Annotated in this window: 41 protein-coding genes (2 of these 41 cut by a window edge); 26 read left to right on the top strand and 15 right to left on the bottom strand. The window is 73.4% G+C overall.

What is annotated here, in order from left to right; all coding sequences use genetic code 11:
* Positions 1–723, bottom strand: partial view of a LysR family transcriptional regulator gene (locus tag ACZ6B8_RS08335; protein WP_471606677.1) — the 5' portion only. It extends 150 nt beyond the left edge of the window; the window shows 723 of its 873 coding nt (coding positions 1–723); the start codon lies at positions 721–723; the stop codon falls past the left edge of the window.
* 94 nt (positions 724–817) lie between these two features.
* Here ACZ6B8_RS08335 and ACZ6B8_RS08330 point away from each other — a divergent pair, with 94 nt between their 5' ends.
* Positions 818–1,564, top strand: a complete 747-nt coding sequence (locus tag ACZ6B8_RS08330; RefSeq protein WP_471606676.1) for a CTP synthase C-terminal region-related (seleno)protein — start codon at positions 818–820, stop codon at positions 1,562–1,564.
* On the opposite strand, the gene phsA is transcribed toward ACZ6B8_RS08330, so the two are convergent.
* Positions 1,561–3,486 (bottom strand): O-aminophenol oxidase PhsA, encoded by a 1,926-nt coding sequence (gene phsA, locus ACZ6B8_RS08325; RefSeq protein ID WP_471606675.1) that lies wholly within the window; start codon positions 3,484–3,486, stop codon positions 1,561–1,563. The genes ACZ6B8_RS08330 and phsA overlap by 4 nt on opposite strands.
* A gap of 78 nt (positions 3,487–3,564) precedes the next feature.
* On the bottom strand, positions 3,565–5,769 hold the full coding sequence (gene cyc2 / locus ACZ6B8_RS08320) for a germacradienol/geosmin synthase Cyc2 (protein ID WP_471606674.1): 2,205 nt from the start codon (positions 5,767–5,769) through the stop codon (positions 3,565–3,567).
* A 320-nt stretch (positions 5,770–6,089) separates the two neighbouring features.
* On the opposite strand from cyc2, the gene ACZ6B8_RS08315 reads away from it, so the two are divergent.
* The 10 genes from ACZ6B8_RS08315 to ACZ6B8_RS08270 all read left to right on the top strand — a co-directional run bounded on the left by ACZ6B8_RS08315 (position 6,090) and on the right by ACZ6B8_RS08270 (position 25,263).
* A complete protein-coding gene (locus ACZ6B8_RS08315; RefSeq protein WP_471606673.1) occupies positions 6,090–6,245 on the top strand; it encodes a hypothetical protein in 156 nt (51 codons plus the stop codon).
* 297 nt (positions 6,246–6,542) lie between these two features.
* Positions 6,543–9,311 (top strand): hypothetical protein, encoded by a 2,769-nt coding sequence (locus ACZ6B8_RS08310; protein ID WP_471606672.1) that lies wholly within the window; start codon positions 6,543–6,545, stop codon positions 9,309–9,311.
* On the top strand, positions 9,308–16,078 hold the full coding sequence (locus ACZ6B8_RS08305) for a CHAT domain-containing protein (RefSeq protein WP_471606671.1): 6,771 nt from the start codon (positions 9,308–9,310) through the stop codon (positions 16,076–16,078). Before ACZ6B8_RS08310 ends, ACZ6B8_RS08305 begins: the two co-directional genes overlap by 4 nt.
* Entirely contained in the window at positions 16,075–16,434 is a 360-nt protein-coding gene (locus ACZ6B8_RS08300) for a hypothetical protein (RefSeq protein ID WP_471077461.1), read from the top strand. The genes ACZ6B8_RS08305 and ACZ6B8_RS08300 overlap by 4 nt, the downstream gene beginning before the upstream one ends.
* Positions 16,427–16,888, top strand: a complete 462-nt coding sequence (locus ACZ6B8_RS08295) for a nucleotide exchange factor GrpE (protein ID WP_471077459.1) — start codon at positions 16,427–16,429, stop codon at positions 16,886–16,888. Before ACZ6B8_RS08300 ends, ACZ6B8_RS08295 begins: the two co-directional genes overlap by 8 nt.
* Positions 16,885–19,026, top strand: a complete 2,142-nt coding sequence (locus ACZ6B8_RS08290) for an Hsp70 family protein (protein ID WP_471077456.1) — start codon at positions 16,885–16,887, stop codon at positions 19,024–19,026. Before ACZ6B8_RS08295 ends, ACZ6B8_RS08290 begins: the two co-directional genes overlap by 4 nt.
* Positions 19,023–21,164: an Hsp70 family protein gene (locus tag ACZ6B8_RS08285; protein WP_471606670.1), complete on the top strand. Its 2,142-nt coding sequence runs from the start codon at positions 19,023–19,025 to the stop codon at positions 21,162–21,164. The genes ACZ6B8_RS08290 and ACZ6B8_RS08285 overlap by 4 nt, the downstream gene beginning before the upstream one ends.
* Positions 21,165–21,193: 29 nt before the next feature.
* Positions 21,194–22,669, top strand: coding sequence for a hypothetical protein (locus ACZ6B8_RS08280; protein ID WP_471606669.1), 1,476 nt, complete (start codon positions 21,194–21,196; stop codon positions 22,667–22,669).
* Complete coding sequence (locus ACZ6B8_RS08275) at positions 22,666–23,157, top strand: hypothetical protein (protein WP_471077447.1); 492 nt, start codon at positions 22,666–22,668, stop codon at positions 23,155–23,157. The genes ACZ6B8_RS08280 and ACZ6B8_RS08275 overlap by 4 nt, the downstream gene beginning before the upstream one ends.
* Before the next feature lie 3 nt (positions 23,158–23,160).
* On the top strand, positions 23,161–25,263 hold the full coding sequence (locus ACZ6B8_RS08270) for a hypothetical protein (RefSeq protein WP_471606668.1): 2,103 nt from the start codon (positions 23,161–23,163) through the stop codon (positions 25,261–25,263).
* Positions 25,264–25,299: 36 nt separating this feature from the next.
* Here ACZ6B8_RS08270 and ACZ6B8_RS08265 read toward each other — a convergent pair whose 3' ends face one another.
* The 4 genes from ACZ6B8_RS08265 to ACZ6B8_RS08250 form a co-directional block, all read right to left on the bottom strand.
* The gene (locus tag ACZ6B8_RS08265; RefSeq protein ID WP_471078465.1) at positions 25,300–26,646 is read right to left on the bottom strand and encodes a protein kinase domain-containing protein; all 1,347 of its coding nucleotides are present in this window, start codon (positions 26,644–26,646) and stop codon (positions 25,300–25,302) included.
* Between the two features lie 42 nt (positions 26,647–26,688).
* On the bottom strand, positions 26,689–27,582 hold the full coding sequence (locus ACZ6B8_RS08260; RefSeq protein ID WP_471077441.1) for a protein phosphatase 2C domain-containing protein: 894 nt from the start codon (positions 27,580–27,582) through the stop codon (positions 26,689–26,691).
* Positions 27,579–28,238 carry a vWA domain-containing protein gene (locus ACZ6B8_RS08255; protein WP_471078462.1) on the bottom strand — a complete coding sequence of 220 codons (660 nt, stop codon included), beginning with the start codon at positions 28,236–28,238 and terminating at the stop codon, positions 27,579–27,581. Before ACZ6B8_RS08255 ends, ACZ6B8_RS08260 begins: the two co-directional genes overlap by 4 nt.
* 124 nt (positions 28,239–28,362) lie before the next feature.
* On the bottom strand, positions 28,363–30,867 hold the full coding sequence (locus tag ACZ6B8_RS08250) for a GTPase-associated protein 1-related protein (protein WP_471606667.1): 2,505 nt from the start codon (positions 30,865–30,867) through the stop codon (positions 28,363–28,365).
* 220 nt (positions 30,868–31,087) lie between these two features.
* Between ACZ6B8_RS08250 and ACZ6B8_RS08245 the strand changes: the two genes are divergently transcribed.
* From ACZ6B8_RS08245 to ACZ6B8_RS08200, 10 genes are all read left to right on the top strand, one after another.
* Positions 31,088–31,936 (top strand): alpha/beta fold hydrolase, encoded by an 849-nt coding sequence (locus ACZ6B8_RS08245; protein ID WP_471606666.1) that lies wholly within the window; start codon positions 31,088–31,090, stop codon positions 31,934–31,936.
* Positions 31,937–32,040: 104 nt separating this feature from the next.
* Positions 32,041–33,324, top strand: coding sequence for a cytochrome P450 (locus tag ACZ6B8_RS08240; RefSeq protein ID WP_471606665.1), 1,284 nt, complete (start codon positions 32,041–32,043; stop codon positions 33,322–33,324).
* 46 nt (positions 33,325–33,370) lie between these two features.
* Positions 33,371–34,768: a DUF1266 domain-containing protein gene (locus tag ACZ6B8_RS08235; RefSeq protein ID WP_471606664.1), complete on the top strand. Its 1,398-nt coding sequence runs from the start codon at positions 33,371–33,373 to the stop codon at positions 34,766–34,768.
* A gap of 149 nt (positions 34,769–34,917) precedes the next feature.
* The gene (locus ACZ6B8_RS08230) at positions 34,918–35,958 is read left to right on the top strand and encodes a LacI family DNA-binding transcriptional regulator (RefSeq protein ID WP_471077426.1); all 1,041 of its coding nucleotides are present in this window, start codon (positions 34,918–34,920) and stop codon (positions 35,956–35,958) included.
* Positions 35,955–37,526, top strand: coding sequence for a sugar ABC transporter ATP-binding protein (locus ACZ6B8_RS08225; RefSeq protein ID WP_471606663.1), 1,572 nt, complete (start codon positions 35,955–35,957; stop codon positions 37,524–37,526). Before ACZ6B8_RS08230 ends, ACZ6B8_RS08225 begins: the two co-directional genes overlap by 4 nt.
* Positions 37,516–39,462: an ABC transporter permease/substrate-binding protein gene (locus ACZ6B8_RS08220; RefSeq protein ID WP_471606662.1), complete on the top strand. Its 1,947-nt coding sequence runs from the start codon at positions 37,516–37,518 to the stop codon at positions 39,460–39,462. The genes ACZ6B8_RS08225 and ACZ6B8_RS08220 overlap by 11 nt, the downstream gene beginning before the upstream one ends.
* 112 nt (positions 39,463–39,574) lie before the next feature.
* Positions 39,575–40,528: a ribokinase gene (locus tag ACZ6B8_RS08215; RefSeq protein ID WP_471606661.1), complete on the top strand. Its 954-nt coding sequence runs from the start codon at positions 39,575–39,577 to the stop codon at positions 40,526–40,528.
* On the top strand, positions 40,525–40,914 hold the full coding sequence (gene rbsD, locus ACZ6B8_RS08210; protein WP_471077415.1) for a D-ribose pyranase: 390 nt from the start codon (positions 40,525–40,527) through the stop codon (positions 40,912–40,914). The genes ACZ6B8_RS08215 and rbsD overlap by 4 nt, the downstream gene beginning before the upstream one ends.
* A gap of 255 nt (positions 40,915–41,169) precedes the next feature.
* Entirely contained in the window at positions 41,170–42,492 is a 1,323-nt protein-coding gene (locus ACZ6B8_RS08205) for a M28 family metallopeptidase (RefSeq protein WP_471606660.1), read from the top strand.
* A 655-nt stretch (positions 42,493–43,147) separates the two neighbouring features.
* The gene (locus ACZ6B8_RS08200) at positions 43,148–46,339 is read left to right on the top strand and encodes an RHS repeat-associated core domain-containing protein (protein WP_471607172.1); all 3,192 of its coding nucleotides are present in this window, start codon (positions 43,148–43,150) and stop codon (positions 46,337–46,339) included.
* 356 nt (positions 46,340–46,695) lie between these two features.
* On the opposite strand, the gene msrB is transcribed toward ACZ6B8_RS08200, so the two are convergent.
* The 4 genes from msrB to ACZ6B8_RS08180 all read right to left on the bottom strand — a co-directional run bounded on the left by msrB (position 46,696) and on the right by ACZ6B8_RS08180 (position 50,092).
* A complete protein-coding gene (gene msrB / locus ACZ6B8_RS08195) occupies positions 46,696–47,103 on the bottom strand; it encodes a peptide-methionine (R)-S-oxide reductase MsrB (RefSeq protein WP_471077409.1) in 408 nt (135 codons plus the stop codon).
* Positions 47,104–47,134: 31 nt separating this feature from the next.
* Positions 47,135–48,547 carry a UDP-N-acetylmuramate--L-alanine ligase gene (gene murC, locus ACZ6B8_RS08190; protein WP_471077406.1) on the bottom strand — a complete coding sequence of 471 codons (1,413 nt, stop codon included), beginning with the start codon at positions 48,545–48,547 and terminating at the stop codon, positions 47,135–47,137.
* A gap of 105 nt (positions 48,548–48,652) precedes the next feature.
* Complete coding sequence (locus ACZ6B8_RS08185; protein ID WP_471606659.1) at positions 48,653–49,117, bottom strand: indole-3-glycerol phosphate synthase; 465 nt, start codon at positions 49,115–49,117, stop codon at positions 48,653–48,655.
* 150 nt (positions 49,118–49,267) lie between these two features.
* Positions 49,268–50,092, bottom strand: a complete 825-nt coding sequence (locus ACZ6B8_RS08180) for a pyrimidine reductase family protein (protein ID WP_471077400.1) — start codon at positions 50,090–50,092, stop codon at positions 49,268–49,270.
* Positions 50,093–50,128: 36 nt separating this feature from the next.
* Between ACZ6B8_RS08180 and zapE the strand changes: the two genes are divergently transcribed.
* On the top strand, positions 50,129–51,223 hold the full coding sequence (gene zapE, locus ACZ6B8_RS08175) for a cell division protein ZapE (protein WP_471077397.1): 1,095 nt from the start codon (positions 50,129–50,131) through the stop codon (positions 51,221–51,223).
* A 136-nt stretch (positions 51,224–51,359) separates the two neighbouring features.
* Positions 51,360–52,721 carry a PhoX family protein gene (locus ACZ6B8_RS08170; RefSeq protein WP_471606658.1) on the top strand — a complete coding sequence of 454 codons (1,362 nt, stop codon included), beginning with the start codon at positions 51,360–51,362 and terminating at the stop codon, positions 52,719–52,721.
* A 47-nt stretch (positions 52,722–52,768) separates the two neighbouring features.
* Here the strand turns inward: ACZ6B8_RS08170 and sph are convergent, their stop codons facing one another.
* Positions 52,769–53,752 (bottom strand): sphingomyelin phosphodiesterase, encoded by a 984-nt coding sequence (sph, locus tag ACZ6B8_RS08165; protein ID WP_471606657.1) that lies wholly within the window; start codon positions 53,750–53,752, stop codon positions 52,769–52,771.
* 331 nt (positions 53,753–54,083) lie between these two features.
* On the opposite strand from sph, the gene ACZ6B8_RS08160 reads away from it, so the two are divergent.
* Positions 54,084–54,854, top strand: coding sequence for a class I SAM-dependent methyltransferase (locus ACZ6B8_RS08160; RefSeq protein WP_471606656.1), 771 nt, complete (start codon positions 54,084–54,086; stop codon positions 54,852–54,854).
* On the opposite strand, the gene ACZ6B8_RS08155 is transcribed toward ACZ6B8_RS08160, so the two are convergent.
* Entirely contained in the window at positions 54,851–55,018 is a 168-nt protein-coding gene (locus ACZ6B8_RS08155; RefSeq protein WP_471606655.1) for a hypothetical protein, read from the bottom strand. The genes ACZ6B8_RS08160 and ACZ6B8_RS08155 overlap by 4 nt on opposite strands.
* Before the next feature lie 66 nt (positions 55,019–55,084).
* Here ACZ6B8_RS08155 and ACZ6B8_RS08150 point away from each other — a divergent pair, with 66 nt between their 5' ends.
* The gene (locus ACZ6B8_RS08150; RefSeq protein WP_471606654.1) at positions 55,085–55,534 is read left to right on the top strand and encodes a TetR-like C-terminal domain-containing protein; all 450 of its coding nucleotides are present in this window, start codon (positions 55,085–55,087) and stop codon (positions 55,532–55,534) included.
* Positions 55,535–55,591: 57 nt separating this feature from the next.
* Here ACZ6B8_RS08150 and ACZ6B8_RS08145 read toward each other — a convergent pair whose 3' ends face one another.
* Entirely contained in the window at positions 55,592–56,488 is an 897-nt protein-coding gene (locus tag ACZ6B8_RS08145; protein ID WP_471607171.1) for an SCO6745 family protein, read from the bottom strand.
* A 210-nt stretch (positions 56,489–56,698) separates the two neighbouring features.
* Here ACZ6B8_RS08145 and ACZ6B8_RS08140 point away from each other — a divergent pair, with 210 nt between their 5' ends.
* Positions 56,699–57,403 (top strand): GntR family transcriptional regulator, encoded by a 705-nt coding sequence (locus tag ACZ6B8_RS08140; protein WP_471077380.1) that lies wholly within the window; start codon positions 56,699–56,701, stop codon positions 57,401–57,403.
* Here the strand turns inward: ACZ6B8_RS08140 and ACZ6B8_RS08135 are convergent.
* Positions 57,400–57,671: the end of a cytochrome P450 gene (locus ACZ6B8_RS08135; RefSeq protein ID WP_471077377.1), read on the bottom strand. The gene runs 793 nt beyond the window's last position; only the last 272 of its 1,065 coding nucleotides appear in the window; the start codon falls outside the window, past its right edge; its stop codon occupies positions 57,400–57,402. The genes ACZ6B8_RS08140 and ACZ6B8_RS08135 overlap by 4 nt on opposite strands.

The following is a 57,671-nucleotide window of genomic DNA, read 5'->3' as shown; positions in this document are numbered from 1 at the left end:
CAGCAGGGCGAGGCCGTGCCCCGCGGCGGCCAGCGCGGCGAGGGTACGCAGGTCCGTGCCGTCGTAGCGCAGCGCGGTCCGGAACCCCGACGCGCCGGTGGCCGCGCGGAGTTGGGCCGTCGGAAGGCCGGTGCCCGGCGCGTCGAGCCACCGCGCGTCGACGAGATCGGCAAGGCGCAGGCCGGCTCGCCGGCTCAGCGGGTGGTTCTCGGGGAGCAGCACGGAGACGGGTTCCTCGGCGACGCCGCGCGCGGTCAGCGGCGCGACGTCCGGCAGCCGCAGCGGGTCGCTGGGCGCCGCGAGGCCGTCGACGAGGCCGAGGTCGGCGGCGCCGGTCGCGACGGCGGCAGGGATCTCCTCGCGGGGCAGCACGGTCAGGGTGACGCCCGTCGCGGGCAGGGCCCGGATCGCGCGCCGGGTCAGCGCGGTCGGCGCGGCGGCGAGCGTCAGGGTCTGCTCGGGGCCGGCGGCGGCCATGCGGACGACCTCGGCGCGGGCCGCGTCCAGGCGCAGCAGCAGGGGCGCCGCGTGTTCCAGGAGGCGGGCGCCCGCCGGCGTGGGCGCCACCGGGCGGCGGGTCAACAGGGCGGCGCCGAGGTCCTGTTCGAGGGCGGCGATGTGCTGGGACACGGCGGACTGGGTGTAGCCGAGCTCGCGGGCGGCCGCGGAGAACGAGGCGAGGCGGGCCACCGTCACATACGTGCGCAGGAGGTGCGGGTCCATGGCCCCAGGGTGGCGCACCCCATCAGAGACGCTTATGGCGGGTGCAGGTTTCATCGTTGGACGTGAACCTCGAGGCGCGGTCAGGATGACCGGCATGACGACCGACGCCCCCGCGGCCCCGCATTCGCCCTCCCCCACCGCCCGCCTCGCCCTGATCGGCGACCGCTCGCCGAACGTGACCGCCCACACCCGCATCCCCCTCCTCCTGGACGCCCTCGCCGCCCGGGAACACCTCGTCCTCGACGCGTACTGGATCCCGACCACGGACGCCGAAGAGCCGGACGCCGTACGCGGCTTCGACGCGGTCTGGGTGGTGCCGGGCAGCCCGTACCGCAGCGAGGCGGGCGCGCTGGCCGCGATCCGCACGGCGCGCGAGGACGGCGTGCCCTTCCTCGGCACCTGCGGCGGCTTCCAGCACACGCTCCTGGAGTACGCGCGGAACGTGTGCGGGCTGACCGGTGTCGCGCACGCCGAGAACGACCCCGACGCCGACGATCTGCTCATCGCGCCGCTCGCCTGCTCCCTGGTCGGCCACGAGGGCACGGTGACGATCACGCCGGGTTCGCTCGCGGAGTCGGTGCTGGGCGCCGACCGGACCGTGGAGCGCTACCACTGCTCGTACGGCCCGAACGCCCACCTCGACACGCTGCGCGCGCACGGACTGCGGTTCACCGGTCAGGACGAGGCCGGTCAGGTGCGGGTGGCCGAACTCCCCGGCCATCCGTTCTTCCTGGCCACCCTCTTCCAGCCCGAACTGTCCGCCGACGGCTCGCGGCCGCACCCGATCGTGCGCGCCCTGGCCCGGGCCGCCGTCCGGCACGCGACGGTGCCCGCCGCCTAGCCTGTGTGGCCCCCGTGACCCTCGTGACCCGTGCCGTGGTCGAACTTGAGGGCCTCCTTCGGCATCACGACGAAGGGCCGCATCATGCCCATGTCCTCGTGCTCCAGCAAGTGGCAGTGGTACATGAACCGGCCGTACGCCCCGTCGAATCGGCCCATCACGCGCAGCAGCTGACCGCCGGGGACCCGGAAGACGTCCTTCCAGCCGCGCTCGTTCGGAGCCAGGGGAATCGGCCGCCGCGGATCGGGGGCGACCGGGGCGCGGGTGCCGCCGATCGTGACGTCGAAGCCCGAGACGTCGTACGTCTCGCGGCCGAGGAGCTGGAAGTCCGCCAAGTGGATGTGCATGGGATGGGTCACCGGCGGGTTCACGGCGAGGTTCAGGAAGCTCCACTGTTCGTGGCTTCCCTCGGCGATGGTGATGCCGAGGCCGTCGTTGAAGGTGCGGGCGATCCGGCGGTACGTGGTGACCTTGCCGTCCGCGCCGCGCAGCTGGATGATCCCCTCGGTCGGGACCTGGATGTCGACCGGCTCCTCGACCTGGGCCATCTCCCAGATCTCCGGGTGTCCGCCGCCGCCCTTGGTGGCGGGCGGGGTCAGCACGATCAGCCGGTGGCCGTGCTCCACGTCGTGGGTGAGGGGGCGGAACGAACCCGAGAGGATCTCCGGCAGCTCGAATCCGTCCGGCTCACCGCACTCGCCCACCCGGAACTCCATGACCTGCGGATAGCGCACGTCGCCCGGCACGTCGGGCACGCCGGGCGGCTGGCCGCGCCCCTTGTTGACCAGCCGCAGCCGGCGCCCGGCGAGCCCCCTGAAGTCGATGAGCAGGTCCATGCGCTCGGCGGGCGCGACCGTGAGGGTGGTGAGCTCGCCGTCGAAGTCGACCGGCACCGGGCGCGGCAGGAGGCCGCCGTCGCTGCCGATCTGGTGGAGCACGCCCGGCACGGGACGGTCGTCCTCGTCGATCAGCACGAGGTCGTAGATGCGCGCGTTCGACGCGTTGAGCAGCCGGAAGCGGTACCACGCCGCGTCCACGTCCGCGTACGGCCAGATGCGGCCGTTGACCGTGGTGTACGGGCCCGTGAAGGGCAGCGTGACCGGCTTGCCCGTCTCGGCGTTCTTGGGGTCGATGATGGTGGTCTTGTGCAGGAGGCGGCCGTTCAGCCGGTCGTCGCCCTCCTCGGTGTCCAGATTGCGGTCGGCGATGATCAGCGGGATCTCCCGCTCCCCGCACGGGAGTTGAAGGGCGTCCTCCTCGTCGTCACGGATCAGGTAGGTGCCGTGGAGACCCGCCATCACGTTCCACCGCGTGATGTTCATGGCGTGGTCGTGGTACCACCACTGGACCGCCTGGTGGTCGTTCGGGTACTCGGAGAGCTGGGCGTCGCCGTACCCCACGGCGTTGTCCGCCCAGCCGTCGTTGCCGCCGCCGGTCTGCGCGCCGTGCAGGTGCGTCACCGCCCAGGCGGGCAGGTCCGCCACGTCCTTGTCGGGCTCGACACCCCCGCGGCCGGGCTCGGTGCTGGGCGGCGGGTCCCGCCGCGGGTCGCCGAGCGGGACCTCGACGGCCGTGACGGGATACTCGCCGCGCGGGATGCGGTTGGTCCAGGCGATGCGGATCCGCTGCCCGCGCCGCACCTCGATGGTGGGCCCCGGCACACAGCCGTCGTACCCCCACATCAGGGTCGGCGGAAGCTGCGGGTGCAGGCGCACCCAGGTCGGCCGCAGCGCGATCTCCGTCTCCTCGCGCACGTCAGCGGAGTCGGGCCGCAGGACGGGCGGGACGGTCAACGGGGCGACGAACGGGGTCAGTTCCCCCTCCGCGGGCGCCGTGCCCGCAGGCGCCCGCGCCTCGGACGCCTCGGCCGCCGCCCCTTCCCCCGCCAGTTGTTCCGTGATGCGCTCAATGATGTCGGTCACGATCGAACACCCCCGTGTTCATCCCCCGTGTCACGGCCGGGTCGGCGGCCGCCTTCACTTCAGATGACTCCCGGCGCCTCAGCGAAGTTCCACGAACCCAGCATTCCGGATGAAACCATCCGAAGGGGTGATCCCTGCGGGCACCCTCGACGCCTGGTCGGGCACGAAGCCGTGGGTGCGCCGGGCCAGGTCCGCCGCGCCGTAACGCCGGCACTCCCGGTGCCAGTTCACGATGCCCGCCATCCAGTTCCGCAGGTCCTCGACGTAACCGTCCAACGCCGTCCGCGCCTCCCGGGAAAGCCCGAAGTCCCGGTACAGGGCGGGGAACTCATGCGCGGCGACGTGCTCGAACTGCTGCATGCGCTGCGTGGTCAGGTCGTGGATGACGCGCAGGGCGTCGGCGTAGTCGCAGCCGAAGAAGTTCTGCACCACCAGGATGCCGTTGTGGATCTCGCCCTCGTACTCGATCTCCTTCTGGTACGAGAAGATGTCGTTCACGAGCATCCCGTAGTCGATGGCCGCGTTCTCCAGGGAGCGCACGGGGCCGCTGCGGTAGATCTCGGGCGGCACGGAGGGGCCGTGGCCCATCCGGCACAGGCTCAGGGTGAGGTCGGAGCCGAAGGTGGCGCGGCGCATCTCCAGGTAGTCGACGGGGTCGGGGACGCGGTTGTGCAGCTGGTTGAAGACCTCCCACACCCAGCTCTCCACCATGACGCGCACGGCCTGCCGCAGCGGCTCGCGCTGCTCGCCCGTCATCGCGCGGGTCGTGCGCGCCCAGAGGTCGACGAGGCCGCGCTCCATGGCGTTCGCGGGCACCTGGGCCGGCGCGCCCTCCAGCGGCATGCATGCGACGAGCCGCTCCGTGCTGAGCCGTGCCGCGGCGAGGTCGCGCCGGTGACCGAAGACGAGGGGGTAGTAGTCGTCTCCGTAGGTGCCCCAGGCCAGCCACTGCGAGCTGAGCTCCAGGGCCTCCTGGGTGCCGTCCGGATCGAGTCCGGCGGAGCACAGCGGGAGGTCGTTCGCGGCGAGCTTGTCCTCGTCCCAGACGCCCTCCGAGAGAATGCCCATCGCGTGCGTCCAGCCGACGAGCTGCTCGCGCGCGGCGTCCAGGCCGGGGTTGAGCCGCAGCGGGAACGGCATGTAGAGGTCGGGGATCCGGGACGGGCCCACCTTCTGGAAGGGCACGTGGGTGAAGGCCCGCAGCCGGTCCGCCCCGGCGGAGGCGAGCAGCGCGCTGACGTCCGCGCCGGACGTCCCGATCCCGGTCGGACCGGTCAGCGGCGAGGCGTCGAGCGCCCCCTCGTTCATGTAGCGGCTGGAGCGCAGATGCCAGGCGTGGCCGCCGGACTGCCAGTCCTGAAGCCCCTGGGTGTACGCGGCGACGGCGGCGACCTCGGGCGGCGTGAGGCCCTTCTCCAGGGCGAGGGCGGGCACTTCGGTGGCCGCGGTGTGCTCGAACTGGTGCAGCCGTGAGGTCAGGACGTCGTTGACGGTGTCGGCGGCCTCCTGGGTGGTGCAGTCGAAAAAGGTCTCCAGGACGAGCACCCCATTGCTGAGCTCCCCCTCCTCCTGGACCTCGCGCTGATACGAGAACAGGTCGTTCCTGAGGTGGACGCCGTCGGCGAACGTCTCCATGAGGACGCGCAGCGGCCTCGACTCGGCCGCGACGGCGGGCACTTCGGCGGTCGCGTACTCGATGAGCCCCGCCGACCAGGGGGCGCCGCCCACCTTGCGGCGCATCTCGATGTACTCGACGGGGTTGGCGATCCGCCCTTCGTTGATGTTGGAGAGCTCCCACATCGACTCGTTGAGCAGATGCTCCGTCGACCGCGCGAAGCGGCGGCGCCAGTCGAGGGACATCGCGGGCACGGTGCGGGCCCACAGGTCGGCCAGGCCCGCCTCCACGGGGTTCTGCGGCTCGGGCACGGGGGTCGCCAGGTCCATCGGCATGAAGAGCGGCAGACGGTCCAGGTGGGCCTTGCCGGCCGCGCGGTCCTGGGTGCGTTTGTACATGTCCAGGAAGTGGTCGTCGAAGAAGAAGACCCACACGTACCAGTCGGTGATCAGCGACAGCGCGGGGCCGTCGCAGTCCGGGTGGGTGTACGCGCACAGCAGGCCGTAGTCGTGCGCGTCGAGGTCGCCCTTTTCCCAGATGCCGGAACCTTCCAGCATGCCCATGTCCCGCGCCCACCGCGCGGAGTGCGTGCGGGCCTCCTCCAGGTGAGGGTTGAGCCGCGCGGTGTACGGCATGTAGAAGTGCGGCAGTTCGAACGGCTTCGTCATGGCCCGGCCCTACCCGGGGCCTCCGACCGCCATCCGCGGCGGGGCACATGATCGCACCATCGCGTGAATCGGGGGCGCGACGGGGAGTGCAGGGGGGCGCGTGGAGGTATGGCACCCGGACCGCCCGCGACGCCCGTGGTGGGGCCCGGGGGGCGGGGGGCGGTCCGGGGCCGCGCCCCAGGACCATGCCCCGGCTCCGTGCCCTGATCCGCGCCCCTGATCCGCGCCCTGGATCGCCCGCACGGAATCACCGGTTTCCCCGCGTGCGCACGACGCGCGGCTCTAGGCTGCCGTCCACGCCCCCGGAAGGAAGCATCTTCATGACCGATGCGTATGCGCTGCCGCGCGCGGTGCGGATCCTGGACCGTGCGGCCTCCCCGGCCTCCGCGGGCCCGCGTCAGCCGCGGGTCGCCGCGTTGGCCCGGCCCGGCGCCCCGGCACACGGGTGTCCGGACCTTGACGAGACCGCCGGCTGACCGCCGACCGGAGGACGCGGCGGACCGACTGCCGCGGAACGGGGGCTGACTGTGACTGCGCAGACCGCGCGTGCGGGCGATACGGGTGGCACGCGTGAGACGGGTGCCTCGGGTGAGGTGGACGGGCTGACCCGTGCCGAACAGGCGTGCGTCGATGGGGAGTCCGCGCTGGAGCGCGGGGACACGGCGGCCGCGGAACGGCACTTCGGCATGGCCTTGAGGTTGGTTCCGGGGGCGGGGTCGGGGTCAGGGGCGGCGTCCTTGTCGACGGGCGAGCACGGGCCTGTGGAACGCGACGTGCATGGCGCGGGTGGGGCGCGCGGCGGTGAGGCCGCGGAGGGTGGGGCGCGCGGCGGTGAGGCCGCGGAGGGTGGGGCGCGCGTGGTCGCGCGGGCGCGGACCGGCGCGGGGCGGGTGCTCCTCGCGCGTGGGGACATCGGCGCGGCCGAGGCGGAGTTCGCGCGGGCGAGCGAGGTGCGTCCGTCGGCGGCGGGGCCGTTGCACTGGCTGGGCTGCGCGGCCGCGCACCGCGGTGACTTCGGTACGGCCGAGCGCCACTTCACGGCGGCGCTCGCCTGCGCCGTGCCGCACCGCCGCAGCCGCGTACAGCGCGCGTACGTCCGTGCCCGCGCGGGCGACGCGGAGGCCGCGTTGGACGACCTGCGCGCGGCGGCCCTGACCGGCCCCCTGGACGACGATGCCCGCTGGGTCCTGGCAGCCCTGTCGGCCCGCTCCCCGCGCGAGGTGTCCCTACGACTGCGAAGGGCGGCCCTCACCGCGCTGTCGGGCCTGACGTCGGACGGGCCGGGCAGTGGGGAGTGGGAGCGGGCGGCGGAGTTGATCGAGGCTGCGTTGGTGGTCGAGGGGGCCGCTGAGGTCGAAGGTGCCGTCACGGATGAAGGGCCTGGTGGGGTCGCGGCGCCTGCTGGGGTCGAGAGGGCGGTTGGGGTCGAGAGGGTAGTTGGGGGCGGGGAATCACACGGAGCCGACCCCGCTCAGCGCTCCGACCGCTCAGGTCAGGCCGACTCCCACGGCGCCTACGAAGTCGACGCCACGCAGCGGAGCCGCGGCTCGGGCCGGGCGGGGCAGGCTCCGGTTGCGGGGAGCGCACACGACGCGTACGGCAGTGATGCCACCCAGCGTCTCCACGGCCAGGCCCTGGCCGACGACGCACGAGCAGCCGGTAATGCAGCAAGGTCCCACGCCTCAGGCGGAGTTGACGGCATACCCGAAACCGCCGACACACTCGGCACCCAGAGCACACCGGGAGCCGGGGGCGTCCCTGGGCCTGAGGGAGCCGATGCGGGGCGCGCCCCGCGCGAAGCTCCCGGCCCGCACGAGGGTGACCGTACGCACGGTGACGTCGGCGGCGCCGCATCGGCGGGCCGTGGCGGGCTTCCGGGCGGTCGTCCCCGTACGAGCGGACGCGCCGAGTCGGGCGCAAGCGCCCCGGTGAGCGGACGCGCCCCGGCGCGCGGGCAGGATCCGGTGCGCGGGCGGGCTCCGGGTGGCCTCGACCGGGAGGTCTGGGACTTCGCCCCGCTCTACGCCGTCGCCCTGGTACGCGGCGCGCGGCGCGCCGCCGCCGTCGCGTTGCTCGGGGACGCCGTACGGCACGACCCCGCCGACCACCGCGTCACCCACGCCCTCGCCCTCGCCCTTCTCCACTCCCCCTTCCACTCCCCCGCGGCGGAGCCGGCCGCCGCGGACGGGCCGGACCCGGCCACGTGCCCCGAGGGCTCCGAGGGCTCCGAGGGCTCCGAGGGCTCCGCGAACGCCGCGCCCACGCCGACGGCCTCGGTCGCGGAGCCGTCCGCCCCCTCCCCCGACTGGGCCGGGTACGTCGCCGCCTGGGCCGCCCTGCTCCACGACGACAGATTCTGGACGCACGTCCTGGACGGCGCCGGCGGGCGGTACGGCGTTGCCGTGGGGGGCGACCTCGTGCCCGCGCTCCGGGCCGGGCTGCGCGAGGTGCTGGAGCGGCGCATGCCCGGTGACGACGCCGGTATGCGCGTCGCGCCCGGCCCGCTGCTCCAGCGTGAGGCCGACGCCGCGAAGCTGCTCGCGGCCGTCGGCGGCTTCCCCGTTCCCGGCCGAGCAGGGGAAGGGAAGGCGGACGGGGTCGTGCCACTGGTCTGCGGGCCCCTCCGCATCGCCCGGCTCGGCCGGACCGCCGAGTTCGGCGCCTTCGCCGCCGCGCAGGACACCGCCTCCCCGCACCCCTCCCTCACGTACGCCTTCTCCGAACTCGGCTTCGCCCAACTCCTGTTGGGACAGCACAAGGCGCCGGACGCCCTCGCCGCCCTCAGCGAGCTGCGCTGCTCCGGGTGCCGGGCCGCGCGCGGTGGCCCCGGGGCGGCGGCCGTGTGCGAGCCGGGATGTGCCCGCTTCGACGAGCTGAACCCCGGGTACGCCGGGCTCCCCGACAAACATCGCCGACTCGCCCTGGACGCGCGAGGGCTCGCCCTGGAGGCGCGGCTCAGCATGGGGATCGCCGAACTGACCGCCGCACGGCCCGACTTCGCGGCCGCCGCCGCGTACTGGTGTCGCGCGCTGGTGCACAGCAGGGAGCTCGACCGGTACCGCGAGACCCAGACCGCCATCGTCGACATGGCGCTCGGCGCCGCGCGCGCGGCGCACCGGCAGGGGCTGCTGAGCCTCGCCGTGTCGACGCTCGACGCGACCCGCTCGGTCATCGGGGCCAATGAACGACCACGCCTGGAGGGCCAGTTGGCGCGCGTCCTCGCCGATCGCGGGATCTCGGTGGCCAACGACGAGGAGGCGTTGCTCGACCAGCCCGCCGAGGATCTGCGCCGTTCCGTCGCGTTCAACCCGCACCTGCTGCGGACGCAGGTCAGTCTCGGCGTCGTGCTGCGCGGGCTCGCCGCGGCCCGCTGGAGTTCCGGCAGCCTGTCGGGGGCCGCCGCGCTCCTGCGGGAGGCCGTCGACCAACTCACCGCCGCCCTCGCGCACTTCCCCGACGACCCCGACCTCGAGGAGCAGCGGGAGGCCGCCGTCGCCGACCTCAACCACGTCATGTGGCAGCCCGACGAGAGCGAGCAGTGACGCCTGTGCTCGCCTACGAGGAGCTGCGCATCCGGATCCGCCGCGTCGGTGCGGCCCGCTATCTGATGACCGCCAACGGCCCGGCCTGCGCGGCAGAGGTGATCGCGGTCGGCTCGGAGCCCGCCGCCTTCCGCGACCAGTGGGACCGGTTGATCGCGACGGAGCTCGGATACGGGCCCCCGGAGGGGCCGTCGGACGGGCCGCACGCCACTGTGCCCCGGCTGCGGGCGCTCGGGCGTGACGTCTTCCGGCTGCTGTTCGGCGACGGGCGGCCGGCGGAGGAGGGCGACGCCGACCGGACCGGCGAGGGGGGCCGCGAGGGGATCGGGTCGCGTGTCGGCGTGTGCGTCGACGCCGCGTTCGACCGGGCCCAGCGGATGAGCCCGGCCCGCGGGCTGCGGATCCGCTTCGACCTGCCGCCCGAACTGCGGGATCTGCCGCTGGAGTCGCTGTGCGCGCCGGCGGACAGCCCGCAGCAGACGTTCGCCCTCAACCGCGGCTATTCGCTGGTCCGTTCACTGGCGGGCGGGCCCTTGGGGCAACGACTGCCGGAAGCCACCGACGAGCCCAGCGTGATCCGGCTCGTGGTGGCCTGCGCCTCGCCCCGCGGGCTCGAACGGCTGCGGGCCGCCGAGGAGGTGGCGACGCTCCGCCGCGACCTGTCCGAAGTGGCCGTACACCTGACGGTGTTGGAACGGACGACGCGGGCGCGCCTCGACCGGGCCCTCGGCACCCATCCCGACCTGCCCACCGCCGTCCTGCTGATCGCGCACGGGACGTACGACCATGAGATCGACAAGGGCGTGGTGGCCCTGGAGACGGAGAGCGGCGCCATCGACCGGGTGCCCTCGGATCTGCTCAGCTCCACCCTGCTGAACGCCCGACGGCTCAGGCTCGTGGTCCTCAACCTCTGCGCCGGTGCGGACAGTTCGCACCTCGAACCCTTCTCGGGGCTCGCCCAGTCCCTCATCGGCGGCGGGGTGCCCGCCGTGGTGGCGATGCGGGGGCGGGTCAGTGACGTGTCGGCGGGCGCGTTCAGTCCCGAGCTCCTGAAGGGCATCGCGGCGAACAAGACCGTCGACGAGGCCATGGCCGCGGCGCGGCTGCGCATCTACAACCAGCCGCAGCACACGGCGGTCGAGTGGGCGACCCCCACGCTGTTCCTGCACGAGGAGTGCCGGCAGGGCTGGCTGTTCAAGGCCCGCGAGGTGCGGGACGACTCCTTCGAGGCGCAGGACGCCGACGGCGGGGGCCGTGCGGTGGCGGATCCGCTGCGGGAGGGCGCGGAGGCGCTGCGGACCCTGAAGAGCCCTGTCGGACACGTCCGTTCGGCGGATCTGATCGGTGCGGCCCGCTTCGAGCGGGACCTCGGGCGCTGGGAACAGGTCCGGCGGATCCTGATGGCGCCCACTCAAGTCTACGCGGACGAGCGGCGCCGGATGCGGGCCGAGGCGGCCTTCGAGCAGGCCTGGCCCGAGCTGGACAAGCTGTGCGCGCTGCTCGCCGGCGAGCGGGACGCGCGCGGCGCGGCGGCGCAGCTCGACGTGGTGCGCGAGCGGCTGCCGGACGCGCTGCCCGGCGCGCTGGAGGCGGAGGTGGACGGGCTGCGGCGGCTCGTCGCGCTCGTCGACGAGGCGCGGGCGGCGGAGGCGGTGGCCGACTGGCCGACGGCGATCGACCGCTACGAGGACGTGCTGGCCGCCCGCCCCGGGGGCCTGCGGGACGTGGCCGAGCGGCTCGCCGCGGCGCGCGACGAGCTGCACGTCGCACGGACCTGCGAGGCCGCGGAGTCGGCGCGGCGGGCGGGCGACTGGGCCACGGCGGCCCAGTCGTACGCGGCGGTCCTGGCCCTGCGCCCGGGCCACCGGGCGGCGACGGCGTGGGTCTCCTACGTGGCCGGAAGAACCGCCGAGGCGAGCGAGGACTGGCCGGCGGCGCAGGCCGCGTACGCCGCGTGCGCGGAGGTCGAGGGCGCGGCGCGGCGAGCGGCGTACGCGCGGGGCCGGGCTGCCGCGGAGTCGGGGGCGTGGGCGGCGGCGCGGGATGCGTTTGCGGAGGCGGGGGGTGTGGGTGGGGACGGAGGTGGGTGTGGGTGTGGGAGTGGGGATGGCGGTGGCGGTGAAGTAGGGCGTGGATGCGAGGTCGCGGGCGGGGTCGGGGTCGGGGTCGGCTGCGGGGGCGTGGCCGGGGCCGGGGGCGAGGGCGAGCTTAGGGCCGAGATCGGTCACGGGAGTTGGTCCGAGGCCGGCGGTGGGCCTGAGGTCGGGTCCGGGGCCGGACTCACAGGCGACCGCGAGTCCGGGGCCGGTGCCGCGACCGAGTTCGGGTCCGGGTCCGGGGCCCGACTCACAGGCGACCGCGAGTTCGGGGCCGGTACCGGTGCCGAAATCCGGCCTGGGGCCGGAGTCGCGGGCGCGCTCGGGCCCGACGCCGGGTCCGAGGCCGGGACCAGGGTCGAAGTCGGGTCCGAGGCTGATTGCCGGAACTGGTACGGGTACTGCGCGGGCCGGGCCGCCGACGCGGCGGGGCTGTGGGATGCGGCGGTGGCGGGGTACGCGGCGGCGGGCGGTTTCGAGGACAGCGCGGTGCGGCTGCTGTACGCGCGCGGCCGGGGTGCGGCGGAGGCGGGCCGCTTCGCCGAGGCTCTGACGGACTTGGCGGCGGCGGCCGCGCGGGAGTGGGACACGGAACCGTTCCTCGGCGAGCTGCGGCGGCGCGTGTACGAGGCGGCGCTGACCGCCACGGAGGCGGCCGACTGGCCGGTCGCCCTCACCCATCTGACCCCGCTCCCCGAGGACTACCGCGCGGTGTGTGCGCTGCGGCGGTACGCGGAGGGGAAGTTGGCAGCGGGGGCGGGCGAGTGGGGGACGGCCGCGGAGGCTTTCGGGAGGTGTGTGGGCGCGGGGGGCGGCGAGGGCGGAACCAAGACCGTCGGCGAGGCCCCGCCCGGGAAGAACGGAACCGGACCCCACGGAGCCGACGCCGGAGCCGAGCGCGACGCCGGGGTCGCGCCCGCGGACGACACCGCACCCACGAACGGAGCCGAGCCCCACGCCGAGCCTGCACCCGCCGACGACGGCCCGCCCGGGAACGACTCCCACACCCCCACCGGGACCCGAACCAGGACCCCCGACAAAGCCCCGCCCCTGAACGGGACCGACCCCCGCACCGGCACAGACACCGGCACCAGCGAGGTCGACGCCACCAGCACCAGCACCACCCAAGCCCCCAGCCACACCTCCAGCACCGGAACCGCCCCCGCCGCCCCGTACGGCCCCCGGCGCGCGGACGCCGACCGCGTGCGGGCCGCCGCAGCCCCAGGCTCGCCTCAGCCGCACCCCGGACATCCCCCCGCCCTGGGCGGCGACCGTGCCGCCGGCGTGGTCGATCGCGTACTCGCGGACGCGGCGGACTTGTGGCGGTACGCCCGCGGGCGGCTGTGTCAGGCGCGGGGGCAGTGGGACGACGCACTCGCCCTGTTCGTGGGGCTGCCGTCCGAGGTCGCCGACGTGCCCGACCGTGTGCTGTACACGCGGGGGCGGGCCGCGGACACGCGGGGCGAGTGGAACGGCGTCATCGACGGGTTCGGCCGGCTGCCCGACGCCTACGCGGACGGCGAGGTGGGCGTCCGCCGCCTGTACGCACGCGCGCGCGTGGCCGCCGATCTGCGCGGCGACTGGCCCGCGGTCCTCAGCCTCCTCACCGGCGTACCGGACGAGGCTCGCGAGGGAGCGGTGGGCGCCCTGCGCCGCAAGGCGGCGGGCCGCCGCGCGGAGGCGACCGGCGACTGGGCCGCGGCCTGCGAGATCTACGCCCGCGCCTTCCCCGACGGCCCCCCGCCCACACCGGCCCAGGCCCCGGGCCAATCCCCGGCGCCCGACCGTACGCCCGCCCCGCCCCACGACGCGAAGCCCCGGACCAATCCCATCGGCCCCGCCGACCCGGCCGGACCCACCGGACCCACCGGACCCACCCCCACGGCCGCGAGCCCTGCCCCCCTCACACCCCACCCTGGCCCCCACACCGACCCCCACCCCCACTCTCACCCTGACTCCGACCCCGAAGCCCTCCCCCTCTACCGCTACGCCCTCGCCCGCTCCCACGAAGCGTGTGGGCAATGGCAAGACGCGCTCAGCCTCTACCTGCACCTGGACGACGCGTGGAGCGACGTCCCGCTGCGGCGGCGCTACGTGCGGGCCCGCGTCGAGGAAGAGCGCGCCGAGGGGCGCGAGGCCTGGCAGCGCGTCGCCGAGGCCTACGCCGCGCTGGACCGGGACCACCCGCGGGCGGACGGCGCGGACTCCGACGTCGCCGCCCGCGCGCGCTACGCCCGCGTGCGCGCCGCCGAGGCCGACGCCGACTGGGCCGGGGTCGCCGCCGAGGCCGACGCGCTCGGCCCGCACCGGGACGCCCCCGCCGTCGCCGCCTACGCGCGCGGGCGTCTCGCCGACGCGCACCAGGAGTGGCAGCGGGCCGCCGACGCGTTCCGGCAGTGTCCCGGCCACCGGGACGCCGACGCCCATCTGGCGTACGCCGAGGGCAGGTTGCTGGAGGCGGCGGGCCGCTGGAGCGCCGCCGTCGCCGCGTACGAGCGGGCGGGCGGCGCCCTCGACCGGGCCGACGTGCGCTGCCGCCGGCTGCGGCGGCTCATCGGGCTGCTGCCGTGGGCGGACGGCCTCATCGCCGCCCCGCTCGTCGCCGACCCCTTCGCCGTGCGGGACCAGGCGTTCCCCTACCTCGCCCTGCGGGACGCGGGCGTCGACCCGGGTGCCTCCATGGACGTGGTCAAGAACGCCTCGTACGCCCTGTTGGAGCGCGGCACCATGTCGTGGCACGAGCGTGTCGCGCTGGAGCGGCTGCGGCTGCCGGGCCGGCGCCTCCAGCTCGACGCGCTGCTCTACCGCTGGCACGCCCCCGACGCCCTGCGCGAGGCCCTCGCCTCCCTCTCGCCGGACGAAGGGCCCGGCCTCCTGGACGCCCTGTGCGCCCGCTCCCCGCAGGACGCGCCGCTGCTCCTCCTGCTCGCCCGGGACCGCGAGACGGCCGCCGCCGAGTGGGAGCGGCGGCTGAAGGAGGCGCCCGGCGACATGGCCGTGGTGCACGGGCTCGCCGCCGCCCGGCTGTGGCAGGCGCAGGAGCTGGAGCAGAGCGGGGCGTGGGAACACGCGGTGCGGGCCTGGGAGTCGGCGCTCGCGTACTGGGCGACACTCCTCAGCGACGACGAGTACTGGGACGGATGGCGGGCGGAGCGGGCCGCGGCGTATCGGCGCGATCTGACGCACGACGACATGGCCTCGCTGCGCTGGGAGCTCAGCCAGCACCTCTTCGAGCAGCTGTCGGCCTACGAGCAGCGCCACTCCGAACAGGACCGCCCGCAACAGGCGGCCTCCTACCAGGAGTTGGGGGCGCTGCTGGAGTCCGAGCTGGGGGGCGCCCGGGTGCTGAAGGACGTCGGCGGCCTGCCGTCCGTGCCGGGCGCGGGCGCCACGCTCGCCTGCGGACCGCGCTATCTGCGGCTGCTCTGCCTCCAGGAGCCGTTCGCCGCGCTGGCCGCCGAACTCGACGGGGCGGCCCAGAAGGGCAAGGACCCGGGCGAGTACGCCGTACGCGAACTGCGCTGGGCCTTCTCGGAGTTGGCGCGGAGCTTCGCCCTCTGCGAGGTGCGCAAGTTCGGGTCCGCGTTGCGCGCGCTGCCCGCCTTCCGCACGCTGACCACGCTGCCGGACGACTGCGCGGGGCCGGCCGGCGAGGCGGGCCACGCCGAGGAGTGCGGACACTGCCAGGACTTCCTGCGCCGCAACCCCGCCTACGTGCGGCTGCCCAGGCGCCACGCCCGGCTGCTCCAGGACGGCGTCGAGCTCGCCGTGCACATCCGCCTCGCGCTGGCCAAGACGGCGCTGACGCGCGGCGACGGCGGGCTCGGCGAGGCCCTGGAGCAGTGGGGCGAGCTGGTGAAGGTGTCCCGCAACGCCGGGATGCAGGCCCGCTCCAAGAAGGCGGTGATCCGCACCGTGCTCGGCCGGGTCGAGGCGCTCACCGACGAGGACGGCGTGCACCTCGGCGGCTGCCTGGACGAGGCGGTCACGCTCGTCGAGTCGGTCATCGAGGTGCTGCACCCGCTCGACCGTGAACTCTTCAGCCAACTCAACGCCAAGCTCTCGGCGTTGCTCTCCATGCGCGGCGTGTGGCGCGGCTACACCCGCACCAAGCACGGCATGTGGTCCGACATGCACGGCGCCGAGGCCGATCTGCGGCGCGCCCTCGCCCTCAACCCGGAGTCGAGCCACGCCCGGGACAATCTGGCCCGCGCCCTCGTCTTCACGCTCGACGAGCGGACCCGCGAGGTGCCCACCCGGCTGAAGCTCCTCCACGAGGCGCTCGGCCTCCTCGACGTGGGCCTGGGCCAGGCGCTGACGCACCGGTACCGCGAGACGCTCGGCGAGGCGCTCGACGAGCTGGAGAAGCTGATCACCCGGCACCTCGGAGTGGCGGGCATGGGCGACCTGATCCGCAGCGACGGGCAGGAGACCCCGCCGGACGACGACGATCTGCCCACCTGGGCGGCGGAGTTGACCGGGCGCGCCGAACGGGCGCTGCTCGGCGGCGACATCCTGTGGGCGCTGCACCACCTGATCCGCGCCACCCGCGCGGAGCCCACCGACCACCGCATCAGACGGGCCCTGCTCGGCGCGGCACACCGCTGGCTCGCCGAACTCCAGCCCGGCACCACGGCACCCCGGAACCAACAAGGAGGCGGCGTCGCGTGATCAAGGACCCCTGCGCGGACGGGGACGGACCACTTCCCTACGATGTGCTCGCCCCGGCGGGCGTGACTCCCTGGACGACCCACCGGGACATGCAGGACGTCTCCTTCGAGCTGCTGGCCCGGCATCTGATGACGCCCGCCACCCAGCAGGCGTGGGACGCGCTGCGCAGTGTGCGCCGCAGAATCCTGGTCGACCTGCTCCTGTACGACGTGGACCTCGCGGCCGAACTCCCGGCGGCCCTCGCGGACGTCGACCGTGCGCTGGCGGCCGTGCCCGCACCGCAGGACCCGCCGCCGAGCACGCTCCCGGAGGCCTCGGTGCGGCTCCTGGACGACCTGATCCGGTTCGATGTCTGACCCCACGGCCCGGCTCGCCTACGAGCACGCCCGCGCGCTCGCCGCACGTGACGCGGCCCACCAGGCTCTCACCGAACGGCTGTTGCTGCGCTGCGCCGACGCCCTCGACTCGTTCGACCGGCTCCTCGCCGACGGTGCGGCGAGCGATGTGGAGACGTACCGCGGGAGCCTGGCCCTGATCGCCGGGCAGCTGGAGCGGGACCTGGCCGAGGAGGGCCTCGAACGCGTCGGTGTGGTCGGCGAGCGGGCCGAACCCGCCACGCACCACATCGCCGAGGTGCGCCCCGCGCCGCCCGGTGGGCGCGGCGACGAGGTCCTCGCGGTGCTGCGGCGCGGATACCGGTACCGGGGGCACCTGCTGCGCGCCGCCCGGGTGGCCGTCGCCGTGGAGGACGGCACGGAACAGCACGGCACGGAACAACGCGGCACGGAACAAGGGACGGAGCGGGAATGAAGGCCATCGGCATCGACCTCGGCACCACCAACAGCGTGGTCGCCGCCCACGATCCGCACCGCGCGGACATCGCGGTGCTGACCAACAGCAAGGGCGAGCGGCTCACCCCGTCCGTCGTCGGCGTCGTGCACCGCGACGGCAAGGACCAGCCGCTGGTCGGTGAGGACGCGCTGAACTGGGCGGTCCGCCAGCCCAAGGAGACCATCGTCTCCGTGAAGCGGCTGATGGGCCGGGACTTCGCGGACGCGCCGGTGGCCAAGGCGCGCGACCGGATGAGCTACGACATCGTGGAGGGCCCCGACGAGGACCCGCGCGCGTACGTGCTGCTCGGCGGGCGGGCCCGCACCCCGGCGGAGATCTCCAGCGTGATCCTGGACAAGCTGGTCAGGGACGCCTCCCGGGTGCTCGGCGAGCCGGTGACGCACGCCGTGATCACCGTGCCCGCGTACTTCCGGGACGCCCAGCGCGCCGCCACCCGGGAGGCCGCCGAGAAGGCCGGTCTGGTGGTGAAGAAGATCGTCGACGAGCCGACGGCCGCCGCGGTCGCCTTCGGCCTGCACAAGCCGGGCGGCGAGCGCAGCCGGGTGCTCGTGTACGACCTGGGCGGCGGCACCTTCGACATCTCGATCCTCAACACGGTCAAGGACAAGGAGGGCCGCAGCCAGTTCCAGGTGCTGCGCGCGGCCGGTGACATCTGGCTGGGCGGCGACGACTTCGACCTGGCCATCGTGGAGCGGATCATCGCGTGGATGCGCGAGGAGCACCACGTCGACCCGGCCGGCGACAAGGCGTTCCTGTTCCAGGCGAAGAAGGCCGCCGAGCGCGCCAAGCGGGAACTGAACGACCTGCCCGAGACGTACATCGTGATCCCGGCCGCGTACCGCAGCGAGAACGGCGTCCTCGACGTCGAGATGAAGCTGACCCGCGGCGAGTTCCAGTCGATGATCGCGCCGCTGGTGACGCAGACGATGGAGCTGGTCCAGGAGTCGCTGGCCCGCTACGAGCTGTCCACGGACGACATCTCCGACGTGTTGCTCGTGGGCGGCGGCACGCTCACCCGGCCCGTGTACGAGGCGGTCGAGGCGTTCTTCGGCGCCGCGAAGGTGCGCAGGAACATCAACCCCATGGAGTGCGTGGCCTTCGGCGCGGGCGTGCTCGCCGAGACGCTGCGCGGCGTCGAGTGCTCGGATGCGGAGTGCGCGAAGGTCAACGAGTACGGGGCGGACTCCTGTACGGCCTGTGGCCGCAGCCTGGCCGACGGGCGGTCCAAGGGCGACACGGGCCTGTACGAGTCGACGCCGATGGCGATGGGCATCGCCGCGATCAAGGGCAGCCAGCGCGACGTGTTCGTCGAGATCATCGAGGCGGGCTCGCCGTACCCGCTCTCCGAGCCGCGCCGGCGCACCTTCCACGCCACGGACAGCCGGCGCATCCGCGTCCCGGTCTACGAGGGCGACAGCAAGGTGGCGAGCGAGAACCACGAGCAGGGCGTGGTCGAGTTCGAACTGCCGCAGGAGATCGAGATCAACCGCCAGGTGGACGTCTCCTTCAACTACTCGGCGGACCGCATCATCACGGTGAAGATCTCGGTGCGCGGCACCGACATGGTCCTGGAGGCCACGCCCAACCGGGAGAAGCCGCGCACGCCCCCGCCGGAGCCGGTGGAGGAGCTCGACAGCGCGGTGCTGCGCGAGCAGCTGGGCTACGCCGAGCGAGAGGCCGACCACTTCCTCAAACGGTACGGGCCCTACATCGAGCCGGTGCAGGCGATGAAGGTGCGGCGCGACATCGAGCAGGCGCAGCGGGCGGCGGCGATGGGCGACAGCGGCGAGTACAAGCGCCTCACCGAACTGCTGCTCGACGACATGTACCGGCAGTGCGGTCTGGCGAGCCAGTTCCGCCAGGCCGAGCTCGCCTCGGAGGGCGCGCCGCCGGAGACCGTCCGGCAGATCAACGAGGCGGTCGAGTTCGTCAAGCAGGCCCACCGGCAGGGCAACCGGGTGACCACCGCCCAGCAGGCCCGCAACCTGGTCAACCTGGTGGCGGTCGCCCAGTCGGAGCGCGCCGTGCCCGCCCTGCCGGACCGGCCGGACTACGAGGGCATCCTGCGGTTCGCCGAAGAGACGGCCGGCGGATGACGCGACCGCGGCAGGCGGACCGGCCCGCGCCGGGGCCGGGCGCGGAACCGGGTGCGGGGCCGGGTGCCCGGGCGACACCGGTCAGCCTCGGCATCGACTTCGGCGCCACGGGCATCCGCGCCCTCTACGCCGCGCAGGACGGCGCCGCGCACCGCCTCGCGGCGGAGTGGGGCGACGGGCCGTGGCTGCTGTGCGAGCCGGCCGACACCGGCGAGCTGCCGGTGACCTTCCCGAGCCTCAAGAGCCGCCTGGGCAGCGGCCGTCCGGTGCATCTCGGGGGCAAGCCGGTGGACGCGGACCGGATCGTGGCGCGGCTGCTGCGGTCGGTGCGCGAGCGGGTGGAGGAGGTGGCGCCGGGGCGGGTGGCGCAGACCGTGATCAGCGTGCCCGCGTACTTCGGTTCGGCGCAGCGGGCCGCGCTGCGCGACGCGGCGCGCGAGGCGGGTCTGGAACCCGCCCGGCTCGTCAACGACTCCATGGCCGCGGTGATCGGCCACATGACGGAGCGGGACAGCGGCACGTGCCTGGTCTACGGCATGGGGTACGAGGGGTTCGAGCTCGGTCTGATCCGCAGCGTGCGCGGGCACTTCCGCTCGCTCGGCTACGAGGGCGGGGCGACGTCGGGGGGCCGTTCCTTCGACGCGGAGACGCTCTCGTCGGCGGTCCGGTTGCTGCGCAGACACCGCGGGGCGGCCTCGGTCATCGGGGTGGACGCCGCGGTGTGGCAGGAGCTGCGGGCGCGCGGGCAGGAGGCACGGGAGGCGCTCGGCGCGCCGGACGGGCCCGCGGCGGCCGTGCTCGACCTGCGGCTCGGCGCCGGGCCCGCGCTGTGGGTGCGCATCGCGCGGCACGACCTCGACGCCTATCTGGAGCGCCATGTGGGGCGCACCGTGGACCGGGCCCGGTCGCTGCTCGACCAGTCGGGCATGACGCCGATGGACGTCGACACGGTCCTGCTGGTGGGCGGCAACACCCGTATGGAGCAGGTGCGTTCGCGAGTGGCGGTGCTCGGCGCGCGGAGCGTGCAGGCGCCGCCGGAGGTCCTCGCGCTCGGCGCGCTGCGGCACGCGGTGCGGCTGGCGGGCGGCGCGGCGTCCTCGGGCCCCGCCGCCCTGGAGGAGGGCCCGCTGGAGCCGGACTCGTCGGCGCACGACACCCTCTCGGACGCCCCGCCGCTCGCGGCGACACTGGTGGGCGCGGAGGAGGAACGGGACGCGGGCGGTGCGGTACGGGAGGGGGGCGGCGGACACCGGCCGGGCCGCGCCCCCGATCCGCGGGCCACACCACCCGGCACGGCCCTCATCCCCGGCGCGCCCGCTTCCGGCACCGCGCTCCCTTCCGGCATCGCGACCGGATCCGTCACTTCACCCGGCTCCCTGCCCGATCCCCGCGGCGCGGACGACGGTGGCGTGGCGGAGCGCGGGGTGGCGCACGCCCGGCGGCTGGCCCGGCAGGGGCGTGAGGGCGAGGCGGTCACGCTGCTGCGCGAGATCATCGCCGAGGCCCAGGAACTGCTCGACGCCCTGTACCGTCCGGCGCCCCCGCCCGGCCGCCGTCCGGCCGAGCGCGCGGTGCCGGACGCCGCGGGGTCCGCCGTGGGGTCGGATGGGCGGTCGGGCGTGCGACCGGACGGGAACCAGCCTCCCGAGCCCAACCCCGCGTCGGCCCTGGACCACGCGTCGCGGCGCCAACTCGAGCGCGCCCAGGCCTTGTTGTCCCTCGGCCGGTACGACCACGCCGTGCAGGCCGCGCACATCGCCTGGCAGGACGCGGCGACCCGGCCGACCGGCGCCGACATGCTGGACGCGATGATCGACGTGCACTGCGCCGCCGCGATGGCCGACATGGCGCCCGAACACTTCGCCGACGCCGAACGGTGGCTCAACTGCGCCTACGGCCACGATCCGACGAACGTGCGCGTCCGCGGCCTGCTCGCCGAACGCACCTACCGCCACGCGGTCGAACTCGACCTGCGCGGGGAGCGGAATGAGGCGATTGAGGCCCTGCGGAAGTGCCTGACGTGGGATCCTGAACACGCCGAGGCGGGGGCCCTGTTGCGGCGTCTCGCCCGTGGCGGCAGGAACCGGCGCGGCAGGGGGGACGTCCTCGGGCAGAGACCCCTCGAACCGCCCCCGTGAGGCACCCCGCAAGCCAGGGAGGGAACCGCTTGACGCCCGCACAACTGCTCGACAAGGCCTTGATCGTCAAGGAGTTGCGGCGCCTTGCGGCCTTGCCCGCGCTCACCCCCCGCTCCGCCGAACTGACCGTGTTGCAGCAGGACTTGGCCGCGTCGAACCAGCTCGACCGGTGGGCGGAGATCGACCTCGTACAGACCTACGTACGACCCGAGAGCGTGCGGGCGGTCGGCGGCCGGCCGTCGGGGCGGCACGACCGGCTCCTGGAGGCGGCGCTCGGGGTGCTGGTCTTCGTGCCGCTCCTGATCACCTGGTTCGGGCTGCGCGAGGCCGTGCGCGCGTACGGGGAGCTCGCGAAGGAGGATCCCGACCAGGCGACCCGGCCCTTTCTGCAGCAGTGGCAGACGGGGTTCGGCGGGCATCTGTCGTCGTTCGGACGGTTCGAGAACGTGGCCCTGATGGCGGTGCTCCTCATCGCCCTGCTCGTGGCGCTCTCGGTGTGGCACGGGCGGGTGCGGGTGCGCACCGAACAGCACGAGGAGACCCAGGAGGCGGAGGCGGAGAAGCTCCTCGCGGAGCTCGCTTCGGCGCTGACCCGCACCCAGATGCTCCTCGCCTCGCACCGCGCCGCCTCCCCGCAGCAGTTCACCGCCGAACTCACCAAGGCCGCCCAGAAGATGCAGCTGGTGACGCAGAAGGCGGAGCAGAGCCACAAGGCGCTCAGCGGGGCCACGGCATCGGTGAGCCAGGCCATCGACGCGCTCCGCCAGGCGACCCAGTCCCTCACCACCGAGGTGCCGAAGCTCGGCGACGCGGCGAACCGCATCGACACCACCCTGCGCGACGGCACCCAGGAGACCGTCAAGGCGGGCCAGGCCAACGCGCGGGCGGCCCGCGGGATCGCCGACCACGTCAAAGCGGCGGGCGACACCGTCGAGGCCTCGCTGAAGGCCCTCGTCGCCGCCCAGCAGTCGCTCGTACTGAAGTCGGAGTCGGTGGCGAAGGCGACCGAACAGGCCTCCCAGGCCCTGGTGTCGAGCACGGGCCGCACCGGCGACGCGGTGGACGGCATGCGCGAGGCCACGGAGCGCTGGGACGCGGCGGCCGCCCACTGGCAGGACGCGGCGGCCCGCCTCGACGCCCGCATGGACACACTGGCGGGCGCGCTCCCCGCGCTCGCGCCCCTGACGCCGCGCCCGCGGACCGAGAGCTACGACCCCGGTGGCGCCCACGCGGCGTACGGGGGCACGAACGGCGGGGCGTACGGGCCACCGAACGGGGCCGCGTACGGGGCGGGCGCAGGTGCACCGGGCGCGGGCGGCGGGGCGTACGGAGCCGGCACCGGGACGGCCGCCCACGGCGCCAACGGCGGCCCCGCCGAGGGAAGTTCCCTCCCCGGGCCGAGCCGGCCCGTCGACCCGCCCCTCGACCCCGCCCTCGACACACCGCTCGACGCGCCGACGACCCGGCTGCCGCCGCCCGGACCCAGGGACGGGGGCGCCGCGTGAGCCGAGGCCGCGCCCTGCGCCGGCGCGGCGGACGGATGGGGGTCGTCGTGCTCGCCGGGTGGCTCTTCGCGGACCTGCTGCTCGTACTCGCCCTGGTGTCGATGGGCGACCGCCCCGACCCGAAGATCCCGGAGCACCCCAAGCCCAGCCCGTCGACGGGCAGTTCACCGAGCCACCCGCCCACGGCCCCGCGCTCCGTGGACCGCCACCCCCAGGAGTTCGAGGTGGCGGGCGACGACAAGGGCGACCTGGTGGAGCAGATCGCCAAGGACACCCGCAAGTGGTCCGGGCGCGAGGCGGCGCTCGTCCTCACCTTCGGCGGCAGCTCCAACGGCACCGTCTACGCCCACCGCGTCAACCGCCTGCTCGGCGCGGCCCGCCCGAAGATGTTCACCGCGAAGACGGCCACGGACGACTACCACAGCCTCGGCCGGCGCGCGGAGACCGCCGTGGTCCGCGTGTACTTCTACACGGCGCCGGGCGACTAGGCGATGGCGGTCCTGCGTCCGGGCGAGCACCCGGGAACGAGCGGCTCCCGCGCCCCGCTGCCGGCCCTGCCGCGCTGCCCCGGCCTGCGCGGGTACCGCCAACTCCACGACGCGATCCGGCAGCTGCGCTTCCGGCACGCCGCGGACGTGCTCCGCCCGCCGGCCCCCGCACCCGCCCACGACACCGTCTTCGGCACCCTCCCCCGGGCCGACACCGACGACGGCTTCCGGATCCTGGACGGGCTCTGGTTCCCCGGCCGCGGCGGGATCTGGCAGCGCGTCGACCTGGCCCACGTCCGGCAGGCGCGCGGCCGGTGGCTGTCCTCGTCCGATCCGCGCTCGGGCACCGCGGCGGCCCTGGTGGACACCCTGGAGACGCTGATCAGGGACGACGCCATGGGGCTGCGGCGCCTGGTGCTGTGGGAGGTGTGCTGTCTGCTGCGGGACGGCGACGAGCGGCCCGGCGAGGCCGACGCCGTCGCGCTCGGCGTGCACCGCGCGGAGGCGGGGCTGCTCGCCTCGGCCGTCGCCGCGGGGTTCCCCGCGACCGGTCCCGCCCGGCACGCCGCCGAGACCCTCAACGACATCTGGCCGGGCGTCCGGCTGCGCGAGGCGGAACGGGTCGTGGCGCGGCTCCCGCGCGCCTCCGCCTACGCCGACGGCCCCGACGACCACCGCCTCGCCGCGCTCGTCGACGCCGTCCGCGCACGGGCCGCGGAGGTCGCGCGGCTCACCGCGGCCGCCGGCACCGCCGAGTCCACCGGCGCGCTGCGCGTCGCCGCCGACGCCTGGCTCGGCGCGCTGCGCCTGGCCAGGGACGACCCGCCGGCCCAGGCGGGCCTGCTCCGGGTGGCCGCGCTGCTCGCCGACGACCCGTTCACCCCGGCGAGCGCCGAGGTGACGGCGGTGACCGACGAACGCGCCGTACGGCTGTCCTGGTGCGCGCCCGGACGGCCGGTCACCGGCGTGTCGTACCGGGTCCTGCGCTTCCCGGACGGCGCGCCGGAGTTGGCGGTCGAGACGGCGGCGGACGGGACCGGACTCACCGTCGTCGACACGGACGCGCCCGTCGGCCGTCCCCTCCGGTACGCCGTCGTCCCGCTGCGCCGCGACCGCGTCGCCGGGGTGCCGCGGGTGACCGCGCCGGTGCTGCTCACCCCGGTCGTCACGGAGCTGCGCCGCACCGTCGTGCCCGGCGGGGTGCGGCTGTCCTGGCGGCCCGACCCGGCGGCGGCCGAGCTGCGCGTCACCCGCTCGGGGACGGCGGCGGACAGCGCGGGCTGGGGCGGGACGTCGCTCGTGCGGGTGCCCTGCGCGCGCGACGGGGTGCTCGACGTGCCGCTCGCCCCGGGCACGTACACCTACGAAGTGCGCTGCGGCTACCGGGATCCGGACGGCGGACTGGTGTGGTCGCGCGGTGTGACGGTGGCCGCCGTCGCCGAGCAGTGGCCGTCGCCGGTGGAGGAGCTGGCGGTGCGCGAGGGCCCGGACGGCGGGCGGGTGACCCTCGCGTGGCGGCCGCCCGAGCTGGGCGACGGGGTGCTGCTGCCGTGGACCGCGGGCCCGGTCGAACCGGGCGCCGACGTCTCGGCCGTGGTCGGCCTGGTGGACCGGATCCCGGCGACGGTCGCGGGCGCCGAGTCGCGCGTGGAGCTGACGCCGCCGCCCGAGCGGCGGGTCCGGGTCACCGCGGTGAGCGTGCTCGGCGAGCGGGCCGTGTCCGGTCCGAGCCTGCTCATCGAACACCCGGCCGCCATAAGCGAGTTGCGGGTCCGAAGGGTCGCCGACGACCGTGCCGAGCTGGACTTCGACTGGCCGGAGCCCGCCGTCCTGGTGCACGCGACATGGACGGACGGGCTGCGCGGCGGCGAGCGGCGCGTGCCCCGCAGCGCGCACCGGGCCGGGCGGGGCGTCGGCCTCCCCGTGTCCGCCGCCGAGTGTGTCGTCACCGTGGCCCCGCTGCCCCGCCCCGACGCGGTGGCGATCCCCACCGAGCCGGCCCGCGCGGTCCTGCCCGCGGCGCCGCCACCGCCGCCGCCCCCGGTGCCGCCGGCCCCGACGCGGTGGGGCGGCTGGTGGCGGCGCTGGCGCCGCTGGTGGACCTGACCGGCCCGCACCGGCGCGCCCGCCGCCCCGCCGGCGTCACTCCTTGACCACGGCCTCCGTCCCGCCGCCGAACTCGATGAGCAGCCCCGACCGCAGCGCGATCGTCTTTCCGGGGTCCACGTCGCGCACCGTCCCGTCGTCCTTGCGGGCCGTCCACACCGTCGAGGTGCGGTTGGTCAGGCCGAACCGGCCGCGCTGCTGCGGGTGTTCGGTGACCTCGCCGACCACGGCGGAGAAGTCGTGCCGCTCGGGGTCCTCGCGCAGGTGGTGGGCGTAGACGCGGGCGCTGGGAGCGAGCCGGATGCCGCGCCGGGTGCGCAGCGTGCCGGTGCCGGTGACCAGTTCGAGGCGGGGCGGCAGCTTCAGGGTGGTGCGGCACTTCCAGCAGTTGGGGGGCGCGCCGTCGGGCTGGGTCAGGTTCTGCTTGCCGCAGGCGCCGCACTGGGTGATGGCGTCCAGGACCTGGCTGAGGGCCTCGCGCCACTGCGACTCGCGCACCCGCAGCTTGGGGCTGCGCAGGCCGTCGGTGAACGTCCGGATGAACAGGTCGCGCAGGATCTGCGGCAGCGCGCCCCAGGTCGCCTCGACGGTCGGCTGCTCGCCGGGGACCGGGCGGTTGCGGGTGTCGGCCGGGTCGTAGACGAAGACCGGGTCGGTGCCGTACAGCTTGCGCTTGGCGGCCTCGTCCATGCAGCGGATGTTCAGCGCGAGCGCGCCGTTGAACGGGTGGTCGTTCATCAGCAGCAGGAAGAGCAGCACGGCCAGGGAGTGCAGGTCGCTCTGGGTGCCGGGCTGGGTGCCCTTGTCGCCGCGGACCAGCTCGGGCGCCATGAAGTCCATGGTGCCGGCGACGGCGGCCTCCGCGCCCTCCACGACCGCGTTGTCGTTGTCGCAGACCAGGACGTCGCCGGTGACCGGGTCGAAGAAGATGTTGCCCCAGTTGATGTCGCGGTAGGCGATGCCGCGGGAGTGCAGGGCGCGGTAGGCCTCGACGGTGTGCAGGGCCACGGTGACCAGGGTGCGCATCGTCGCGGAGGCCACCGAGGGGTCGCGGCGGAACAGCGCGGGCAGGTCGCAGAAGCGTGCGGGCCGTACGTCCATGAGGTAGCCGAAGCCGGGCTGCTTGCCCTCGGGGTCCATCACGATGGAGCGGGGCCACAGGAAGCGGGGGTCGTCCCAGCCCTTGGCGATGAGGCCTTCGAGGATCTCCCGCTGGCGGCCGTCGGCGAGCTGGGGGTAGTACCACTTGACCGCCCGGTCGCCGGTCGGGGTCAGGACGCGGTAGACCTCGCCCTGGCCGCCGGAGCCGAAGAGCTCGGCGACCTTCAGCTTCTCCCCCGACTCGGCCACCAGGGTCTTTCCGGCGGCGAGCATGCCGTTCACCATTCTGTTCCTCTCTGCCCTTCACGGTTCGCTGCGCTGTGCTCACGGTGCACTGCGCGGTGCGGGCACCGTTATGGCGCCCACGAGGGTGGTGTCGTCCCCGGAGTACGTGGCGGCCCGCCCGAGCCAGTCCGGGAGCTGGGCCTGTACCGCCGCGACGCCCTGTTCGGCGGCGCGGCCGCCGAGGCCGGTGGCGAAGTCCAGGAACCCCTGGTGGTCGGCGAAGCTCTTGGAGAGCCCATCGGTGGAGAGCAGCACGCACGGGGGCGCGCCGCCGGTGAAGGGCTGCCAGTGCGAGCGCGTCTTGCGCCAGGGTTCGCTCTCGCAGAGCGAGTCGGTCTCGTCGCCCATGTCGGGGCCGGTGGAGAGCGGGGTGTGCGGGGTGCCGTCGGCGTCGACGATCACGATGTCGCCGTCGCCCAACTGCCAGCAGAACAGCATGTGTTCGGTGAGCACGGCGCCGATGAGGGTGCTTCCGTAGGCGGCGAGATCCGGTCCTTCGGGGTGCTCGCGGGGCTTCGTGCGGTCCGCCGCGGGAAGCCAACGGGAGCCGTGCGCGGGTGCGTTGGCCTCGCGCAGCAGGGCGCAGCCGTGCCAGCGGTGGCCCACCTGCTGCGGCAGCCGGCGGGCCTCCTCGCGCAGGGCGGGCCAGCCCGCCGCGTCGTCGCCGATGCGGGCGGCCTCGTGCGCGAACGGCGTGGCGCACGCCGTGAACTCCTCGACCGCCCAGCTCGCCCCGAGGTCGCTGCGGAAGTGCGCGGCGCTGCCGTGTCCGTCGGCGACCGCGAGGACGACCGCGCGGCCCCCGGCGACCAGCCGCGCCGCGCTGCGGTCCTGGCTGTACTTCTTCGCCACCCCGCGGACCGCGCCGTCGAGCAGCGCCCAGGGCGCGGTCCGCGCCGCCGCCGGCCTGGTCGTCGTCTCCGGCCCGGTCACCAGATGTCGTCTTCGCCCTTGGTCATCGAGGGCACGTCGAGCGGCGTCGCGGGTTTGGCGCCGTCGTCGACCTTCGGGGTCGAGGCGTCCTTGACGACCGCGGTGGACATCCAGCGGATGGCGGCGGCGAGCTGGCGCGGGTTCTTCGCCTGCAGCGGCTCCAGTTCGGGGTTGCCGAGGAACTCCTTGAGCATGCTCTTGTCCGCGTCGTCGCCGATGGCCACGGCGACGCGCACGGCGCGCTTGCCCCACGGGGTGGCGTCGATGGCGCGCAGCCCGGCCCGCCAGTCGTCGGTGGGCTGGCCGTCGGAGGCGAGCGCGAGCACGGGCGGCAGGGCGCGCTGCGGCATCGGCGGCGTCTGCAGCGCGCCGGCCGCCAGCTTGAAGGCGGCGCCCATGTCCGTGCCGCCGTAGATGTGCACGTCCTCCCAGGAGAACTGGTCGACGGGGGTGGGCTCGCTGACGTGCCAGCTCGCGCCGCTGGCGAAGGTGATGGCGCGGACGAGGAGGGAGGCGGCGGGGTTGGACTGGGCGGCCTGCTGCATCTCGGGGATGGCCTCGCGGATGGCGAAGTTCAGCTGGCCGATCTTGCCGTTCATGCCCATGGAGCCCGAGCAGTCGAGCATCCAGATGAAGTGCACGGGGCGGCTGGCCATACTGCCGCCCGGGAAGTTGTCGACGATGGTCTGGGTGGTGTCGCTCACGCTGGTCCTTTCGTGGGAAGTCGGTGGTGGGGCGGCGCGGGGGTGGTGCCCCGGGCGCGCCCCGGGTGGTGGCCGGTCAGCTCTGCCGCTGGGCGACCTGCTGACGCCATGCCGTCCACTCCTGCAGGCCCTGCCCCTCCCGCTCGAAGACGGTGGCGACCTGCCCGAGCCGGCGGTGGTCGAGGCGTTCGAGGACGGGTTCGAGGGCGTGGGCGAGGAGCTCCTCGGCGACGGCGTGCCAGTGGGCGGTGACGCCGTGCCGCCGACGGCGCCGCCAGAGGTAGAAGTACGCGGCCAACTCCGAGGGTTTGTCGGGCAGTTCACGGACCATGCGGTCGACCTGGGCGGGGTCGAGGAGGTGTGCGCGGTAGGTGTTCAGGAGGTCGGGGCCCGCGGCGACGAGGATGCGCAGCCCGTGCGCCTCGCACATGTCGAGCGGGTTGGCCCCCGCGAGGGCGCGGCCCACCCGCTCCTCGATGCCCTTGCGGAGCACCGGGCCGAGCGGCGGCGCCTTGCGGCCCAGCTCCTCCAGGAGGTCGATGGCGGCCTTGCCGATGGCCAGCCGGCCGTCGAGGAGGTCCTGGGCGGCCACGAGGAGTCTCGCGGTGGTGCGTTCGTGGGAGCCCAGCTTGCCGTCCTCGCGCATCTCCCGTGCGAAGTCGACCAGTTCGCGGTCGCAGCGGTCGGGTTCCTTGAGCCAGCCCATGATGCGCCGGCCGAGGTCGGCCTCGACGATCAGGCGGGGCGTGCAGGCGCGGGCCACCCAGGCCTGGTCCTCGGGGTCCGGCGGAGTGTTGCGCCACACGATGTGCCACAACAGGCGCAGCGTCGCGACGTCCTCGACCTTCGGCCCCGAGAGGAGTTCGGTGAGCCGGTCGAAGAGCTGGGCACCGCTCAGGTGGTCGGGTGGGCCGCTCAGGTACGCGGCGGCCGCGGCGAGGCGGACGGTGAGCGGCGCGTCCTCGATGTTGCGCCGCAGCCATTCGCCCTGCGCGGAGTTGGCGAGGGCGCGCAGCCGGTCCAGTTTGCGTACGGTGAAGTCGACGACGAGCAGCCTGAGCACCCGGCGGGTGAAGGCGACGTGGTCGACCTCGGTGAGGACGCGGACGGCCTGTGCGCACTCGCGCCGCTCGGGGTGCAGCAGGGCTTCCGCGAGCCGGTCCATGGCCTCGGCGAGGCCGGGCCCGCCGTCGGCTCCCACGGCGAGGGCGAGGCGCAGCGGCTCGGTCCAGCCGGTGACGGGGCCGCGGAGCCGGGCACGCAGGGCGTCGTCGGCGCGCTCGCCGTACTCCTCGCGCAGCTCCCGCCAGGCGTCCTCGCCGAGCGGAAGGCCCTCGAAGGCGGTGAGGTCGGGCAGGGCCCCGCGGCCGCGCGTGGCGTCGAGCCGGTGCTTGACGAGGGCGAGGGCGAGGGGGCGGGCCGCCGGGGCGCGGTCGCCGTCGAGCCCGCGGCAGAGCCGGTCGAGCTCGTCGAGGGTGTGCGGACCGGCCTCGCCGCGGCGCACGGACCGGGCGAGGGCCTCGCACACGACGTGCAGGGATTCCCCGCTCAGCCCGGCGAGTTCGGCGCCGGAAAGGGTGCTCGCGCCGCCGTCGCCGGTCTCCTCCCGGCCGGCGCCGGAGACCAGCGGCAGGAGCGCGAAGGGGCCCTCCGGGTGCGTCGCCGCGCCGGGCGCGGGGCGCGGCGGGTTGCCGGCCAGCCACCGCTCGGCGGTCAGCCGGGCCCAGGCGTCGGGTTCGGCGGGCGGCGGGCTCTCCGGTCCGCCCGTGCTGTCGTACACCCGGTACAGATAGGTGGCCGTCGCCTCGTCGGAGCGGTCGAACGCGACGTCCGGGCCGATGCCGATGATGTGCTGCGGGGCGCGGTACGGGTCGGCGGTCCAGGTCGTGAAGGTCAGCGCGGGGACGTACGCCTCGGGCAGGGAGGCACAGGCCAGCGCGACCCAGCGGGCCACGGTCCCGGGCTCCTCCTCGACCAGGACGATCTGGCGCCCCGCGGGGTCGCCGAAGAGCCGGCGCACATCGGTGAGGAAGGGCGCGACGCGGCCGGCGTGCTCCCGCGCGAACTCCACGAGCACCGATTGGTCCAAGTGGGGCTCGGCGAGCGGCAGTTCGGACTCGACGAACCCCGCGCCGAGGGTGTCGCCGGCGTCCGGTTCCCAGGCGGTGGAGCGCCAGGTGTCGATCGGCCAGACGGGGCCGGGGCCGGGGGTGTCGGCGCTCACGTGCAGCGCCTCGACGCGCTGCCCGGGGAGGGCGGCGCACAGGAGTCGGGCGCCGTCCGGGAGCAGGCTGTAGCTCAGCTCCGTACGGGCGCCGGTGATCCGCTCGACGACGGAGTCCAACACGTCCGCTTCCCCGTGCTCTCCGGGCCTCTCGTGCTCCCCACGCCTCTCGTGCTCCCCGTGTTCCTCGCGTTCCCCGCGTTCCCCGCGGTCCTCGTACTCCCCGTGTTCCTCGTGCCCCTCGCGCTCCTCGCGCGGTTGCTGCGGCCCGGGCCCGGCCTGCTCCACGGGGATCAGGCGGGGGGCTCCGGTGTCCGGCTCCTGGTCGAGCCGGTAGCTGCGGCGACGGATGGCCATGCCACATTCTGACCAACCGCGGCGCCGCCCCGCAGGCCGTCCGCCAAGTTCATCCCCCGCCCCGGTGTGCGCCCCCCGCACCCGCTGTCGAACACGTGACGCGGCGCGGGCACCCTTGCGCGGTACGGGGGTTGGGGACACCGTGGTCACGGCCCCGCACCCGTACGCCGGGGCCGCCCGTACCCGGGGCCGCCCGGACCCGCCGGCGATCGGAGTCGCAGTGACCTCCTTCCCGCTCCCCCACACCCTGCTCGGCGAAGGCCCCCACAAGGTGGTCGCGGTGCACGGCTGGTTCGCCGACCGCACGGCGTACGAGCCGGTGCTCGCGGACCTCGACGGCGGCGCGTTCCAGTACGCGGTGGTGGACCTGCGCGGCTACGGCGAGGCCCGGGACGCCGTCGGCGCGTACACCACGAGCGAGGGCGCCGCCGATGTGCTCGACCTCGCCGACCGGCTCGGCTGGGAGCGGTTCTCGCTCGTGGGGCACTCCATGGGCGGCAGCGTGGCGCAGCGCGTCCTCGCCGCGGCCCCGCACCGGGTGCGGCGGCTCGTCGGAGTGTCGCCCGTACCGGCCGAGGGGCTCCACCTTCCGCCCGAGCAGTGGGAGTTGTTCGCCGGTGCCGCGCACCTCCCGGAGAACCGGCGCGCCATCATCGACGTCACCACGGGCGGGGTGCGCCCGCGCGCCTGGCTGGACCGGATGGTGCGCCGCTCGCTCGCGGTCAGCGACGCGAAGGCGTTCCGTGCCTGGCTGGACTCGTGGGCGTGCGAGGACTTCCACACCGAGATCGACGGTTCGCCCGTCGCCGCGCTCGCCGTCACCGGGGCGCTCGACCCGGCCCTGCCCGCCGACCTGATGCGCACCACCTGGCTGCGGTCCTTCCCGCAGGGCGAGCTGGCGGAGCTGCCGGGGGCAGGGCACTACGCGATGGACGAGGTGCCGCTGGAGCTGATCCGTACGGTGGAGGACTTCCTGCGCGCCGAGAACGATCTCGGCGAGGGGCTGGACGGTGACGCGCGCGGGGGCGGAGGCGGGTACGCCGACGGATCGCAGGACGGCCTCGCGTGAACCTGGACGACGCGCCGCCCGGGACACCGCGGGAACCGCCCCGCGGCACACCGCAGGAGCCACCACACGGAGCTCCTTGCGGCCCCCGCCCCGGTACCCCGCCCGTGCCCGACGTCTTCGACCCCCGGCTCTACGCGGAGGGCGTCCCGTACGGGCGCTACCGCGTGCTGCGCGACCACCACCCGGTGGCGTGGCAGGAGGAGCGGGCGGTGCTCGGCTGGCCCGCGGGGCCGGGGTTCTGGGCGGTCACCCGGCACGCCGACGTCGTCCGCGTACTCAAGGACCCGGTGACGTACTCCTCCTACCTGGGCGCCACCCAGATCCGCGATCCCGCGCCGGACGACCTGCCGTTCATCCGCCGCATGATGCTGAACCAGGACCCGGCGGCGGGGGCCGGGGGCGGGCCGTCCGGTGGGGCGGGGGCGGCCGATCACGGCAGGCTGCGCAGGCTGGTCAGCCGCGCGTTCACGCCCCGGCGGATCGAGCGGTTCGAGGCGGCGGTGCGCGAGCGGGCCCGCACGCTGATCGAGGCCGCGGTGGGGCAGGCCGGGGCCGGTGACGGCACCGTCGACATCGTCGCGGCCGTCACCGACGACTACGCCCTGCTCAACCTCGCCGACCTGCTCGGCGTCCCGGCCGCCGACCGCGGTCTGCTGCTGCACTGGACGCAGCGCGTCATCGGCTACCAGGACCCCGACGAGGCGGCCGCACCCGTCCTCGGCCCCGACGGCGCTCCGCTCGACCCGCGCTCGCCCGCGATGCTGCGCGACATGTTCGAGTACGCGGGGACGCTGGCGGCGCACAAGCGCGCGCACCCCGGCGACGACGTGCTGACGACGCTCGCCGGCGACCCCGAACTCGGCGCCGCCGAACTGGAGATGTTCTTCTTCCTGCTCACCGTCGCGGGCAACGACACCGTGCGCAGCGCGGCGCCGGGCGGGCTGCTGGAGCTCTCCCGGAGCCCGCGCGAGTACGAGCGGCTGCGCGCGGGCGCGACCCCCGTGGCCACCGCGGTCGAGGAACTGCTGCGCGCACACCCCCCGGTGCTCAGCTTCCGGCGCACCGCGACCCGGGACACCGAGCTGGCGGGGACGCGCATCGCGGCCGGGGACAAGGTCGTCGTCTTCCACGCGTCCGCCCACCACGACGAGCGCGTCTTCGCCGACCCGCACCGCCTCGACCTGACCCGCTCGCCCAACCCGCACGTGGCGTTCGGCGACGGCCCGCACGTCTGCCTGGGCGCGCACTTCGCCCGGCTCCAACTGCGCGTGTTCCACGAGGAGGTGGCGCGCGCCCTGCCGGTGCTGCGGCTCGCGGCGCCACCGCGCCGGCTCGTCTCGCACTTCATCAACGGCCTGAAGTCGCTGCGCGTCGAGATGCCCGCGTAAGGTGCAAGATCGCGAATTCCGGCGCGGCGCCCGAGCGGAGATCCTCATGCACGACGAACACACAGAGCCCACCGGCCCCGCGGGTCACATAGACCCTGCGGAGCACGTAGACCCCGCAGGGCACACAGACCCCGCAGGCCTCGCAGAGCACGCGGACGAGTACCACGACGAGATCTTCCCCGACGTCCCCGCGCCGGAGGACGGGAGTTCCTGGCAGGCGCCCGCCGATCTGGAGGAGCACCTGTACGAGCTGTGCCAGGAGGACGACGCGTACGGCTATCTGCGGGCGCTGGCCGTCGAGGGGCTGTACCGTCCGGTCCGGCTCGACGGGGACGCGACGAACGAGGCGGCCGGGCGGGGCGAGGGCCCCGAAGAGGACGGCCCGGCCAGCGAGTTGCTCACCTTCGACCTGCCGGACGGCAGGAAGATCGCGCAGGTGTACACGGCGGGCTTCCTGCCCCGCCCGCACCCCGAACTCGTCTACGAGTACGTCACGCTGGACGCGCTCGCCGCGGGCTGCCCGGACGACGTCGACCTGCTCGTCGTGAACGCGGCGACGCCCTGTCAGCAGTTCTATCTGACGACCGACGACGAGCGGGAGGTCTGGTCGGACCTGCACGCCCGCCACCACCGCCCCGGCAACCTCGCCCACCGCGTCGAGACCCGCCGCACGGGGGCGCCCGCACCCGGCAGCCCGGTCCTGCACGGCCTGGCCTGCGGCGCGCATCTGTGCTTCGCCAACGGTGACGCCTGGAACACCCTCGACTGGCACGGCGCCGGCCACCACAACGAGATCGACCGGCTGCGGGAGTGGTGGGGCGTCGACGACCGCGACGACTGGCTGGCCCTGCAGGAGCGCCTGCTGACCCGGGACGTCAGCCCCTGGTACTGGGACTTCGTCCTGGACGTCCGTGCCGCGCTGATCGAGCGGTACGGCCCGCGGGTCGACCCGGAGCTGTGGCGCGAGCGGACCGAGGCCACGCTGCGCCACCGCGTGTCGCAGACCTCGGGCCCGGGCGCCCCGCACCGCCCCGGCGAGGACGCCGACCTGGACGGCTTCGCCGGTCACCTGCGCGCCCTGGTCGGCGAGGTGCTCCGCTACGAGTCCCGCTTCCGCGCCGACGGCCTGCTGCCGCCCGGTGGCCGCGTCGACACGGTCGCGGCCTGGGACATCGGCCGCGCCTCGAAGATGGCCCGCTGGGGCGTGGGCGCCCGCTACGCCACGCGCGCGGAACTGCTCAAGGCCCTGGAACGCGCCTCGGAGGCGGCCCGTGCCGCGTACACCTCGTGGGAGTCGTTCTCCGCGGGCTACATCCTGGGCCGCTGCCTCCACTTCGACGAGGAACAGTTCGGCACCTGGTACACGGACGCGCTCCGCGCCCACCGCGCCCTGACCACCGACCTCGACAGCCCCTGGCTGACGGTGGAGTTCCGGGGGGCGTAGCGGCGCCCACTCGTCGGGATGCCCTACCGCTCCGACGCGGGCGCCCCACATCACGATCGGATCTCACGCCCCCGCCACCCCTTGCCACGCCCTCGTGTAATCGTTTCCAATCCTCCGTGTAATCGATTCCACGAGGAGGTGGACCGACGATGGCGACCAGTTCCGTGGGGATCAAGGACGTCGCGGCCGAGGCCGGGGTGTCCGTCGCCACCGTGTCGCGCGTGCTCAACGGGCACCCCTCCGTCAGCCCCGCGTCCCGCGGTCGCGTGCTCGCCGCCGTCGAGGCGCTCGGTTACCGGCCCAACGCCGTCGCCCGCTCCCTGCGCACCGACCAGACCCGCACCCTCGGGCTCGTCATCAGCGACGTGCTCAACCCGTACTTCACCGAGCTGGCACGGTCCGTCGAGGAGGCCGCCCGCGCGCTCGGCTACAGCGTGATCATCGGCAACGCCGACGAGCGGCCCGACCTGCAGGACCACCACGTGCGCACCCTGCTCGACCGGCGGATCGACGGGCTCCTCGTCTCCCCCGCCGACGGCGGCTCGCCGCTGATGCTGGACGCCGTGCGGGGCGGCACCCCGATGGTCTTCGTGGACCGCTGGATCCCCGGCGTCGACGTCCCCGTCGTCCGCTCCGACGGGCGCCGCGCCGTCCGCGACCTCGTCGCCCACCTGCACGGACTCGGCCACCGCAGGCTCGCCATCATCGCGGGCCCGGCCGCCACCACCACCGGCAGCGAGCGCGTCGAGGCCTTCCGCGAGGCGCTGCACGAGCAGGGCATCGCCCTGCCCGACGCCTACATCGGGCAGGGCGACTTCCAGGCCGACAGCGGCCGCCGCGCCACGACGCGCTTCCTCGCCCTGCCCGAGCCGCCCGACGTCGTCTTCGCCGCCGACAACCTGATGGCACTCGGCGCCCTCGACGCGATCCGCGCGCACGGCCTGCGCGTCCCGCACGACATCGGGCTCGCGGCCTTCGACGACATCCCGTGGTTCGTGCACACCGACCCGCCGGTCACCGCGATCGCCCAGCCGACCGCCGACCTCGGCCGGGCCGCCGTGCGCGCGCTGACCGACCTCATCGAGGGCAGACGCCCGCAGTCCGTGACCCTGCCCGCCCGCCTCGTGGTCCGCCGCTCCTGCGGTGAGCCGGCCGATGCGGACACCTCCGTACGAAGGAGCAATCCGTGAGCAGCCAGAACGAGTTGCTGCGCATCGAAGGCATACGCAAGACGTTCCCCGGCGTCGTCGCGCTCGACTCCGTCGACTTCGATCTGCGCCGCGGCGAGGTGCACGTCCTGCTCGGCGAGAACGGCGCGGGCAAGAGCACGCTGATCAAGATGCTTTCCGGCGCCTACCGCCCCGACAGCGGCCGCGTGTTCGCCGAGGGGCGCGAGGTGCGCATCCACGGCGCGCAGGACGCCGAGCGGCTCGGCATCGCCACGATCTACCAGGAGTTCAACCTCGTCCCCGACCTCACCATCGCCGAGAACATCTTCCTCGGGCGCCAGCCCCGCCGCTTCGGTCTCGTCGACCGCAAGAAGATGGAGGCCGACGCCGAGGAGCTGCTGAAGCGGGTCGGGGTGCGGGTGTCGCCGCGCGCGAAGGTGCGCGAACTGGGCATCGCCCGGCTGCAGATGGTCGAGATCGCCAAGGCGCTGAGCCTGGACGCACGCGTGCTCATCATGGACGAGCCCACCGCCGTCCTCACCTCCGAGGAGGTCGACAAGCTCTTCGCGATCGTGCGCACGCTGCGCGAGGACGGCGTCGGCATCGTCTTCATCACCCACCACCTGGAGGAGATCGCGGCGCTCGGCGACCGCGTCACCGTCCTGCGGGACGGCCGCAGCGTCGCCCAGGTGCCCGCGTCGACGGACGAGGAAGAGCTCGTCCGGCTGATGGTGGGGCGCAGCATCGAGCAGCAGTATCCGCGTGAACGCCCGGACACGGGGCCCCCGTTGCTCTCCGTCGCCGGGCTCACCCGCGACGGCGCCTTCCACGACGTCAGCTTCGAGGTGCGGGCCGGTGAGGTCGTGGGCCTCGCGGGCCTGGTCGGCGCGGGCCGCACCGAGGTGGCGCGCGCCGTCTTCGGCGCCGATCCGTACGACGCGGGCACCGTGCGCGTACAGGGCGAGCGGCTGCCCCGGCACGACGTGAACGCGGCGATGGGCGCGGGCGTCGGCCTGGTCCCCGAGGACCGCAAGGGGCAGGGGCTCGTCCTCGACGCCTCCGTACGGGAGAACCTCGGTCTGGTGACGCTGCGTTCGGCCACCCGGGCCGGGCTTGTGGACCTCAAGGGGCAGCAGCGGGCGGCCGCCCGGATCGCCGAGCAGCTCGGGGTGCGGATGGCCGGGCTCGGCCAGCACGTGCGCACCCTGTCCGGCGGCAACCAGCAGAAGGTCGTCATCGGCAAGTGGCTGCTCGCCGACATCAAGGTCCTGATCCTCGACGAGCCGACCCGCGGCATCGACGTGGGCGCGAAGGTCGAGATCTACCAGCTGATCAACGAGTTGACGGCCTCCGGGCACGCGGTCCTGATGATCTCCAGCGATCTGCCCGAGGTGCTCGGCATGAGCGACCGGGTGCTCGTCATGGCGCAGGGCCGGATCGCCGGCGAGCTCACCGCCGAAGAGGCGAGCCAGGACGCGGTGATGGCGCTCGCGGTCAGCAGCGCAGCCGCCGCCGACGGCACCGACATCCCGCAAACCGACATACCGCAAGCGCAAGACAAGACAGCGGAGGGCACCCGTGGCCACTGAAACCCTGAAGCGCGACGCGGGTGGCGCACCGACGCTCCGCCGCGTGCTGCTCGACAACGGCGCGCTGAGCGCCCTGATCGTCCTGGTCGTGGGGATGTCGCTGCTGTCCGGCGACTTCCTGACCACGCAGAACCTGCTCAACGTGGGCGTGCAGGCCGCGGTCACCGCGATCCTGGCGTTCGGCGTCACCTTCGTGATCGTCTCGGCGGGCATCGACCTGTCGGTCGGCTCGGTGGCCGCGCTCTCGGCCACCGTCCTCGCCTGGACGGCGACGTCGCAGGGCCTTCCGGTGTGGCTCGCGGTGGTCATGGCCGTCGCGACCGGCGTGGCCTGCGGGTTCGTCAACGGCGTTCTCGTCTCGTACGGGAAGCTCCCGCCGTTCATCGCGACGCTCGCGATGCTGTCGGTGGCGCGCGGCCTCTCCCTGGTGATCTCGCAGGGCAGCCCGATCGCCTTCCCCGACTCGGTCTCGCACCTCGGTGACACGGTCGGCGGCTGGCTGCCGGTGCCGGTGCTCGTGATGGTCGCGATGGGCCTGGTCACGGCGCTGGTCCTCGGGCGTACGTTCATCGGCCGCTCCATGTACGCGATCGGCGGCAACGAAGAGGCCGCGCGCCTCTCCGGCCTGCGGGTCAAGCGCCAGAAGCTGGTGATCTACGCGCTCTCCGGACTCTTCGCCGCCGTCGCCGGCATCGTGCTCGCCTCCCGTCTGGTCTCCGCGCAGCCGCAGGCCGCGCAGGGCTACGAGCTGGACGCCATCGCCGCGGTCGTCATCGGCGGCGCGAGCCTGGCGGGCGGGGTCGGCAAGGCGTCCGGCACGCTGATCGGCGCGCTGATCCTCGCGGTGCTGCGCAACGGCCTCAACCTCCTCTCCGTGTCGGCCTTCTGGCAGCAGGTCGTGATCGGTGTCGTCATCGCGCTCGCGGTGCTCCTGGACACGCTGCGGCGGCGGGCCGGGGCGACGCCCGCGGCCTCGTCGGGGGCGTCCGGCGGGGTGCGGGGCAAGGGGCCGCAGGCGGTGAAGTACGCGGTGGCCGCCGTGGTCGTGGCGGCCGTCGTCGGCGCGGTCTCCTTCGTGAACTCCGGCTCGTCCGGCACCTCGACGAAGATCGGGATGTCGCTGTCCACGCTCAACAACCCCTTCTTCGTGCAGATGAAGGAGGGCGCGCAGGCCGAGGCCGAGAAGTCGGGCATCGACCTGACCGTCACCGACGCGCAGAACGACGCGTCCCAGCAGTCCAACCAGCTGCAGAACTTCACCGGCGAGGGCGTGAAGTCCATCATCGTGAACCCGGTGGACTCCGACGCGGCGGGCCCCGCCGTGCGCGGCGCCAACAAGCAGGACATCCCGGTGGTCGCCGCGGACCGCGGCGTGAACAAGGCCGAGACCGCGACGCTGGTCGCCTCCGACAACGTCGCGGGCGGCAGACTGGCGGCGAAGACGCTCGCCGAGAAGCTGGGCGGCAAGGGCAAGGTGATCGTCCTGCAGGGCACGGCCGGCACCTCCGCGAGCCGTGAGCGCGGCCAGGGCTTCGCCGAGGGCATCAAGGCCTACCCCGGGATCGACGTCGTCGCCCGGCAGCCCGCGGACTTCGACCGCACCAAGGGCCTGGACGTCATGACCAACCTCCTCCAGTCCCACAAGGGCGTGAACGGCGTCTTCGCCGAGAACGACGAGATGGCGCTCGGCGCGGTCAAGGCGCTCGGCGACAAGGCGGGCACGTCGGTGCCCGTGGTCGGCTTCGACGGCACACCCGACGGCCTCAAGGCGGTCGGTGCGGGCACGCTGTACGCGTCCGTGGCCCAGCAGCCCAAGGAGCTCGGGAAGATCGCGGTGCGCAACGCGGTGCGGTCGGCACAGGGCAAGAAGGTCCACGAGACGGTGAAGGTGCCGGTGAAGGTCGTCACGGCGAAGAACGTGAAGGACTTCTCCTGAGGTGAGGTACTTCTCCTGAGCGCCTGAGCCCCGGGCGCCGGCCGACGGCCGACGGCCGTTCCGAGTACCGTCACCACCGCACCTCATCGCACGAAAGCAGGAACAAGCAGACATGAACGACGACTACGAGCTCCTTGTCGTGGGTTCCGCCAACGCCGATCTGGTGGTCGGCGTGGAGCGGCGCCCCGCGCCGGGCGAGACGGTCCTCGGCTCCGACCTGGCCGTCCACCCGGGCGGCAAGGGCGGCAACCAGGCGGTCGCCGCCGCCCGGCTCGGCGCCCGCACCGCGCTCCTCGCCCGGGTCGGCGACGACGCCCACGGACGGCTCCTCCTGGACGCGCAGCGCGCGGCGGGGGTGGACACCGACGGCGTCCTGGAGGGCGGCGCGCCCACCGGCGTGGCGCTGATCACCGTCGACCCGTCGGGCGACAACAGCATCGTCGTCTCGCCCGGCGCCAACGCCCGGCTGACCCCGCAGGACATCCGGGCCGCGGGCGGCCTGCTCGCGGCGGCCCGGGTGGTCTCCAGCCAGCTGGAGATCCCGCTGGACACGGTGGCGGAGGTGGTGCGCACGCTGCGGCCCGGGGCCCGTTTCGTCCTGAACCCCTCCCCGCCGGCCCCGCTGCCCGACGAGGTGCTCGCCGCCTGCGACCCGCTGGTGGTCAACGAGCACGAGGCGCGGGTGATCCTCGGCGAGGACGCGGGCGACGCCCCCGAGGAGTGGGCGCGCGGCCTGCTCGCGCTCGGCCCGCGCTCGGTGGTGATCACGCTGGGCGCCGAGGGCGCGCTCACCGCGCAGGCCCCGGACTGCGCGTGTGTACGGGTGCCGAGCCCGCGGGTCGACGCGGTGGACACGACGGGGGCGGGCGACGCCTTCACCGCGGCGCTCGGCTGGCGGCTCGGCCTCGGCGAGGACCTGCCGACGGCGGCGGCGTACGCGGTACGGGTGGGGGCGGCGGCGGTCACCCGCAAGGGGGCGCAGGACTCGTACCCGACCGCCTCGGAGCTTCCCGAGGCTCCTGAGTCCACCGAGGCTCCCGCGGCCCCGGAGGTCCCGTCCCGGTGAAGAAGTCGGGGATACTCAACCGTCATCTCGCGGGCGCACTGGCCGAGTTGGGGCACGGGGACACGGTGCTCGTCTGCGACGCGGGCATGCCGGTCCCGGCGGGCCCGCGCGTGGTCGACCTGGCGTTCCGCGCCGGGGTCCCGTCCTTCGCGGAGGTCCTCGACGGGCTCCTCGCCGAGCTGGTGGTGGAGGGCGGCACGGCTGCGCGGGAGGTGCGGGAGGCCAATCCGGCGGCGGCGCGGCTGCTGCGGGAGAGCCTGCCCGCGCTGGAGTTCGTCGCGCACGAGGAGGTCAAGCGCCGCTCGGCGGCGGCCCGCCTGGTCGTCCGCACCGGCGAGGCGCGCCCGTACGCGAACGTGCTGCTGCGGTGCGGGGTCTTCTTCTGACGGCGACCTGAGACGGGGGTGGTCCGCCGGCTCGGCGAGAGCGGAACATGGGCGGAAGACGGGGCGCCATCTATCACACGGGTCCGCTATACGAACGCGGCTGACCGCATTGTGACCGGATTCCGCTCTTGACGGTGGATCGTCAAGACCTCAACATCAGGCAACGCACCAGCTCCAAAGGCGCCCCGCGGCACCCGCGTCGCAGGGCGCCTCGCACGTTCCGTCCCTCTCGCCGTTCGGAATCCGGAGCCCCACATGAACCTGTACAGACGTGCGGCCGTCGGTGCCGCCACCCTGGCCATCGGCGGCCTGCTCGCCACCGCCGCCCCGTCGGCCGCCGCCGCCCCGTCGGCCACCGCCCCCTCGCCCACCTTCGCGGCGCCCGACATCCCGCTCGCCAACGTCAAGGCGCACCTCACCCAGCTGCAGTCCATAGCCTCGGCCAACGGCGGCAACCGCGCCCACGGTCGCCCCGGCTACAAGGCCTCCCTCGACTATGTGAAGGGCAAGCTGGACGCGGCCGGATTCACCACCCGCATCCAGCAGTTCACGTCCAGCGGCGCCACCGGCTACAACCTGATAGCCGACTGGCCGGGCGGCAACGCCGACCAGGTCGTGATGGCGGGCGCGCACCTCGACAGCGTCTCGGCGGGCCCCGGCATCAACGACAACGGCTCGGGCTCGGCCGGCATCCTGGAGACCGCGCTCGCCGTGTCGCGCGCACAGCTCAAGCCGGACAAGCACCTGCGGTTCGCCTGGTGGGGAGCCGAGGAGCTGGGCATGGTCGGCTCGCGGTACTACGTCAACAACCTGCCCTCCACGGACCGTTCGAAGATCAGCGGCTATCTGAACTTCGACATGATCGCCTCGCCGAACCCGGGCTACTTCGTCTACGACGACGACCCCACGATCGAGAAGACGTTCAAGGACTACTACGCGGGCCTGAACGTACCCACCGAGATCGAGACCGAGGGTGACGGCCGCTCCGACCACGCCCCCTTCGACAGCGCGGGCATCCCGGTCGGCGGTCTGTTCAGCGGCGCCGAGCGCACCAAGTCCAGCGCGCAGGCGCAGAAGTGGGGCGGTACCGCGGGCCAGGCCTTCGACCGCTGCTACCACTCGTCCTGCGACACCACGTCGAACATCAACGACACGGCCCTCGACCGCAACAGCGACGCCATCGCGTACGCGATCTGGACCCTCGCGGCGGGCGACACGCCCGTACCGCCCGGCGACGCCTACGAGAACACCACCGACGTCGCCATCCCGGACAACGGCGCCGCGGTGACCTCGACGGTGAACGTCACCGGCCGCACCGGCAACGCCCCCGCCACCCTCAAGGTGGACGTCGACATCCGGCACACCTGGCGCGGCGACGTGGTCGTCGACCTGGTCGCGCCGGACGGCACCGCGTACCGCCTGAAGAACTCCAGCAGCAGCGACTCGGCGGACAACGTCGTGGCGTCGTACACGGTCAACGCGTCGAGCGAGCCCGCGAACGGCGCATGGAAACTCCGCGTCCAGGACGTGGCCGCCCAGGACACCGGCTACATCAACAGCTGGAAGCTGACGTTCTGACCGGTTGAGCGGGCCCGGACCTGGGCGGCGCCGCGAGCCGGCTCCGCATAGCTCTCCGGAATCAGCCGGGCCCGCTCCCCAGGCATCACGGCGCCCAGCGGGTGCCCGAGCCCGACTGGTCCGCAGCGACTGTCGAGCCCGGTCGCGCAGCGACACCCCTGTGCCGCCTCCGCCGGACCCGCGCGATCGATGTCCGCTCGTCCGCGCACTCCGCCCGGCCCTCAGAGCCAGGTCTGGACCGCAATTATCCGGTCACCTTGTGGACGTTTCTGTGTGCGCAGGGCGCAACGGCGGCTCGAAACACGCCACTTGAGGTCACTTTTGTAGGCCTTCTTCCGATGATAGGGAGGGGCTAGTTCCGGCCCGTGTGGAACGGGTGTTCGGGGGAAGCGCGCCGCGATCTGTGGAGGTCGTGTGGCAACTTGTGTGCGCCTCGTGACCACTGGGGTCTGCGAGAAGTGTCTTCCTGTGGGGGGAAGCCTTGATGCAACGCACTCGTGGTGCGCGTGTTTCGCGTGCCCGCAAGAGAACCAGCCTCGCCACGGCGGCCGTTCTGGCCACCGGAGCCCTGACCTTGTCCCTGTTGCCGGCCGCGGGCGCGTCCGCGGCCGACGAGCCGGGCTCGGTGTGGGGCAAGGACGCACCCAACTTCACGATGCCCGCGGTGAAGGCCGGGGCGAACAAGCCCGTCGCGCCGCAGGCCGAGCGCACGCCGTCCGACGAGGTCGCCGCTTGGCGGGCGCAGCAGAAGCAGCGCGCCAACAGCGGTGAGACGGCATCCGTGTCAGCTCGCGCCGGCGGGGCAGCCGTGGACACGTACGTGCCCGAGGGGCAGGGTGACGTGCCGTGGCACCGGATCAGCAATTTCGCGGTCACGGATGCGCTGACGGCCCGGATCGACTACTCGACCGGCAATCTGATGCTCACGGCGACGGACTTCTCCATCGCCGGAGTGGGCCAGCAGCTCACCCTGGCGCGGACGTACAACTCCCTGGACGCGCCGTGGGGCAAGGTGTCCCAGCGGTGGTGGCAGCAGTACGAGCGCTACCTGCAGCTCTTCGACAGCGAGGTAGTGCTCTACGACGCCTCCGGCGACACCCTGCGCTTCGAGAAGGGCTCGGACGGCTCCTTCACCACGCCGAAGGGTTACTCCAAGGAGCTGAAGAAGAACGCCGACGGCACGTACACGGTCAGCGACTGGAAGTCGCACACCAAGGACACCTACGACGAGCACGGCACGCTCACCAAGGTGACCGACAAGAACAAGGGCACTATCACGGTCGACCAGCACGACAAGGACGGCGAGAACAAGGGCTTCAAGCTGACCGAGACCCGCTCGGGCCGCTGGATCGACCTGGTCAAGACCGACGCCTCGCAGTGGCAGGCCAAGGACAACTCCGGCCGCACGGCCGTCTTCGACCTCGACCCGGCAGGCAACCTGAGCAGGACCACGGACGCCGAGGGCAAGACCACCACCTTCGGCTACGACTCCTCCCGCCGCCTGGAGAAGATCACCACGGCCGAGGGCCGCGTCACCGTCTTCACCTACGACGACGCCAACCGCGTCACCTCGATGCTGCGCGCCACCGAGCTCAACGGCTCCGGCCACACCGGGCCGACGTGGACGTACGAGTACGACGCCACCTCGCCCACCGCGGGCGGTACGACGAAGGTCACCGACCCCGAAGCGCACGTGACGCGCTATGAGCACGACGGTGACGGCCAGGTGGAGAAGGTCACCGACGCGCTCGGTCACAAGCGGTCGACGAAGTTCGACGCGAACCACAACGTCGACACCGCCACCGACGCCATGGGTTCGGGTTCCACGCCCGGCAACGTGTCCGACTACGGCTTCAACACACGCAACAACCTGGAGTCGGTGAAGTCCCCGACCGGCGGTAAGTCGACCACCAGCTGGCAGACGATCGCGGGCGGCGACAAGCCCAAGGACTCCACCAACGCCGACGGCGAGAAGACGTCGTACACGTATGACACGGCCGGCAACACCAAGTCGGTGGCGCAGACCGGCACCGGCGGCGGGAACGTCTCCTACACCTACAACCCCGCCACCCCCGACTGCGGCGGCTTCGAGGGCCAGCGGTGCACCGCCCAGACGAAGATGTCCGCGTCCAAGACGGTGAAGACGTCGTTCACCTACGACGGCAAGGGCAACCTCACCAAGGTGACCCCGCCCAAGCCGCTGGGTGAAACCACCTACACCTACGACGCGTTGGGCCGCACCGAGACGCTCACCGACGGCCGGGGCATCAAGAAGGTCTTCACCTACGACCACCTCGACCGCATCAAGACGGTCTCCACCACCAACGACACGGTCCGCTACCACTACGACGGTGACGGCAACCTGCGCCAGCGCGACGACTCCACCGGCACCGTCAAGTACGCCTTCGACCCGCTCCAGCGCGAAACCGTCCGCACCCTGCAGGACGGCTCGCAGACCCTGCTGGCCTACACCCCGGCGGGCAACGTCGACTTCTACCAGGACCCGGCCGGCACCACCGACTACACCTGGAACGAGGTCAACAAGCTCAAGGAGTTCAAGGACCCCCGCGGCAAGGTCACCACGTACAAGTACAACAACAACGACGTGCGCACCCAGACCTCCTACCCGGGCGGCACCGTGCAGACCGTTGATGTGGACAACTCCAGCCGGCCGGAGAAGATCAAGGCGATCTCCCCCAAGGGCACCCTGGTCGACCTGGCCTACACCTACGGCTACGGCACGGACGCCAAGACCGACGGCGACAAGATCCGCACCAAGACCGACGCGGTCACGGGCATGAAGACCAGCTACACCTACGACGGCGCGGGGCGCTTCTCCTACGCCGAGGAGAAGAAGGGCTCCACGCTGAACGAGTCCTGGCAGTACTGCTACGACCTCGCCGGGAACCTCACCAGCCAGGGCACCGCCAAGGACTGCCCGCGCGGCACCACCTACACCATCAACGACGCCCAGCAGATCACCGCCAAGAACGGCTCCACCACCAACTGGTCCTACGACACCGAAGGCCACGAAACCGCCGGTGCGTCCACGCCGGAAGGCACCCGCACGGCCGAGAAGTGGTCGGATCACAGCCAGTTGACCTCGCTGACGGTGGGCGGCAAGACCTACGCGGGCCAGTACGGCTCCACAGATCAGAGCGAGCGCATCAAGCTGGGAGACACCTACTTCCACAACGGCCCGCTCGGCCTGTCGGCGACCTCAACTGCCGGTGTGGACACGGGCTTCAACCGCGAGCCCGGGGGCACGCTGAACTCCATGACCCGGGACGGGAAGACCTACTTCTACCTCACCGACGCACTCGGCTCCGTCGTGGCCGTAGCCGACGAGGCCGGCGAGAAGGTCAACACGTACTCCTACAGCCCACGCGGCGTGGAGCGGTCGACCACCTCGGAGAAGGCCACCCAGCCCTACCGCTTCGCCGGCGGCTACCAGGACCCGACGGGCATGTACCACTTCGCGGCCCGCTACTACGACCCCAGCATCGGCCGCTTCACCCAGCGTGACCCTTCTGGGCAGGAGAAGAACCCCTACCTTTACGCAGAGGGTGACCCCGTCAATCGCATCGACCCCAGCGGCCTGCTCTCGCTCGGTGATGTCGTCGGAGCCGCCGCCGGCGCGGTAGCGAGCGCTGCCCTCGACGGGGTCTTGGGGCCCGTGGCAGGAGGCGCGGTCGGCGGCTGTATCGGAGGAGGAATCACAGCGGCGATCGATGGGGAGGGCCTTGGCGGAGTGGGCAAATCCTGCCTGGAACAGGGAGCACTCGGAGCCGCAACCGCTGGTCTCGGTGCGGCGACGAAGGTGGGAATGAAGGCGATCAAAAAGTAGTCGCAATGACACGTTCGCGTGCGGGGAACGGCCCATTCCCCGCACGCGGAGCACCGAATGAGAGGACGTACGGTGAAAAGTCACGCCAGTAGGCTGGGAGTGTTTCTGGCCGGTCTCATCGTCTTCGGTCTTGTCGCCGTTGCCATCCTCATGGCGATGAGCGGTACGCCGAGGACGGTCGTCGGTGCCGTGGCCCTGGTGGCCCTCGTCCCGCTCTTCGTATGGGGCGGCGCTTGGGTGAACAAGGGCTCTCAAGCAGCATCCCGGTGAGCGGTCCGGCCCACCGGTCCGTCCCAAACGCCCTGGCCGGCCTTCCGTGTCCCCGGAAAGTCGCCGCCGTGAAGGGCTGATGCCCCTCAGCCCTCGTCCGCCGCCAGCCGCAGCGAAACGCTGTTGATGCAGTACCGCTGATCCGTGGGCGTGGGGTAGCCCTCGCCCTCGAAGACATGGCCGAGGTGCGACCCGCAGCGCGCGCACCGCACCTCGGTGCGCACCATGCCGTGCGAGGTGTCCTGCACCAGCTCGACCGCGTCCGTGTCCTTGGGGTCGTAGAAGCTCGGCCAGCCGCAGTGCGACTCGAACTTCTCGCCCGAGGTGAACAGCTCCGCGCCGCACGCGCGGCAGGAGTAGACGCCCTTGGTCTTGGTGTCGGTGTACTCGCCCACGAAGGCGGGCTCCGTGCCGGCCTGGCGCAGGACCGCGTACTCGGACGGGGTCAGCTCCGCCCGCCACTGCTCGTCCGGCTTCTCGACGTCGTACGACATGGGTGCCATCCCCTTTGCTTCGAAAGCTCCGCTACTTGGCCGGCTCGGTCAGCTCGGCCAGGATCTGCGGGCCGAGGTCCGTGACGTCGCCCGCTCCCATGGTGAGAACGAGATCGCCGGGCTTCGCCATTCCCGCGATCATCCGCACGGCCGCCGCCTTGTCGGACGCGGCGGTCACCTCGGCGCCCGCCGCGCGGGCCGCGTCGATGATCAGGGCGCTGGTGATGCCGGGGATCGGGTCCTCGCGGGCCGGGTAGATGTCGAGGACCACCGAGGAGTCGGCGAGGGCGAGGGCCTGGCCCATCTCCGTGCCCAGCTCCTGGGTGCGCGAGAAGAGGTGGGGCTGGAAGAGGACGAGGATGCGCGCGTCGCCCGCGGCGGAGCGCATCGCCTCCAGGTCGGCCGTCATCTCGGTGGGGTGGTGGGCGTAGGAGTCGATGACCTGGACCCCGGCAGCCTCGCCCTTGAGCTGGAGGCGGCGCTTGACGCCGGTGTACGACTTCAGGGCGCCGGCGAGGTTCCGGGACGGGATGCCGAGCGCGATGCCCGCGGCGAGGGCCGCGACCGCGTTGTTCGCGTAGTGCCGGCCGGGCACCGAGACCGTGAAGGTCAGCAGCTTGCCGTCCAGGAGGACGGTGACCTCGCTGGTCAGACCGCGCGCGGTGATCTTGTGGATGCGCAGGTCGGCGCCCTCGGACTCGCCGTACGTGACGACCTTGAGCCCTCCGAGGTCGCGGATGCGCTTGGTCAGCTCGACGGCGCCCGGCTGGTCCGCCGAGATGACCAGGGTGCCGCCGGGGACGACCTTGCCGGCGAAGATCTCGAAGGACTCGTAGATCTCGTCCATCGACGCGTAGTTGGCGTGGTGGTCGAGCTCCACGTTGAGGACGATGGCGACCTCGGGGGCGTACTTGTGGAAGCTGCGGTCGCTCTCGTCGGCCTCGGCCACGAAGATGTCGCCGTCGCCGTGCAGCGCGTTGGAGCCGGGCACGTCCAGGTCGCCGCCGATCGCGTACGACGGGCCGAGGCCGAGCGTGGCGAGGGTGACGGCGAGCATCGACGTCGTCGTGGTCTTGCCGTGCGTGCCGGCCACCGCGATCGGACGCAGGCCCTCCATCAGGGCGGCCAGCGCGTCCGAGCGGTGCACGACCGGAATGCCGAGCTCGGCGGCGCGGGCCAGCTCGGGGTTGTCGGCGCGGATCGCGGAGGAGACGACGACGCAGGTCGCGTCGGAGGCGAGGTGCGCGGCGTCGTGGCCGATGTGGACCGTGGCGCCGAGCGCGCGCAGCGCCTCGGCGGTGGCGGACTCCCGGGCGTCGCTGCCCGCGACCTCGGCGCCGCGCTGGGCCAGGATCTTGGCGATGCCCGACATTCCGGCGCCGCCGATGCCGATGAAGTGCGGTCGGTCCATGTCGGCGATGGAACGGGGCAGGCCGGGTGCCATGCGTGTGTCTCCCCTGGTGGTGCGACGGGTGTCACGTCGTGGGCCGGGGCGTCACCCCGTACGACGTCTGAGCAGACCCCAGCCTATTGCCTCCGCCGCGGGCTCCTACGCCTCCTCCGCCGTACTGTGCGAGAAGAGCTTGAGGACCGGCACGCCCACCTTGTGCCGGGCCCGCGAGGCCCAGTCCCGGTGGAAGAACTCCTCCACGTAGTGCGGGTCGGTCAGGACGATCACCTCATCGGCCCCGGCCTCGTCGACCAGGGTCTTGAGCGCGTCCAGCGGGTGGTCCTCGATCAGCCGCCCCTGTGCCGCGCAGCCCGCCGCCCGCAGCGCCCGCAGGGAGACGTCCAGTGCCTGCTCGCCGAGGTGGGTCGCCTCCTGCCCCTCCGGGGTCTCGCCCTCGCGCGCCGCCTCGTCCAGCTCGCCGAGGGCGACGTCGTCGATGGCCCGCAGCAGGCGGTCCGCCTGGTCGCCCCTGGGCTGGAGCAGCACGTGGAAGGCGACCGGCTCGTCGCCGTGCAAGGTGGTGACGAATTCAACGTCGGCGGACGTCAGGGCTTTCTCGATCATCAATACGCTTGTGAACACGCCAGGCGCCCTTCTCATCCGTGGGCCGGCTTTCAGCCCTTGCGGAAACCATCCTGCCCCGTTACCGCACGGGGACTGCGAGATCTAGTGTGCCCAGCCGAAGCCAAACGGAACGGCTGATTCCGCCGATTGTCAGGTTCGACGGTATCGGGTGAAGAGGAACCCGGCCTCTTCCAGCACGGACGTCAGTGCGAAGCGCTCGGGGACCGCGAGCGCGGAGCCGCCCGCGATCCGCTGGGCGTCCCCCGCGGTGAGCATCGGCGACACCGTCAGACAGAGCTCGTCCAGCGCCCCCGCGGCCACGAACTGACCGAGGAGGCGGGGCCCGCCCTCGGTGAGCAGCCGGGTCAGCCCCCGCTCGGCCAGTGCCGGAGCAACCCGCTCCGGTTCCACGGTCGCGCCCTCGCCGGCGATCAGCACGACGGCGCCCGCCTTCTCCGCCGCCGCGATCCGCTCCGCGGGCGCGGCGGCCCCCGTCACCACGAGGGTGGGCGTCAGGGGCGCCGTGAAGAGCGGAAGCGAGAAGTCCAGATCGAGACCGGCGCTGACCACGGCGACGGCGGGCGCCGGCGACTGGCCGGCCGCCGCCCTGCGCTCCTCGAAGGCCGCCCGCGCCTTCGCCGGGCGGTAGCCCTCCTTGCGGACGGTCTCGGCGCCGACGACCACGACATCGGCGAGGCTCCGCAGGGTGCCGAAGATCCGCATGTCGGTGTCGCCGGAGATCGGGTGCGAGCGGCCGTCGTGGTGGGCCGCGCCGTCGAGCGTGGAGACCATGTTGGCGCGCAGCCAGGTCGCCTCCCCCGCGGGGTAGGCGTAGGCGTCGGCGAGCTCGTCGAGTCCCCACTCCCGGTCGGCGGTCTCATCCGCCCGCCGGGGGGCCCGGTCGGGATTCCGGTCCTCCGCACGGATGTCCGGCCGGTCGGCTGTCGGGTCGGTCACAGGGAACAGGCGTCGCATATCCGCAGTCTCGCACGCCCCTTAAGCTGGGGAACCGTGTCGTCCTCCACCTCAGCCCCCGGGCACCGCCGCACAGCCGAAGTCACTCCGCTGTCCCTGTGCGCCCGCGAGCCCCACGTCCCCGCCGACCGCCTGGTCGCCGAGATGGTGCCGCCGCCGCGCTTCGACTCGGTCCGCTTCGACACCTACATCCCGGACCCCGGCCAGCCCAGCCAGACCGAGGCGGTCCGGGTGCTGAGCGGCTTCGCCGCGGGCCTCGGCGGGGCGCACGCCTCCGGGTCGGGCAGGAAGAGGTGGTTCGGACGCGCCAAGGCCGCCGCTCCGGCGGGCCCGCGCGGCATCTACCTCGACGGCGGCTACGGCGTGGGCAAGACCCACCTCCTGGCCTCCCTGTGGCACGCGACGCCCGCCGCGCCCGAGCAGAAGGCGTTCGGCACCTTCGTGGAGCTCACCAACCTGGTCGGCGCGCTCGGCTTCCAGCAGACCGTGCGCACCCTCAGTGCTCACCGGCTGCTCTGCATCGACGAGTTCGAGCTCGACGACCCGGGCGACACGGTGCTGGTGTCGTCGCTGCTGAGCAAGCTCGTCGAGCAGGGCGTGGCGCTGGCCGCGACGTCGAACACGCTGCCCGGCAAGCTCGGTGAGGGCCGGTTCGCGGCCACCGACTTCCTGCGGGAGATCCAGGGCCTCTCGGCGCACTTCAAGGCGTTGCGGATCGACGGCGAGGACTACCGCCACCGCGGTCTGCCGCAGGCTCCGGCCCCGTACTCCGAGGAGCAGGTCACCAAGACGGCCTACGCGACCGACGGCGCCTCGCTCGACGACTTCCCGCATCTGCTGGCCCACCTCGCCAAGGTGCACCCCAGCCGGTACGGCGCGCTGACCGACGAGCTCGCCGCCGTCTGCCTGACCGATGTGACGCCGGTGCCCGACCAGTCGACCGCGCTGCGCCTTGTGGTGCTCGCCGACCGGCTGTACGACCGAGAGGTACCGGTGCTCGCCTCCGGGGTGCCCTTCGACAAGCTCTTCAGCGAGGACATGCTGAACGGCGGGTACCGGAAGAAGTACTTCCGCGCCATATCGCGGCTCACGGCGCTCGCACGGGACGCCAAGGGGCTCGTGGGCGAGTAGGCCCGCGGGCGGCCTCGGCGGGGCGCGGCGCGGGACGGCGCGCGCAACGGAAGCTACGCGCGTGGTTCCCGTGCCCCTAGGCGCGTGGTACACACATCCGGTCACATTCCTGTCCGCCAGCAGGAGGTCGCCCATCATGACTGCCACACGACGTCAGGTTCTCGCCCGCTCCGGTGCGCTGGGCGCGGGGATCGCCTTCACCGGCGCACTCTCGGAACTCTTCGCGGGCACCGCCGCCGCGCACGGGAAGGCCGGTTACGGCCCCCTCGTCCCCGACCCCAAGGGCCTGCTCGACCTGCCCAAGGGCTTCCGCTACACGGTTCTCTCCCGCGAGGGCGACGAGCTGCGCTCCGGCGAGGGCAAGGTCCCCAGCAACCACGACGGCATGGCCGCCTTCCGTGGCCGGAACGGCGGCACGAACCTCGTGCGCAACCACGAGAACCGTGCCGACGGCCGGGTTCCGGTGCCGACCGTCAAGGGACTCACGTACGACCCGATGGGCAAGGGCGGCTGTACGGCGCTCGCCCTCGACCGGCACAACCGCGTCCTGAGCGAGCGCGTCGCGATCGCCGGGACCGCCGTCAACTGCGCGGGCGGGCCCACCCCGTGGGGCACCTGGCTCACCTGCGAGGAGACCGAGGACAAGGCCGGCACGAACGGCTACACCAAGGACCACGGCTTCATCTTCGAGGTCGACCCGGTCGACCCGCACCGCACCGGCGCGGTGCCGCTGACCGCGATGGGCCGCTTCCAGCACGAGGCGATCGCCGTCGATCCGCACCGCGGGATCGTCTACGAGACCGAGGACGCCTTCGACAAGCCCTTCGGCCTCTTCTACCGCTTCCTGCCCAAGAAGCCCGAGGGCGGCCGGGGTTCGCTGCGCGCGGGCGGCCGGCTCCAGGCCATGCGGGTGCCCGGGGTGCCCGACCTCTCCTCGGTCAAGGAGACCGGCGCGACCTTCGACGGCATCGAATGGGTCGACGTACCGGACCCGCTTGCCGCCCAAACACCCATCCGCTTCCAGGACTTCGGCAAGAAGGGCATCACGCACGCCCAGAAGCTGGAGGGCTGCTACTGGGGCGGCTCGTCCGTCTACTTCGTCTCGTCCTTCGCGCACAGCGCGGCGGGCTCGGCGGGCGACCACTACGGCCAGATCTGGCGCTACGACCCGTCCCGGCGCCGCCTCGCCCTCGTCGTCCTCTTCGGCCCGAGCACCGACATCCAGCTGCCCGGCGAGTCCCCCGACAACATCTGCCTCGCGCCCAGCGGCGGCCTGATGGTGTGCGAGGACGGCGGCGGCGCCCAGCACGTGTTCGGCCTCACGCGCGGCGGCGAGGTCTACGCGATGGCGCGCGGCCGGCAGAACATCGGCACCCCCGACAAGCCCGAGTGGGGCGAGTTCGCGGGCGTCACGTTCTCGCCGGACCACGACACGATGTTCGTGAACTGCTACACGCCCGGCACGACGTTCGCGGTGACCGGCCCCTGGCACAAGTAGCGCGGCGCTCCGTGGCCCTCGTCCCCGCGGACGAGGGCCACGCCCCCTCAGTACGCCGTGACGGGATAGTGGTCCGACAGGTTCGTGTACGTGTAGTCCCTGCCCCAGCTCGACACCGTCCAGGGCGCGCTCCGCTCCCTGACGACGTGGTTGGTCCAGGTGGCGGGCCGGGCATGGCCCTTGCGGTGCAGGACGTGGTCGAGGTCCTCGCGCGGGTCGTCCGGGTAGCGGTCGGCGGCGATCGAGTTGTCCGCCGTGTCGAAGGAGTACGGGTGGCCGGTGCGGGCGTCGGCCGGGACGAAGTCTCCGGCGGCGAGCATCGAGGCGTACTCGGCGCTGCGTGAGTCGACGTTGAAGTCGCCCGCCACGACGACCTGTTCGGCCGCCGGGATGTTCTTGGCGTCCAGGAAGGCGTCCATCTCCTTGAGCTGCGCGGCGCGGGTGGCCGCGGCCTCGCCGTCGGCGCAGCCGGAGTCGGTGGACTGGGTGTGCGTCCCGACGACGTGCGTCCGGACGCCGTTCACATCGAGGACGGCGTAGACGAAGCCCTTGTTGGAGTACGCGTCGGAGCCGCACGCCTCCTTGTAGACGTACTGCTCCTTGCGCACGATCGGCCACTTGCTCAGGACCGTCACCCCGCCGTCCTCCGGCGTCACCGAGGAGTACGCGCCGCCGGTGGCGTCCCAGCCGCCCTTGCCGCGGCCCATCACCGGGGTCTGGTGCGGGTACTCCGCCGCGGCGTACGACTTCAGCGCGTCGGACGCGGAGTTGTCGAACGCCTCCTGCAGCACGACGACGTCCTGGCCCCGGAAGAAGCCGGCGGCCGGTATCGCCCGGGCCCGGTGGTCCTGGCCCCAGTTCGGGTACAGCGTCTTGCTGAAGAGGAACGTGTTGTACGTGAGCACCTTGAGCGGGGGCGGGGCGGCGGCGCCTGCCGCGGTCGCGGACGGGGCGGCGGCGACGAGCGTGGCGGCGGCGAGCACCGAGGTGATCGCCGCGGTGTGGGTCCTGCGCGGCGCTGAGTGCGGCACGGTAACTCCAGGGGTCCGGGGGCCGGTTGGAAGCCCGCACATCCAACCAGCGGGAACTACTTCTGGGGATACGTCGCGTGAACACGATCCCCGCCCAGGCCCGTAAAAGGCCCGCCGGCGCGGCTCGGAACACCCCCGCGCCGGGCCTCGGCGGGCCCGCGGGCGGTTCTTGGGGGCGGGACGTGCGGGCGGGGCTCGCCGCCCGCACGCGGGGCGCGCATACGGCCGCGGACGCCCTTCGCGGCCCCGCCGCAGCCCCGCACGCAGCAGCTCTGACCTGGGCCGATGAGGTGTGCGCGGCCTACCATCAGGCTCTGCGAAAGGGGACTTGATGGACCGCAGCGTACGCACGATCGACGACGTGATGAAGCTTATGGACGGCCTCTTCGAGCCGGCGGCCGACCGGTGGTCGGCGGACGGGGCGGCGTGGTGGGACGGCTTCTACGCCGACCGCTCGAAGCCGGTGCCGTTCTTCGCGGACAAGCCCGACGAAAGCCTCGTCTCGTACGGGGAGCGAGGTCTGCTCACTCCGGGGCGTGCCCTCGACCTGGGCTGCGGCCCGGGGCGCAACGCCCTGCACCTCGCCTCGCTCGGCTTCGCGGTGGACGCCGTCGACCTGTCGCAGGGCGCCCTCGCCTGGGCGGCGGACCGGGCCCGCGCGGCGGGGGCCGAGGTGCGCTTCCACCACGGTGACGCCTTCGCGCTCGCGCGGGCGGAGCTGAGCGGCCCGTACGACCTGATCCACGACTCCGGCTGCTTCCACCATCTGCCGCCGCACCGCCGCGTCAGCTATCTCGCCCTCCTCGACCGCCTCCTGGCCCCCGGCGGCCACTTCTCCCTCGGCTGCTTCGCGGCGGGCGAGGCGGGCGAGGCGGGCATGGGGTCCGAGCTCTCCGACGCGGACTTCTACCGGCAGGGCGGGCTGCACGGCGGCCTGGCGTACACGGCGGAGGCGCTGCGCGGAATCTTCGCCGGCCTGACGGAGGTCGAGATGCGCCGGATGCGCGACGAGCCGCCCGACTCCCCGCGCTTCGGCGAACCGTTCCTCTGGGCGGCCCTGTTCCGCCGGGACGACGCGGGCGCGCTGGGTGGGCGGGCCTAAGAGGTCGTCATCTGTTTCCGCGACTGCCGCGGCGGCTGGCTCAGGGGCACGACGATCTTGGTGCCGAACGTGCCCGTCTCCGCCTCGTCCAGCAGCAGGGCCGCCAGCGTGACGCGGGAGATACGGGGCGGCAGCAGGGGCGCCGCAGCTCCGCCAACGGCCACTTCCCCGACCTGGGGGCGCTGATCCAGCACGTGCTGCGGCTGCGTTACGAGGAGCCGGCACGACTGATGGACGACACCGCCCGGCCCGCCCCGGACCCGCTGTCCGACCTCGTGGCCCGGTGCGCGGCCTATGTGCGCCGGGGAGTCGGCCGACCCGGCCACTCCCGCACGCTCTTCGGCGGACGGATGCCGGACGACCTCGTCCCCGGCTCGGCACACGGCGCCGGGGCTGAACCGCTGGAGGCCGTGGTGGTCTCCCTGGCGGCCGTCACCGGCGCCGAGACCACGGCGGACCGACAGTGGCAGGCCGGCCTGCTCCTCTGGACCGCGCTGCACGGCCTGGTCAGCCTCTCCAACGACCACGGGAACATGCCCTGGCCGCCCCTGGACGACTTGATCACCGACCTGCTCAGCCTGCACACCGGCCGCCCGGCGGCCGAGATCGCGCCTCTCCTGCCGCCGCGGGAGGACGACCCGTCTTCCGCCGGCACTCCGCCTCCTTCGTCCGGCCTCTGACGCGCTCCCGCGCCACGGTCACCGGGAGCGCCCGGAGCCGTGCGGCGCAAGGATCGTTTACGTGCGATCAGGCTGTCCATGAACGGTCTGGAACGTCCCCGCCGCGGTGAACGCGTCGGTGATCGGCGCGATGAGCGAGGCGAAGCGACGGGCACCCGTGGTGCCGATCGGGGCCCATAGCGCGGCGCAGTGCTCGTCCGTTTCCACCTCGATGCGCTCGCGCGCCGTACTGCCGGGGTCGGTGATCATGCCGTGGGAGTCGAGCCAGCCGCGCGCGACCAGGCGTGCTGTCGCCGCGTCCCACTCCTCGTCGTCCCACTGACGGGTCGCTCGCGCGAGAGCTGTCGGGAGGCGGCCGGTCGCGGCGTGCAGAACGAGAGAGTCGCATGGCCCGAGGCCGTTGTCGGCGAGTACGACGAGATGGGCGTCGCCGCGCCACTCGCGCGCCACCGTGATCTGCTGCCACAGCGCGACAAGAGGATCGGACGGAAGCGTGACCGAGGCGTTCGCGGCGGCCAGCACCTTGCCGGCGTAGTCGGCACCCGCGATGACCGGGTCGATCAGCGAGCGCGCCTCGGCGAGGTGGTCGTCCGTGAGGTGTAGGTCGACCCGCCGCATCGCCCGTCCGGCGGCCAGGAAACGGGCGGCCTGCCACCGCTCGGGCGGCGCGGCGTCCCACACGCCCGCCATGGCCCTCACTGCCCGCGGGCTGAAGTTGTAGAAGGCCGCCAGCGTGACGGGCCACGGGACCGCGCCCATCGCGGCCGACCGGAAGGCCAGATACGCCGGTCCGCGGTCGGTCACGCCGAGCGCGGCCGCCTCTTCGGAGCTCTCGGGGGCCAGGTAGATGAACAAGTGGGCGGCGCTGACGGCGCGGCTGACGTCACGGACGGCTTTGAGGTCCATGGGGCCGTCGCCGGTGCGGGCGGAATCGGAAAGGGCGTCGAGGTGCATCACGGTGGTGCCTCCGGGAGTCGGGCGGCGCTGTCGGACGGGTGTTTCGGCGGTGGCGGTCAACACGGCCCGGGCCGCCGGGGGAAGGGGGGCGAAGGGTCGCCGGCCCGCACAGCCGTCGTCCCGTCCGGACGAGACCGTCTTCGCAGGTTACTGAATCGACCGTAACACGAATAATCGATTATCCAGTGGATCGTCTAGGATGGCCGCATGACTCGGACGGCACACTCCTCGACCCCGCCGGGAAAGCAGATGCTTTCCGAGCAGGTCTACACACACCTGCGGGACGCGATCATGCGCGGGGACCACTCCCCTGGCGCCCCCCTCAAGCCGCAGGATCTCGCCAAGGAGCAGGGCGTGAGCCTGGCCGTGGTGCGTGAGGCGCTCGTGCGGGTGGTCGGCGAGGGGCTCGCCGACCGGCTGCCCAACCGCGGCTTCGCCGTCCCGTCCTACTCCGACCGCCGCTGGCAGGAGATCGCCGAAGCCCGCAGGACGGTCGAACCGGTCGTACTGCGCATGTCCATCGAGCGCGGCGACGTCGACTGGGAGGCCCGCGTGCGGGCCTCCCACCACCGTTTGGTGCGCACCCCGGCCTACGCGCCGGAGGAGGGCGATCACTACACCGGCGCGTGGGCCGAAGCTCACAGGGCCTTCCACCGCACGTTGCTGGAAGGGTGCGGCAACCGCGCGCTCCTGGAGACCTTCGACCGGTTGTGGACCGCGAGCGAGCTGGCCCGCCGTTGGTCGGCGCACCGCAACCCCGACCGGGACGGCGCCGAGGAACACCGCAGGCTGGAGGAGGCGGTGCTGGCCCGCGACGCCGACACCGCAGTCGCGGTCCTGGTCAAGCACCTCACCTTGACCGCGGCTGCTCTGAGCGACGATGCAGGTCAGGCCATCCAGGCCTCCGTCTAAGGCCTGGCCCCGCCGCCCCCGCGGACCAACCGCACCTTGTCGACGCCCAGCAGCCCCGCCAGCGGCACCTTCGCGGTGGTCTGCCGGGGGTCGACCGTCACGCCCTCGGCGCGCAGGATGTCGAGGAGCATGCCGGCCAGCGGCATCACCATGTGCCGTCCCCAGCAGCGCTCGGAGACGTGGCCGAAGGGGAGGTAGCCCGGGTGGTCGTCGGGGTCGAGCGTGTCCCAGCGTTCGGGGCGGAAGTCGTCCGGGTCGTCCCAGAGGG

Source organism: Streptomyces sp. NPDC041122, from assembly GCF_055592445.1.
This window is presented reverse-complemented; position numbering and strand designations above follow the sequence as displayed.

Coding starts and splice junctions, on each gene's coding strand:
- ACZ6B8_RS08330 (WP_471606676.1), top strand. CDS start 818: ATGACGACCGACGCCCCCGCGGCCCCGCATTCGCCCTCCCCCACCGCC.
- cyc2 (WP_471606674.1), bottom strand. CDS start 5,769: ATGACGAAGCCGTTCGAACTGCCGCACTTCTACATGCCGTACACCGCG.
- ACZ6B8_RS08315 (WP_471606673.1), top strand. CDS start 6,090: ATGACCGATGCGTATGCGCTGCCGCGCGCGGTGCGGATCCTGGACCGT.
- ACZ6B8_RS08295 (WP_471077459.1), top strand. CDS start 16,427: ATGTCTGACCCCACGGCCCGGCTCGCCTACGAGCACGCCCGCGCGCTC.
- ACZ6B8_RS08290 (WP_471077456.1), top strand. CDS start 16,885: ATGAAGGCCATCGGCATCGACCTCGGCACCACCAACAGCGTGGTCGCC.
- ACZ6B8_RS08285 (WP_471606670.1), top strand. CDS start 19,023: ATGACGCGACCGCGGCAGGCGGACCGGCCCGCGCCGGGGCCGGGCGCG.
- ACZ6B8_RS08270 (WP_471606668.1), top strand. CDS start 23,161: ATGGCGGTCCTGCGTCCGGGCGAGCACCCGGGAACGAGCGGCTCCCGC.
- ACZ6B8_RS08255 (WP_471078462.1), bottom strand. CDS start 28,238: ATGGCCAGCCGCCCCGTGCACTTCATCTGGATGCTCGACTGCTCGGGC.
- ACZ6B8_RS08250 (WP_471606667.1), bottom strand. CDS start 30,867: ATGGCCATCCGTCGCCGCAGCTACCGGCTCGACCAGGAGCCGGACACC.
- ACZ6B8_RS08235 (WP_471606664.1), top strand. CDS start 33,371: ATGCACGACGAACACACAGAGCCCACCGGCCCCGCGGGTCACATAGAC.
- ACZ6B8_RS08230 (WP_471077426.1), top strand. CDS start 34,918: ATGGCGACCAGTTCCGTGGGGATCAAGGACGTCGCGGCCGAGGCCGGG.
- ACZ6B8_RS08215 (WP_471606661.1), top strand. CDS start 39,575: ATGAACGACGACTACGAGCTCCTTGTCGTGGGTTCCGCCAACGCCGAT.
- ACZ6B8_RS08205 (WP_471606660.1), top strand. CDS start 41,170: ATGAACCTGTACAGACGTGCGGCCGTCGGTGCCGCCACCCTGGCCATC.
- ACZ6B8_RS08200 (WP_471607172.1), top strand. CDS start 43,148: ATGCCCGCGGTGAAGGCCGGGGCGAACAAGCCCGTCGCGCCGCAGGCC.
- msrB (WP_471077409.1), bottom strand. CDS start 47,103: ATGTCGTACGACGTCGAGAAGCCGGACGAGCAGTGGCGGGCGGAGCTG.
- murC (WP_471077406.1), bottom strand. CDS start 48,547: ATGGCACCCGGCCTGCCCCGTTCCATCGCCGACATGGACCGACCGCAC.
- ACZ6B8_RS08185 (WP_471606659.1), bottom strand. CDS start 49,117: ATGATCGAGAAAGCCCTGACGTCCGCCGACGTTGAATTCGTCACCACC.
- ACZ6B8_RS08180 (WP_471077400.1), bottom strand. CDS start 50,092: ATGCGACGCCTGTTCCCTGTGACCGACCCGACAGCCGACCGGCCGGAC.
- ACZ6B8_RS08170 (WP_471606658.1), top strand. CDS start 51,360: ATGACTGCCACACGACGTCAGGTTCTCGCCCGCTCCGGTGCGCTGGGC.
- ACZ6B8_RS08160 (WP_471606656.1), top strand. CDS start 54,084: ATGGACCGCAGCGTACGCACGATCGACGACGTGATGAAGCTTATGGAC.
- ACZ6B8_RS08150 (WP_471606654.1), top strand. CDS start 55,085: ATGGACGACACCGCCCGGCCCGCCCCGGACCCGCTGTCCGACCTCGTG.
- ACZ6B8_RS08145 (WP_471607171.1), bottom strand. CDS start 56,488: ATGCACCTCGACGCCCTTTCCGATTCCGCCCGCACCGGCGACGGCCCC.
- ACZ6B8_RS08140 (WP_471077380.1), top strand. CDS start 56,699: ATGACTCGGACGGCACACTCCTCGACCCCGCCGGGAAAGCAGATGCTT.